Genomic DNA, 55,998 nt, shown 5'->3' on the forward strand with positions numbered 1-55,998 from the left:
GGTTTCCCCCGGACAGCCGACGATCAACGCCGACTGGGTGGGACTGGTGAACTCTATGTACGACTCCGTCCCCCGTCAAATCAACGCACCGCCATACCGGAAAACAGTCCTCGACCACCGGAAACGTCGGGGCCACGACAGCCGGCGCGGTTCACTCACAAGGCCCGGCAACAGCCGGTGTGTCGAACAGGGCGAACTCGTGCGCATCCGGGACTTCGAACAACGTCACGTCGTGAGCCATCTGTTCCTGCGTGATGGGGACGGTGTCCTGTCCTGCCCTCAGTGGCGCGGGCCACCACTTTGCGGGACAGCACCTCGAAAGGCGCGTCCAGGTAGTGGAGTTTCACCTGGATACCGCGGGCATACGCGGTGAGGCGCTTGTCGGCTCGCTCCGCGCGTCTTCAGAAGCGGATTCCCGGGAGTGCGGCGCTCCTGGAATCCTTGCCCGCGGCGCTCCTCCCGGACCCCTCCCTCATGTCCCTCATGGTGGCGCTGCCCTCTCGGCCCCCTCCCCCAATGGTGGTTCCGCCCTCGCAGCGCCCGTACCGAAAGTGTCGCCCTCCCGAAAGCCCGTACCGAGGGTGCCGCCCTCCCGAAAGCCCGTACCGAGGGTGCCGCCCTCCCGAAAGCCCGTACCCAGGGTGCCGCCCTCCCGAAAGCCCGTACCCAGGGTGCCGCCCTCCCGAAAGCCCGTACCCAGGGTGCCGCCCTCCCAGAACACCCTCTCGGATGGCGGGGCGGGGAACGGCAGGCCGGAGCGTTCGACGTGCCCCGGCCGCCGTCGCGGAACGGCCCACGAGCGGCGCCTCGTAGGCTTTCCGGGTGGATCTCGAGGATGAGCTGGCCCGCCTGGCCGCCCAGTACGGCGGGGCAGGCACGCCGACCCGGCACGCGACGAGGAGTGACGTCGTCGTCGTCCGGCGCGGCGAGGTCGTGGTCAAGGCGCACTCGGCCAGGGACGACGCGGCCTCCCTCCGGTTGAGGCTCAAGGCCAGCGCGTCGGCCGCGCTGACCGGGGTGATGCTCGCCCCCCTGGACATGGACGTGCGCACGGTGTGCGACAGGGCGGTGACGGTGTGGCCGGCGGGTACACCGGTCGCTCCCGACGACCCTGACGCCGCTCCCTGGGAGGAAGGGGCGCGGCTGCTGGCCCGGCTGCATGCCGTACCGCTGACGACGGTGCCGCCGTTGCCGGAGGCGGGCGGGCCGGCGCGGATGGCGCGGGCGGTCAGCGGCATGCCGGGAGACGGGCCGGACCAGCGGCTGGTACGGCAGGCCCTGGCGGCGCTCCCCGCCCCCGAGCCCGTGCCCCTGCTGCTCACCCACGGCGACTGGCACCTGGGCCAGCTGGTGCGGCGCTCGGACCGGTGGCTGCTGATCGACGTGGACGACCTGGGGATCGGCGACCCGGCCTGGGATCTGGCGCGTCCGGCGGCGTGGTTCGCCGCGGGGCTTCTCGAGCCCGGCATCTGGAACCGGTTCCTCAACGCCTATCTCGCGTCGGGCGGGCCCGCGCTGGACCCGCGCGACCCCTGGGCCAGGCTCGACGTTCCCGCCAGAGCGGTCACCGTTCAGCTGGCCGCGGTGGCGGTCACCCACGCACAGCGGGAGGGTCGGGAACTGGACGAGGTGGAACGTTCGTTGGTCGAGTCGTGCGACAGGATTGTGGGCCTCCGGTGAGGCTGACATAGTGACGCACGCAGACCGTGTACATCCCGCCAATGGGCAAGGAGATCAACCAGATGCAGTGCCCCAAGTGCCGCGGCAACATGCGGACTTACGAGCGCAACGGGGTCCACATCGAGCAGTGTGAGAACTGCCGAGGGATCTTCCTCGACTACGGCGAGCTGGAGACGCTGACTCGCATGGAGTCCCAGTACCACACGCCGCCCGCCGCGCCCCCGCCTCCGGCTCACGGGGCTCCCGCGTGGGGCGCCCCCGCCCCGCACTACGGCGGTCACTACGGTCACCGGCGCAGGCACGACAGCTTCCTGGGGATGCTGTTCTCCTCCTGACCCTGCTGTGAAAAGGGCCGCGACCTCGAGTGCGAGGGACGCGGCCCTTTCCGTCTCCGGCGGCCCCTTCCACCGCCGGGGGGCCGGACCTCCCGCGGTTGCGAGCCGACCGGACCCCCACGACTCCGGGGCCGAAACGACCGACACCCCCACCAGCCATGGGCCGGCCGACCGGATCAACGCCCCGCCACACACCGAAGCCCAGCCGACCGGATCGAGCCCCCGCCACACACGGAAGCCCGGCCGACCGGATCGCCGTCCCGCCACATACGGGGGCCGGCCGACCGGATCGCCGTCCCGCCACATACGGGGCCGGACCGACCGGATCGCGGCTCCCACCGGACGCGGGGGCGGTCTCACCGGGTCGCCGCTCCCGCCGGCCGCAGGACCGGGCCGGGCCGGGCCCCGGCGATCAGGCCGGGAAGGTGCCGGGGTCGACGTCGGTCGTGGGCGCGTTGCCGCCGGTGACCGAGTGCAGGGTGACGCGCCAGTCGTGCCACCTGATCTGCGTCGCCGTGTACGTCGTCCTGAACTGCACCGGCTTCTCGAACCGCTCGAAGCTGCACGACCTGGTGAACGCCCTGCCGTCCCAGTCGATCCCGTGGGTGAAGAAGATCTCGTACGTGCCGTCGCGCACGCCTTTCACCCGGAACGTCGACTTCTTGCGCACGAACACGCTGAACGCCTTGGCCTTGCCGCGCATCACGGTCACCACCGCGTCCCTCGACCCGCCGTTGTCGATCAGCAGGGAGCTGCGCCCGCTGAGCCGCTCGGCGCGCAGGAACCGCCCGTTCGCCGGCCGCCTGGTCTGCTTCCTGGCCGCCTTGACCGGCACCACGTCGGCCGGGTAGTCGCCGAGCGCGGTCAGCGACCTGCCCGCCTGGTCGAGCGCCTGGAGCTTGTCCGCGACGTCGCTGAAGACCCCGCCCGCCGTGCAGACGCTTCTGCCGCCCACCTTGCCGAGCGTCATCCCGAGCTGGGTGGTGAAGTCGCGCAGGCTGGCCACGTACGCCTCGTGCTGGACGCGCGCCTCGACGGGAGGGGCGAGGGCCGACAGGGCCTCGGTGGCGCCGCTGAGGGTCTCTTCGGCACGTTCCATGCGATCGTTGAGTGACTTGACGGTCTTCGCGGAGGAGAGCGCGGTGAGCGCGGCCCGCACGCCGGTGCGCTGCTCGGTGAGCGCGTCGCGGTAGGCGGCGGCGGTGAGGGCGCCGGTGCCGCTCGACGGCCCCGTGACTCCCGGGGAGGGCTCGGCGGGGCCCTGGGCCGTGGAGCTGCACGCGGTGAGGGTCAGCGTCGCCAGGCCGAGAACGCAGGAGATCAACCGGGGGGCAAGCATCTGCCACACTATCGCCCGGCTGATCCCCTGCCGTCAATCAGGACTCGGTCAGACCGCTGTCCCGATCCCGCCGGAGCCACCGGGTGATCCCGAGCCCCCGCAGGAACGGCAGATCGTGGCTGGCCACGATCAGCGCCCCCCGGTAGGCCGACAGCGCCTGCGACAGCTGCCTGACGCTGGCGAGGTCGAGGTTGTTGGTCGGCTCGTCGAGCAGGAGCAGCTGCGGCGGCGGGTCGGCCGACAGCAGCGCCGCCAGCGTCGCCCTGAAGCGTTCGCCGCCCGACAGCGTGCGCACCGGCTGCTCGGCCCGCGCGCCCCTGAACAGGAAGCGGGCCAGGCGGGCGCGCACCTCGTTGACGGAGGCGCCGGGGGCGTGCGCGCGGACGTTGTCGAGCACGCTGAGGCTCTCGTCGAGGACGTCCAGGCGCTGCGGCAGGTAGCCGACCGGGACCGGCGCCCCTGCCGCCACGATGGCGCGCAGCAGGGTGGTCTTGCCCGACCCGTTCGGGCCGAGCAGCGCGATCCGCTCGGGGCCGCGCACCTCCAGGCGTTCCATCGCCTCGTCGGTACGGCGTGCGGTCGCGAAGGACAGCACGACCCGGCCCGCCGGGACCGCCGTCCCGGGCAGCGAGACGCGGATCTCGGCGTCGTCGCGCACCGCCTGTTCCGCCTCGTTCAGCCGCTCACGCGCCTCCTCCAGCTTGTCGACGTGCATCATGCGGTGCTTGCCCGCCGACACCTGGGCCTCGCGCTTGCGCGCCTGCATGACGATCTTCGGTTCGCGCTTGTTGGCGTACATCTTGTCGCCGTAGCGCACCCGCCGGTCGAGTTTGGTCCTGGCCTCGATGAGCTCGCGCCGCTGCCTGCGCACGTCGGCCTCGGCCACCCTGACCATGCGTGCGGCGGTTTCCTGTTCGGCGGCGAGCATGCGCTCGTAGTCGCTCAGGTTGCCGCCGTACAGGCGTACCGCGCCCTCGCGCAGCTCGGCGATCTGGTCGACCTGGTCGAGCAGTTCCCTGTCGTGGCTGACGACGACCAGCACCCCCGGCCAGGCCCTGACCGCGGCGTGGAGCCGCCGCCTGGCGTCGAGGTCGAGGTTGTTGGTGGGCTCGTCGAGCAGCAGCACGTCGGGCCGGTGGAGGAACTGCGCGGCCAGGCCCACCATGACGGTTTCGCCGCCGGACAGCGTCGCGACGGTGCGGTCGAGGCCGACGTGGTCGAGGCCGAGCGTGGCCAGCTGGGCGGTCGCCCGTTCCTCCACGTCCCAGTCGTCGCCGACGGCGGTGAAGTGTTGCTCCCGCACGTCGCCCGACTCGATCGCGTGCAGCGCGGCTCTGGTCGCGCTGATGCCGAGCAGGTCGGCGACGGTCAGCTCGGCGCGCAGCGGCAGGTTCTGCGGCAGGTGGCCGACCTGCCCTGCCACGCTGACGGAGCCGGAGCGGGGGCGCAGCTCCCCTGCGATGATCTTGAGCAGGGTGGACTTGCCCGAACCGTTGGCGCCGATCAGGCCGGTACGTCCGGCGGGGAAGGCGGCGTCGAGGCCGTCGAGCACCTGGGTGCCGTCCGGCCAGCCGTAGGAGACGTGGTCGATCACCACGGAAAATGACATGAGAAAGCTCCCGTCGGAAAGTCTGAGAATTCAGGACTTGGCGGGAACCACCGCGAAGACGCCCGAGGTCCAGGTGCGCACGTGCCCACGACAGGGCGAGACGGCGCGGTGCCCGCGACCTCAGAACCTCACGTCAACAGCCTCCACGGCTCGGAAATGCGACTCGCAGAGGTTACCCGGCCGGAAAATCGTCCGCAAGGGCCCGGGCGCGATGCGCCGCGACGTTGACCCGGTTGGCGCACGCCAGCGAGCAGAACCTGCGGCGTCCGTTGCGCGAGGTGTCGACGTAGACGGTCCGGCAGCCCTGCCTGTCGCAGCGGCCGAGGCGGCGGCCGTCGGAGAAGCAGATGGCCATCGCCAGCCCGCCCGCCGTGGTGTCCTTGGCCCTGGCGACGATGTCGGCGCCGAGGGCGAAGAAGTGCAGGTGCGGCCGGCGGCCGTCGTGCGCGCTGATGTACGGCGTGGCCGCGGTGATCGCCAGCAGGTCGTTGACGAGGGTGATCTGGGTGTCCTGGTCGGTCTCGCCGAAGACGGGGTCGAGCCGCCTGGCCCACCGGCCGAGCTCGGCCGCCTGGGCGGGGGTGAGCTCCGCTCGCAGCATCTCGTTCCTGACGAGCAACGGGGTGATCGCCTCGGGGGTGAAGTCGACGGCGTTGACGAGGTCGGCCGACAGTGCCGCCCCGTTGCCCCCGTAAGCATTGAAATGCATAAGGACATTACATCAGGTTGGAGGCATGCATTTCACGACACTCGTCTCCACCCACGAGACGTCGGACGGCGTGATCTCCTATTTCCGCTGCGAGTGCGGCGCGTGGGAGGTGCGCACGGCCGATCACGGCAACGTGGCGACCACGTCGACCCCGCCGGAGAGCCGACAGGTGATCACGGTGTGACGACCGTGACAGCCGGGTGAGTGAACCGGGGCGTAACCGTTCTTGACCATCGACTGACCCGCCGCGTTCGGCCTAGAGTGCGCACCAAGCCGTCCCCCTCAACCGGAGGTCAGGAATGTCCAGCATTCCCGCTCTGCTGCGCGATCGGATCAAGGCCACCCCCGACGCCGAGGCCTATCGCCATCCGGCGGGCACCGGCTGGGAATCGCTGACCTGGGCCCAGGTGGGCGAGCGGGTGCGGCCGCTGGCCCTGGGCCTGGCCGAGCTCGGCGCCCGCGCCGACGCCAGGGTGTCCATCCTCTGCTCGACCCGGCTGGAGTGGATCCTCGCCGACCTGGCCGTGCTGTCCACGGGCGCGGCCACCACGACGATCTACCCCTCCAACACCGCCGACGAATGCGCGTACGTCATCAACGACTCCGGCAGCACCCTGGTCATCGCGGAGAACGACGACCAGGTGGCCAAGCTCGCCTCGGTGCGCGCCGACCTGCCCGGCGTCCGCCACGTGGTCGTCATCGACGGCGCCGCGAGCGACGACGGCTGGGTCGTCCCGCTCGACAGGGTCGGCGCCGACGGCGACTACGACGCCATGATCGACGAGATCGGGCAGGACGACCTGGCGACGCTCATCTACACCTCCGGCACCACCGGCAGGCCCAAGGGCGTCGAGCTGACCCACGACAACTGGCTGTACGCCGCGGAGGCCGTCCGCAAGATCGACCTGATCGGCCCCGACGACCTGCACTACCTGTGGCTGCCGCTGTCGCACTCGTTCGGCAAGCTGCTCGAGGTCGTGATGATCGACATCGGCGTGCCGACCGCGATCGACGGGCGCCTCGACAGGATCGCCGACAACCTGGGCGAGCTGCGGCCGACCTTCATGGCCGCCGCGCCGCGCATCTTCGAGAAGATCCACAACACCGTCGTCGCGACGGTCAGGCGCGAGGGCGGCGTGAAGCTGCGGATCTTCAACTGGGCCAAGCGGACGGGCGTCAGGGTCAGCAGGGCCCGCCAGCGCGGCGCGACGCTGCCGCTGACCACCCGCCTGGAGTACGCGCTGGCCGACCGGCTGGTGTTCGCCAAGCTGCGGGCCCGCTTCGGCGGACGCATCCGCTCCTTCATCTCCGGCGCCGCCCCGCTGTCACAGGACATCGGCGAGTTCTTCGACGGCGCGGGGCTGCCCATCCTGGAGGGGTACGGACTGACCGAGTCGTCGGCCGGCAGCTTCCTCAACAGGCCCGGCGCCCTCCGGCTGGGCACGGTGGGCCAGCCGCTGCCCGGCACCGAGGTGCGCATCGCCGAGGACGGCGAGATCCTCATCGGCGGGCGCGGCGTCATGCGCGGCTACCACGGGCTGCCGGAGGAGACGGCCGAGACGCTCGAGGACGGCTGGCTGCGCACCGGCGACATCGGCGAGATCGACGAGGCCGGCCGGCTGCGCATCACCGACAGGAAGAAGGAGCTGATCAAGACCTCGGGCGGGAAGTACGTGGCGCCCACCCACCTCGAGGGGCGGATCAAGGCGGCCTGCCCGTACCTGTCGCACGTGTTCGTGCACGGCGACCGGCGCAACTTCTGCACGGCGCTGGTGACGCTCGACATGGAGGTCGTACGGCCGTGGGCGGCGGCCGAGGGGCTGCCCGGCGATCCCGAGAAGCTGCGCGACCACCCGCGGATGCGCGAGGAGGTCGACAAGGCGATCAAGGAGGTGAACGCGGGGCTGGCGAGCTACGAGACGATCAAGGACTTCGCGATCCTGGCCGACGACTTCACCGTGGAGGCCGGAGAGCTGACGCCCAGTCTGAAGATCAAGCGGAAGGTGGTCGAGCAGCACTACGGGGAGACGCTGGACGCCTTCTACAAGGACGCCACGCTCACCTGAGCGCCCGGCCGCGCGGCGCCGGTCGCTGTGGTCAGCGGAAGACGTGCAGCGCGCGGGCGCTGGCGAACGTCAGCGGAACACGTGCAGGGCGCGCGGGCGCTTGGCGAACGTCAGCGGAACACGTGCAGGGCGCGCGGGCGCTGGCGAACGTCAGCGGAACACGTGCAGGGCGCGCGGGCGCTGGCGAACGTCAGCGGAACACGTGCAGGGCGCGCGGGCGCTTGGCGAACGTCAGGGGCCCGCGCGCGGTGACGGTCTGGCCGTCCAGCGCCAGCCGTACCTCTCCCGAGGGCGTCTCGACGCGCACCGTGTCGGCCTGCCACTGCCGGTAGTGGCGCGACAGGCCGAGCCGCCCGCCCACCGCGCTCCCGAACGCCCGCAGGCGGGGCAGCCGCCGGGCGGCCGTCATCAGCCTGATGTCGAGCACGCCGTCCTCCAGCCTGGCCCGGCGCCCCGGAGCGGCGCCGCGCGAGCCGTGCCGGCAGTTGCCCACGAACATCAGCCAGGCCCGGTACGGCACGCCGTCCACGACCAGGTCGACGGGCGCCGCGTCGCGGCGCAGCACCTCGGCCAGGCCCCACAGCAGCGCCGGCCAGGTGCCGATCCGCCGGTGCCTGGCCTCCCTGCGCTCGGCGAGGGCGGGATAGACGCCGAGGCCGGCGCTGTTGACGAAGGCCCTGCCCGCGGTCTCCACGACGTCGACGGCGGCCAGCTCGCCCGCCCGGTAGGCGGCGACGGCCTCGTCCGCGTCGGCGACGCCGAGCTCGGCGGCGAACAGGTCGCGCGTGCCCGACGGGACGACCAGCAACGGCCTGCCCCGCTCGAGCGCGATCCGGGCGGCGGGTCCGACGCTCGTGTCGTCCCCTGCGACGGCGAGCACCTTGCCGTCGGTCCTGTCGAGGGCCCCTGGCGGCACGAACTCAGCCCGGGGGAAGGCTTCGCGGAGCTTCCGCGCGGCCGCCCCCGCGGGGTCGGCGGCGACGACCAGGCCCTCGCCCGAGGGGTCGCCGTCGACGGCGGGCGCGGTGGCCGAGGCGCGGGCCCGTCCCGCCTCGGCCGCCTCCGGCCAGATGCGGCGGGTGACCAGCCCGGTGGCAACCCCGATGGCCGCGCCGGCGAGCACGTCGCCCGGGTAGTGGACGCCGGTGTAGACGCGGGAGAAGCAGACCGCCGCCGCCACCGCGGCCACGGGGACGGCGACGGCGAGGGGCGCTTCGAGGGCCACGGCGGTGGCGAAGGCGGCGGCCGAGGCGGAGTGTCCCGACGGGAAGGAGGCCGACAGCGGCATCTTGAGCAGCCGGTTCAGCGGCAGCACGTCGGCCACGGGGCGCTTCCTGCCGAAGGCCTGCTTGCCCGCCAGGTTCACCAGGGGGCTGGCGAGGCTGATCGCGAGCATGCCCCTGGTGGCCGCCCTGCGCAGGCGACGCCTGCCGCTCAGCGCGAACGTGCCCGCGACGCCCGCCCACAGCAGCGCGTTGTCGGCCGTTCTGGACAGCCGCGGCAGGACGGCTTCGAGGCCCGGCAGCCGGGTCCGTGCGACGGCCGCGTACAGGTGCTTGTCGAGCCGGTGCAGCCGGGATCGGAGTCGCATGCTGTATCTAGTGCCCAGGTTCGCCGGTTTTCAGCTCACAGGATCCGACGGGCGCCCGGCAGCGCGCGCACCAGGAAGGCCAGCGCCCAGCACAGCGGCAGCGCGAGGACGGAGACGACGGCGAACTTGACGATCGCGGCGGCCTGCAGCCAGGCGAAGGCGTAGGCGAGGCCGACCAGCACGACGGGGTGGATGATGTAGACGGTGTAGGCCTGCTCGGACAGGAACCTGCCGCGCGCCCGCTGCGTGTTGAAGCGCTCGCGGAACAGCACCAGCAGGCCGATGACGACACCGGCCGCGAACACCGCCTCCCACGCGGCCTGCGCGAGGTCGGCGACCGCTCCGCCGGACATGAAGCGCAAGGGGAGCAGCACCATCGTCCCCAGCCCCGCGGCGGCGAAGCCGAGCCTGCCCGCCCGCCGCGACAGCGTGGCGAACCAGCCACGCCGGTGGGCGAGCACGCCGAGCGTGAACATGCCGGCGTACTGCGGCAGGTGGGACGGCGTGGGCAGGCCGAGCACCGGCACGTAGAGGCCGACGGGCACGACGAGACGCCAGGCGAAGGTGACGACGGCCAGCGCGACCGTGCAGGCGACGATCGCAGCCGCTCCAGGCGCCTGCTCCGGGCCCGACCGGGGGATCCGGCCGTAGCGCCGGACGGCGGCGTAGACCGCGGCGAAGACCAGCAGGACCTCCACGAACCACATCGGGCCCGGGTCCCACGACCCGATGTAGAACATCCAGTACGGCATGTCGAAGTCCTGGTAGACGCCGACCATGGCCAGGGGGCGCAGCAGCAGGAGGAAGACGATCAGCGGGATGCCCAGCCGGAGCAGCCGGTCGCGCATGAAGGCGCCGCCGCCCTTGCGGTCGTAGGAGCCGGGGGTGAAGAAGCCGGAGATGAGGAAGAAGAAGCCCATGAAGAACGCCTGGTCGAACATGACCAGGATGTCGAGCGCCCACCCCGAGGGGTCGTGGGCCTGCTCGAAGTGGTACCAGGCGGGGATGTTGCCGTACGTCAGGGCCACGTGGTGGAGGACCACGAGGACGGTGAGGACCACGCGCAGGTTGTCGACGTAGGCGAGCCTTCTCATTGCGGTCCCTTCGTGGCACGGACGAAGATCTCGGCCAGTTCCCTGGCGTGGGCGTCGAGGTCGTGGCCGGGGTGGACCGCCCAGTAGGCGAACATGTCGTTGACCGCGGCCGAGTGGGTGATCGCCATGACGCGCGGGTCGAACGGCCGGAACTCGCCCGTGGCGTGGCCGAGACGGTAGATGTTCTCCAGCGACTGGTACAGCTCCTCGTTGGCGGCGATGCCGTACCGGGGGGAACCGTCCGGGAGCCGGAGGTTGATGAAGATCTCCCCCAGGGCCTTGAGCTGGGTGCGGTGGTCGCGCATGTGCTCGGCGACGCTGAGGATCTGGGTGCGCAGCAGCTCGGTGGCGGTGGTCCTGCCCTCCATCCGGGCCAGCACGAAGTCGGCGATGCCGGTGTAGACGTGGTCGACGACCTCCTCCATCAGGTCGTCCTTGCCGGCGAAGTGGTAGGAGATGACGCCCTTGCTGATGCCCGCGTGCTTGGCGATGGCGGCGAGCGATGCCTTGGCGAAGCCCACCTCGGCGATGACCTCGATGGCGCTGGCCATGATCTGGGCCCGCCTGGCCTTCTCGATGAACGACCGCGGCTTCTGGCCGGATGCCTCGTTTTCTGACCGCATGGCCAAAATCTAGCACAGGCGGCCAACAAATAAATCTGAACGACCGATCGGTCTTCTTACCTGCTAGTGTGATCCGCATGGCAGACGGCAGGAAGGTGCGCGGACAGCGCAGCAGGGAAGCCATCCTCGGCAGCGCCGTGGCCCTGGCCTCGGTCGACGGGCTCGACGGGCTGACGCTGGGCCGTCTGGCCGGCGTGGCGGGCGTCAGCAAGTCCGGCCTGTTCGCCCACTGGCGCGACAAGGAGCAGCTGCAGCTCGACGCGGTCGAGTGGGCGCGGCGGCAGTGGATCGAGCACGTGGTCACCCCCGCCCTGGCCGTGCCCCCGGGCCTGCGCAGGGTGCTGGCCCTGCACGAGGCGCGGCTCGCCTTCTACGAGGAGGGCCTCCTGCCGGGCGGCTGCTTCTTCTTCGCCGCCCAGGTCGAGTTCGACGACCGTCCGGGCCCGGTCAAGGACCGGGTGGCCGAGGCGATGAACGACTGGCTCGGCTTCCTGGAGCGGGCCATCCAGGACGCCGTCGACCGGGGCGAGCTGCGCGCCGACCCGGCCCAGCTCGCCTACGAGATCGAGGCGCTCGGCGAGGCCGTCGTCATCCACTCCCGCCTGCGCGACCGGCCACGGGCCTTCGCCCACGCCCGCAGGGCCGTCCTCGACCGCCTGCGCGCCCTCTCCCCCGACCCCACGCTCCTCCCGGAGGACTGACCGTGTCCCACACCCGTCCCGTCCAGGTGCACTTCGACGACCTCGACGCCATGGGGCTGCTGCACAACGCCCGTTACTCGGTGCTCGTCGAGCGGGCCATCACCGCCTTCTGGACCGAGCTCGGCTGGAACTTCGACCCCGCCCACTCCCGCTTCAAGGACGTCTTCCTCGCCGTGCGCGAGTTCTCCATCACCTTCCACGTGCCGATCATGGGCGTCGGCGAGCCGCTGGTGCACTTCTGGATCGAGCGGATGGGCACCACCAGCGGCGTGTACGGCTTCCGCGTCCTGTCGCCGGACGGCGGCACCGTGCACGCCGAGGGCCGCAGGGTCAACGTCAACCTCGACCCGGCGACGCTACGCCCCACCCCGTTCAGCGCGGAGATCCGCGACGCGGCCAAGGTGCTCGCCGCGTGATCAGAAGCCGCTGGATCCCCGGCCCCGAACCGAGGGGCGAGGAGCCCGTCGTGGTCAGCCTCACCGACTTCCGCCTGCACAGCGCGGTACACCTGCCGCGGGCGAGCCGTACGGGATGGCGGCTGGGCCGGCGCTGGCCCGAGGTCGGCGGCGCGGTCGGGCTGTGGCTGTGGGCCGAACCCCTGGCCCGCCGCATCGGGTCGGTGTCGGTGTGGCGGTCGGCGGCCGACCTGGCGGCCTTCGTCCGCTCGCCCGGCCACGTCGCGATCATGCGGGCCTACCGCGGCAGGGGCACGCTCCTGTCCGAGACGTGGACGAGCGACGCGCAGGACCTGTGGGAGGAAGCCTGGTCACCCGTGGTCCGCGGCGCGGTCAGCGGCGCTTGAAGGCGGCCAGCAACCGCTCGGCGGCCAGCGACGGGGTCAGGGTGCCCGCCAGGACCTCCCGCTCCACCTCCGCCGTGATCGCCGCCACCGCGGGGTTGCCGCGCAGCTCGGCCAGCAGCCGGTCACGCACCAGCGTCCAGGTCCACTGCACCTGCTGACGGCGCCGCTTGGCCGCCACGTCGATCCGGTCCTGGTGGGCGACGACCTGCTCCCACACCTCGTCGAGCCCGCCGCCGGTCAGCCCGCTGCAGGTCAGCACCGGCGGCGGCGCCGCCTCCGAGCGCAGCATGCGCAGCGCCCCCGCCAGCTCGCGGGCCGCCTTCCTGGCCGCCGGTTCGAAGTCCCCGTCCGCCTTGTTGACCGCGATCACGTCGGCCAGCTCCAGCACACCCTTCTTGATGCCCTGCAGCTGGTCGCCGGTGCGGGCCAGGCTGAGCAGCAGGAAGGTGTCGACCATGTCGGCCACCGCGGTCTCCGACTGGCCGACGCCGACCGTCTCGACGAGCACGACGTCGTATCCCGCGGCCTCGACGACGACCATCGCCTCCCTGGTGGCCTTGGCGACCCCGCCGAGCGTGCCCGAGGTCGGCGAGGGGCGGATGAAGGCCTGCGGGTCGACCGACAGGCGGGACATGCGCGTCTTGTCGCCGAGGATGCTGCCGCCGGTCCGCGTCGACGACGGGTCGACGGCCAGCACCGCCACCCGGTGGCCGCGCTCGGTCAGGCGGGTGCCGAGCGCGTCGATCAGCGTCGACTTGCCGACCCCCGGCACGCCCGAGATGCCGACCCTGCGGGCCTGCCCGGCCAGCGGCGTGAGCTCGACGAGCAACCGCTGGGCCAGCTCGGCGTGGTCGGCCCTGGTCGACTCGACCAGCGTGATCGCGCGGGCGATCCAGGCGCGCGATCCCGACTTCACGCCGTGGACGTAGTCGTCGAGCGCCCTCATCCGCACCGGCCCTCCGCCGGCCGGTGGCGCATCAGTGGCCCAGGCGCGAGGACAGCTCGCGCACCAGGTCGAGCGCCGCGTCGGCGATCACCGTGCCGGGCGGGAAGATCGCCGAGGCGCCCGCGGCGCGCAGCTCGTCGAAGTCGCCGGGCGGGATCACGCCGCCCACCACGATCATGACGTCGTCCGCGCCCAGGTCGGCGAGCGCGGCGCGCAGCGCCGGCACCAGCGTGAGGTGACCCGCGGCCAGGGAGGAGACGCCGACGACGTGCACGTCTGCCTCCACGGCCTGCCGCGCCACCTCCTCGGGCGTCTGGAACAGCGGGCCGACGTCGACGTCGAAGCCGAGGTCGGCGAACGCGGTGGCGATCACCTTCTGGCCGCGGTCATGCCCGTCCTGCCCCATCTTGGCCACCAGGATGCGCGGCCGCCGCCCCTCGGCGACGGCGAAGTCTGCGCACGCCTGCCGTACCAGCTCGATGCCCTTCACCGGACCCGCCTCGTCGCGATACACCCCGGAGATGGTACGGATCTGCCCGGCGTGCCGTCCGAACACCTTCTCCAGGGCGTCGGAGATCTCGCCGACCGTGGCCTTGGCCCTGGCCGCCTCCACCGCGAGCGCCAGGAGGTTGTCGCCGCCCGCGGCGCCCTTGGTGAGGTTCTCCAGCGCCTGCCGTACGGCCTCGGCGTCCCTGTCGGCGCGCAGGCGGCGCAGCTTGTCGAGCTGCTGCGCCCGCACCGCGCTGTTGTCGACCCTGAGCACCTCGATCGGCTCGTCGGCCTGCGGGCGGTACTTGTTGACCCCGATGACCGGCTGCCTGCCCGAGTCGATGCGCGCCTGGGCGCGTGCCGCGGCCTCCTCGATGCGCAGCTTGGGCAGGCCGGCGTCGATCGCGCGGGCCATGCCGCCGGCCGCCTCGACCTCCTGGATGTGCTGCCACGCCTTCTCGGCCAGGTCGTGGGTGAGGCGCTCGACGTAGTAGGAGCCGCCCCACGGGTCGATGACGCGTGTCGTGCCCGACTCCTGCTGCAGCAGCAGCTGGGTGTTGCGGGCGATGCGGGCCGAGAAGTCGGTGGGCAGCGCGAGCGCCTCGTCGAGGGCGTTGGTGTGCAGCGACTGGGTGTGGCCCTGCGTGGCGGCCATGGCCTCCACGCAGGTGCGCACCACGTTGTTGAAGACGTCCTGGGCGGTCAGGGACCAGCCCGAGGTCTGGGAGTGGGTCCGCAGCGACAGCGACTTGGGATTCTTCGCCCCCGCCTCCGACACCAGCCTGGACCACAGCAGGCGGGCCGCCCGGAGCTTGGCCACCTCCATGAAGAAGTTCATGCCGATGCACCAGAAGAACGACAGCCGGGGGGCGAAGGCGTCGATGTCGAGCCCCGCCGCCACACCCGCCCGCAGGTACTCCGCGCCGTCGGCCAGGGTGTAGGCCAGCTCCAGGTCGCAGGTGGCCCCCGCCTCCTGGATGTGGTAGCCGGAGATCGAGATGGAGTTGAACTTCGGCATGTGCCGGCTGGTGTAGGCGAAGATGTCGGAGATGATCCGCATCGACGGCCCGGGCGGGTAGATGTAGGTGTTGCGGACCATGAACTCCTTGAGGATGTCGTTCTGGATGGTCCCCGTCAGCTGCTCGTGGGCGACACCCTGCTCCTCGGCGGCCACGATGTAGAGCGCCAGGATCGGCAGCACCGCGCCGTTCATCGTCATCGACACCGACATCCGGTCCAGCGGGATGCCCTCGAACAGCTGCCGCATGTCGTAGATGGAGTCGATGGCGACGCCCGCCATGCCCACGTCGCCCGCCACACGCGGATGGTCGGAGTCGTAGCCGCGGTGCGTGGCCAGGTCGAAGGCCACCGACAGGCCCTTCTGCCCCGCGGCCAGGTTGCGGCGGTAGAAGGCGTTCGACTCCTCGGCGGTGGAGAAGCCCGCGTACTGCCGGATGGTCCACGGCTGGTTGACGTACATCGTCGGGTACGGCCCGCGCAGGTACGGCACCGCCCCCGGATAGGTCCGCAGGAAGTCGAGCCCGTCGAGGTCGGCGGCCGTGTAGACCGGCTTGACCGGGATGCCCTCCGGGGTCTCCCACGGCTCACCCGCGGCCGCGCCGGTGGGGCGCACGGGCGCCAGCGGAACGGTGGTGAAGTCGGGGATCATCGCGCCACTCCCAGGTCGTCGAAGGTCGTGCGGAGGACGTCCAGCGCATCGCATCCGGCGTACAGGTGCGCGTCCACCCCCTCGTGATCCCCCTTCCCCGCCAGCCATACCGTGCGCGCCCCCGCCCGGCGCAGCGCCAGGGCCACCGGGGCGGCGTGCTCGCCGTACAGCCGGTCGCTGGAGCACAGGCACGCGACGGCGGCGCCGCTGGCGGCGAAGGCCCGCGCGATCTCCTCCGGGTCGGTGCTCGGGCCCGACAGGACGGTCTCCAGGCCGCCGGCGTGGAAGAGGTTGGCGGCGAAGGAGGCCCTGGCGGTGTGGACGGCGACCGGCCCGATCGTGGCGAGGAAGACCTTCGGCCGCTCGGGCTGGGCGTCGGCCAGCTCGCGCAGCTCCTCGTACGGCCGCGCGTAACGCATCGCCTCCCCCTGGGGGGCGGGCGGCCGCGGCGGGCGCTCGCGCGGATCGGGGAACTCGCTCACGCCGGTGATCGGGTGGCGCCGGTGCGCGATGTCGTCGTCCCTGCGCGCCCTGGTCCGCGCGATCCGCTCGCTCACCAGGTCACCGGCGGCCTGGACGCCGCCCGCCGCCTCGATCTCCTGGAACCACGCCCAGGCCCGCTCGGCCAGCTCGGCCGTGCGCCGTTCGACGTACCAGGAGCCGCCCGCGGGGTCGGCGACGCGCCCCACGCCCGACTCCTCCAGCAGCAGCGCCTGGGTGTTCCTGGCGATCCGCCGGGCGAAGGCGTCGGGCGCGCCCATGGCGGCGTCGAAGGGCCGCACCGTCACCGCGTCGGCGCCGCCCACGCCCGCGGCGAAGCACGCCAGCGTGGTGCGCAGCATGTTCACGTACGGGTCGCGCGCGGTCATCATCGCGAAGCTCGTCACCGCGTGCTGCAACTGCGTGCCGGGCCCGCCGCACACCTCGGCCACCCGCGCCCACAGCAGGCGGGCCGCGCGCAGCTTCGCGATCGTGGCGAACTGGTCGGCGGTGGCCGCGTAACGGAACTCCAGCTGGCCGAGGGCCGCCTCGACGGACAGCCCGGCCGCGGTCAGCGCCCGCAGGTGCGCCACGCCGGTCGCCAGCGAGCAGCCCAGCTCCTGCGCGTCGCTCCCGCCCGCGTCGTGGTACGGCAGGCCGTCGACGACGATGGCGCGCAGCCCCGGATGCTCCGCCGCGCAGCGCCGCGCCAGCGCGACGGCGTCGGGGCCGAGGCCCGCGCCGAGATTACCGGTCACCCCCGTGCCGAGCCCGAGCAGGACCTCGGCCGCCTCGGCGGTGCGCTCGCCCGCCTCCAGCACCACGGGCACCAGGTCGAGGTAGACGCCGTCGAGCGTGCGCGCCAGCTCCTCCACCGGGACCGCCAGCCACAGCGAGGTGACGCCGTTCTCCAGGTCGGCGAGCACCGCCTCGTTGTCCGGCACGGCATGCCGCTGCCGGACGTCCCAGCCCCGGTGCGTGGGCCGCGGGGCGCGCAGCTCGGGCAGGTCGCCGGCGTCGTAGAGGGGTGCGACCCGCACACCGTCATAGGTGTCGGTGGCCAGCGCGGCTTCGGGTGATTCCGGCTCCACGCCGGACTTGCGCAACACACCGAGCGCGAGGGCCCGCCAATCGTCGCGGGTCGTGGACGGGAAGTCCGCGGCGAGTCTCATGCCTTGGATGGTAGGCGCAGCCGTACCAGAACAATAATCCGGGGGCGGCGTCCGCGGTCAGGTGCGCGCCGCCTCCCAGGCCAGCTTCCACGTGACGGGTCCGACGACGCCGTCGTCGGGGATCTCCTGCTCGCGCTGGAAGCGCCGGCACACCTCGCGGGAGCCGGCCCCGTAGGCGCCGTCGACGTCGATGGTCCAGCCGCGCCTGCTCATCTGGCGCTGCCAGGTGCGCACGTCGTCGCCGCGCATGATCGGGGGGAACTTCAGCAGCCGCCCTGGGAAGGGCGGGGCCTGCGGGGGCGTCGGCGGCTCCTGCCCGCCAGGCCGGGGGGCGCCGCGCCTGACCCAGCCGTAGAGCGGGTCGCCCGGGCAGTCGGTGTTGAACCCGTCGCGGTGCCCCTTGATCTCGCGCCCGGCCGCGCCCTCCTCGCGCAGGTGCAGGATCGCGTCGAGGATGGCGTGCAGCACGCCGTCGGGCGGCTGGATCAGGCCGGCGTTGCCGACCAGGCCGAGCACCGCGTAGTGGCCCGAGTTGAGCCCGGCCCCGTTGGCCGCCGGCAGATGGTGCGCCCCCCGCCCCTCGAACACCTTACGGTGCGGGCAGGCCACGAAGCTGTAGCCGATGTCGATCCAGCCGTTGGAGTCCATGTGGAAGTTCTGGATGGACTGCACCAGGGCCACGCACTTGGCGTGGTCGCGCACGATGCCGGGATCGACCCTGCCACCCGTGTAGTGGACCTTGACCCCTCTGGTGGACTCGAGCTGGGTGTAGCTGCCACGCGGGGAACGGGCACGCCAGTCACGACGCAGGACAAGATCGATGGCCACGGCGATCTCCCGGGTGAGGACGCTGACAACCGAGCGTAACGCGAGGTGTACGGACAGATCCCAGGAATGTCGATTATTGGTCTCCCTACGGCCGGAAGACGCGCCGGTCCGTAACGATCGCGGAGATCAGGTCATGGGGCGTGACGTCGAAGGCCGGGTTCAGCGCGCGGGTCCCCTCGGGGGCGATGCGCATGCCGCGCACGCACACCACCTCCTCGTCGCCCCGGTCCTCGATCTCGATGTGCTCGCCCGAGGGGGTGGCCGCGTCGATGGTGCTCTCGGGGGCGACCACGACGAACGGCACCCCGGCGCGCTCGGCGCCCAGCGCGAGCGCGTAGGAGCCGATCTTGTTGGCGGTGTCGCCGTTGGCGGCGATCCGGTCGGCGCCGATCAGCACCGCGTCCACCCCTCCCCTGGCCAGCAGGTACGGCCCGGCGGAGTCGGTGACCAGCCGGTAGGGCGCGCCCATCCGCTCCAGCTCCCAGGCGGTGAGCCGGGCCCCCTGCAGCAGCGGCCTGGTCTCCAGCGCGAGCACCTCGGCCAGCCGTCCCCTCTCGTGGAGGGTCTGGACGACGCCCAGCGCGGTGCCGCGCTCGACGGTGGCCAGACCTCCGGTGTTGCAGATGGTCATGACGCGCAGCTTGTCGCCTTCGAGCAGGTCGGCGCCGCGCTCGCCCATGGCCACGCAGGCGGCGATGTCGTCGTCCCTGATCCGCAGGGCCGTGGTGAGGACCGCCTCGGGTCCGTCGTCGAGGCGCGCGGCGGCCTGGTCGACGCCCCACGCCAGGTTGACGGCCGTCGGCCGGGCCGCCCTGAGGCGCGCGACGGCCTGCCTGTCGCCGCCGGCCAGCGCGACGCCGAGCGCCCCTGCCACGCCGAGGGCCGGAGCGCCCCTGACGGCCAGGCGGCGGATGGCGTCGACGAGCTCGTCCACGGTGGTGATGCGCAGCATGACCAGCTCGTCCGGCAGCAGCGTCTGATCGATGAGCTCGATGGCCCCGTCGACCCAGTCGATCGTCCTCACAGGCGCACCGTACACAATCAGGCCGAACCGTCATACATCCCTTCGGTATCGGCGGGCGGCGCGCCTGTCTCTCATGGGGGAGGCGGCTCGACCGTCCGCGGCGCCGGTGCGGCGACCGGCGGGGTCGTCCCGTCGTCGGCGGCCACCAGCTCGTAGCGGGTGGCGTAGGTGTCGACGAGCGAGACCAGCATCGCCGCGACGGGAATGGCCAGCAGGGCGCCCACCGCGCCGAACAGCGCCGCGCCCAGGGTGACGCCCGTGAACGAGACCCCCGGATGGATGTCGACCGACCGCGCGCTGATCCTCGGCTCCAGTGTCAGGTTCTCCACCTGCTGGTACACCACGGCCCAGGCCAGCGCCGCCACCCCGACCCAGGGCCGGGGCGAGGCCAGCCCGACGACCGTCGGCAGGGCGATGGAGATGTAGGTGCCGATCGTGGGGACGAACTGGGCGACCGCGCCCGTCCACACCCCGAGGGCGAACCAGGACGGCATGCCGATCGCCAGGAACACCAGGGCCGACGTCCCGCCGTTGATCGTGGCCAGGATGAGCCTGGCCGAGACGTAGCCGCCGGTCTTCTCCGTCGACAGCTCCCACACTCTGATGAAGACCCGCTGGGACCGGCTGGGCAGCAGCTGCGCCACCCACTGGCGCAGGCGGGGGCCGTCGGCCGCAAAGTAATAGGTCAGCAGCACGAGCATGAACAGCTTGAAGACCATCCCCGCCACCGTCCCGACCAGGCCCAGGACGCCGCCGACCACGTCCTGCGCGTACGCGGCGGCCTGCTGGGGTGTCACGTTCAGGGACTTGAGGAGGTCGGCCAGCTTGTACTGCGTCCCGAGCCGGGCGTTGATCCACTTGAGGACGGCGGCGGCGACGTCGGGCAGCGCCAGCAGCAACTGCCCGACCTGCTGCACGAACAGGTTCCCGAACAGGATGAGGAAGATGACCGCCACCACGGTGAAGGTCACCATGACCAGCAGCGTGGCCCTGCGACGCGACATCCGCCTGGACAGCGGGCGCACGGCCGGCTCCATCGCCAGCGAGGTGAACCAGGCCATGACCAGCAGGACGAGCAGCCATCCGGCGTCGGTCAGCAGGAAACGCAGGAAGAACATCAGGGCGACCACGCCCGCCACCACGAGAGCGACCCGCCACACGTTCGCGGGCGCGAGCAGGACCTGGACGGCCGGGGGCTTGATCCCTCGCGGCTCACTCGGCCTCGTCATGATCCCTCCTACGGTTCGCTCATGGCGACTGCGCCGTGGGGGCGGGTGCGGACGGGGCCGGCAGGCACACAATCCTACGTTGCCGCAGGTAGAGACGGAAGGATCAGGCACATCAGAGGAGGTGGGGCCGTCGCGGCGGCCCCCCGCCTAGCGCTCGGACAGGACGATCACGGAGTCGCCCGCGCCGAACGTCAGCGGCTGGTTCCTGTCCGGGTTGAGCACCACCCCGTAGTGCGGCGCCTGGTTGATGCCGGACGCGAGCCGGTAGCCGATCGCCGTCTCGCCCCGCCGCCTGGCCGACTCGATGACGGTGGAGAACGACACCTGCGCGCCCGGGGTCACGTACGAGGCGGCGGGCCTGGGGTAGATCTCCGACCCGCGCGAGTCGAACAGGTAGCCGAAGACGTCGGCCAGGTGCCGGTTCTCGGCCAGCTGGGCCAGCAGCAGGCCGATGACCGTGTCGCTGATGACGATGTCGTCGGCCTCGGTCACCTCGGCCAGCGAGCGGTTGTTCTCGTCGTGCATCTCGCTGACGATCGAGTACCGCTCGCCGGTGGCCGCCTGCATGTCGCGCAGCTGCAGCAGCGTCATCAGCGTGCGGGTGTCGGCGTGCTGCGGCTTGAACCTGTCGTCGGACAGCACGATCACGTGCTGGTAGAGGCCGACGCCGAGCGCCTCCAGGGCGTATCTGTCGGTGGTGTCGCACTCCTTGACGTTCACGGTGAGGTTGCGCAGGCCGGTCAGCTCGGTGCCCGCCTTCGGGTGGTCGGCCGCGACGTCGAGGACCGAACCGGGGGCGACGTAGCCGTCCAGGTAGCGGATGATGTGCTCGGCGCGGGCGTTCCAGTTGAGGATCAGCGTCCGCTCGGCCTCCGGCGGCGCGGCCGGGGCGCCGGCCATGTCCTTCTCGGAGTAGGCGGCCGGGGCGGTGGCCACGCGGATGAGCGAGTCGTCGTGGGCGATGACGACGACCTGGTCGTCGGCGGCGATGACGGTGTCCATGGGCGGGTTGAGCACGACGCCGGAGGGGCGGCGCAGGCCGATGACGGTGGCCGTCTCGTAGGCGTGCAGCGCCTCGCCGTACGTCCGGCCGGCCAGAGCGGTGTCGGCGCGCAGGTAGATCTCGCCGCCGTCGAAGTTCAGCAGGTCCATGCAGACCACGGACATGCCCGACTGCCGGGAGGACTGCACGATCAGCCGGGAGGCGGTGTCGTCGGCGTCGACGAGGTGGACCTGGTCGCCCCCGGCCAGGCGGGCGGCGGCCATGTTGCGGCTGGAGGTGAGCGAGGCGACGACGGGAGGGTGGTCGCCGGCGCGCTTGGCCAGCGCCAGGAGGATCTTGATGACGTGGGCGTCGGAGTCCTCGCCGTCGGGTGACAGGACGACGATGGAGCGAGCCCTGTCGAGGTTCATCAGGCGCAGGTCGCCCGGTTCGGTGGGCCGTCCGGTGCGGCAGACGAGCCTGGTCCGGCCGGTGTCGCCGATGCGCTCCCTGATCTCCTCCTCCATGTCGAGCTTGTCGTGGTCGGCCATGACGGCGATGACCGAGCCGCGCTGGCTGGCGTGCGCCTTGACCAGCTCGCCGATGATGGTGAAGATCTGGTCGGACCAGCCGAGGACGACGGTGTGACCGCTCTCGGCGACCATGGAGCGGCCCCTGCGCAGCCGGTCGATCTTCTGCTTGAGCCCGTTGGACAGCAGGCCGACCAGGATGCTGACGATGAAGATGCCGGCCAGCGACCCGGCGAACATCACGGCGAGGAAGGCGGTGCTGCCCTTGTCACTGGCGACCTTGCTGGGTGTCATGGCGTGCATGAGCGCCAGCCACAGCACCTCACCCGGGCTCGCTCCCTCGGGTTCGTCGGTGACCCAGACGGTTAATCCGGCCACGACCAGCACGATCGCGACGGACACCACGGCGAGCCAGCCGATGAGCGAGGCGGTCCCCTTGGACATGGTGTTGTCGAACCAGTAACGCACGCGCTCCCGCACAGACACCGTTTACCTCCCCGTGAATGAACCTTGACCAACGGCAAAAGGTACAGCGGCTTTCATGCGACGAAAAATCATCCACGCGAGCGCCCGTACGCTGGTGCCGTGACCACCGCGCACCTGGCCTACGAGACGCTGAAACGCCGCATCGTCGAGGTCGAGCTGCGCCCCGGCGAGCGGCTGATCGAGCGCGACCTGGCGGCCGAGCTGCGGGTGTCGCGGATCCCGCTGCGCGAGGCGCTGCGCCGCCTGGCCGCCGAGGGCCTGGTGGTGCTGGTGCCCGGAAGGGGCGCGCTGGTCAGCCCGTTCACCCCTGACGACGTGCGCGACCTGTTCGACGTGCGGGAGAGCCTGGAGGCGCTGGCCGCGCGGCTGGCCGCCGAGCGGGCCGACGCCGACGGCCTGGCCAGGTTGCGCGCGTGCATGGACCGCGCCCGCGAGGCGATCGCCGGTGAGGACAGGGCGGCCATCGCGGCCGCCAACGCCGACTTCCACCACGAGGTGGTGGCCATCTCGGGCAACGCGCTGCTGGCCGATCTGATGCGGCCGCTGGACGCCCGCCTGCACCGGTTGTTCCGCCTCACCTCCGACCGCGACCCCGGACGGCAGAGCCAGGAGCACGCCGAGCTCTACGCGGCGATCGCGGCGGGCGACCAGGAAGAGGCGGCCGCCTGCGCGCTGCGCCACGTGGCCGGCGGGCGGGCGGAGTCGCTGGCCGTGGCGCGCGGCTGGGCGGTGGAGGACATCGACCCCGTCCAGGCCACCCACTCCCGGCGCCGGACCCGGTGAAGCGGCGGCCACGGACAGACCACGGATAAAAGCAGTCGACGCCGGTGTGCGGAGTGCGGATCATTGATCGCATGTCCGTGCTGAAGGAGGTCCGTTTCCCCGCCGCCGAGCTGCCGATGAACATCTGGGTCGACGACTCCGACTCGGCCGCCGACATCGTCGACGCGCTCGCCCTGTCGCCGTTCGCGACCGGCGCCCAGCCGTGGGCCCGGCTGGCCAACCTGGAGCGGGTGCGGGCCGACGCCGCGCTCACCCCGCCCGGCGGCCGCCTGGTGCGGACCGCCCACGAGGAGGACGGCTCCGAGGCCCGCCTGTTCTGCGGCGACGGCTGGACACTGCGCGTGGTGCGGTATCGCAACCGCTGCGCCACCGTCAGCGTCACCGCCGTCAGCGAGGACCTGGCCCGGTCGGTGCTGTCCACGACCACCGACGGCGCCGTCGAGCCCCCACCGCCGACTGACCACGTCGAGATGGGCTTCTGGTGGTACGGCCAGCACGGCGCCCGCCGTTCGGACAAGCCCATCACCTCGCCGTCCTGGGAGCAGATCAGCGGCAACTACGCGGCGAGCGTGCGCGAGGCCGTCGGGCGGGTCATGGCGGTCAGGCCGGAGGACGTGAACGGCAGGCTGCTCCTGCTGCACGGGCCGCCGGGCACCGGCAAGACGTCGCTGCTGCGCACGCTGGCCAAGGAGTGGCGCGAGTGGTGCCAGGTCGACTGCGTGCTCGATCCCGAGCGACTGTTCAACAACCCCGGGTACCTGATGGAGGTGGCCGTCGGCGACTGCGACGAGCGCGGCGACCGGTGGCGGCTGCTGGTGCTGGAGGACTGCGACGAGCTGATCAGGGCGGGGGCGAAGGAGGCGACGGGACAGGGGCTGTCCAGGCTGCTGAACCTCACCGACGGCCTGCTCGGCCAGGGTCGCGACGTGCTGGTGGCGATCACCACGAACGAGGATCTGGCGCGGCTGCACCCCGCGACGATCAGGCCGGGACGGTGCCTGGCGCAGATCGAGGTGGGACGGCTGTCGCGCGAGGAGTCGCTGCGGTGGCTGGCCGAGAGCGGCGCCCAGGACCTCACGAAACAGGAGGGCGGCGCGCAGGACTTCGCGTTGCGGGTCGGCGCCGCGGGCGCGACGCTGGCGGAGCTGTTCGCGGCCCGTGCGGGACGCGCCTCGGCCCCCGCCACCACCGCCGAGCCCGGCCTCTACCTCTGACCGCGACCACTCCCCGGTCCCGGGCGCCGGTGACGCGCCCGGGGTCGCGGCGGCGTCCCGCCGGTCCGGCGGTGCCGCACGGTCGACCACTCGCGCGTACGGCGGCGCCCGGCCCGCCGGGAGTACGTAAACCTTCCGATGCGCCTCACCTGGCCTTCCTCCAGAATCGGCCAGGTGATATCCCGTGTCGCCTTCCCCCCGTGCGTGCCGGTCGAGCGCGGCTCCCGCGGCTATCACGATCCGTTCGGCGGCGAGGCGGCCGTCTGGGACTACGCCGCGTGGACCAGCCCGGAGGCCGAGATCGGCTTTCCCGCGGCCCAGCTGGTGCCGTCGTGGACGGCACGCACGCCGGCGGGCAGCTGGCTGGAGGTCGAGCTGCGGGGCAGGACCGCGGAGGGCCGTCACACCCGCTGGTACGTGATGGGCAGGTGGGCCGAGACCGCCGCCGACATCCGCCGCACCTCGCTTCCCGGGCAGGGCGACGAGGACGGCGACGTGGCCGTCGACACGCTGGTCGCCAGGCGTCCGCTGGTCGCCTGCCAGGTGCGCGTCACCCTGTACGGCACGGGCGCCGCCGTCGGCTCGGTCAGCGTGATGGCCTCGGGCGCGCCGGGCCCGGTGCGCGTGACGCCGCCGGGCGAGGCGAGCGGGATCGAGCTGGCCGTGCCCGCGCTCTCGCAGCGGGTGCACGCGGGCCACTACCCGGAATGGGACGGCGGCGGCGGCTCCTGGTGCGGCCCCGCGTCGGTGACGATGGTGCTCGGCTACTGGGGCAGGGGCCCCTCCGCCGACGAGCTCGCCTGGGTCGACCCCGCCGATCCGTGCCCGGCCGTCGACCACGCGGCCCGCGACATGTACGACCACAGCTACCAGGGCTGCGGCAACTGGCCGTTCGGCGTCGCCTACGCCGGGCGGTACGGCCTGGCCGGGTTCGTCACGCGGCTGCGGTCGCTGGCGGAGCTGGAGCGTCTGGTGGCCGCCGGCATCCCGGTGATCACCTCCCAGTCGTTCAAGGAGCACGAGCTGCCGGGCGCGGGCTACGCCACGACCGGGCACATCATGGTCGTCGTCGGCTTCACCGCGACCGGTGACGTGATCGCCAACGATCCGGCCGCCGAGGGGGTCAGGCGCGTCTACCCGCGGGCGGCCTTCGAGAACGTCTGGCTGCGCGGCTCCGGCAGCGCGGGGATCGTCTACGTCCTGCATCCGCCGGAGCTCCCCCTTCCCCCATCCGACGGCAATTGGTGATCGGCGCGGGTCAGCGGGGCGGATGGGGTTGGAGTGGACTGCGGCGGGCAGCCGGCGTGGCAGCCGCGCGACGGGCGGGACAGGCAGGACACTGTCGTCGCCCTCTGTGAGACCGACATTTCTGGGGATGATGTGAAGAGCGTTGCCGAGATCTGCTCCGACCTGATCAGGTTCGACACGACCAATCCCGGCTCGGGCGAGCGCCCGGCCGCCGAGTACGTCGCCACGCTGCTGGCCGACGCGGGCCTGGAGCCCACCGTCTTCGAGTCGGCGCCGCGCCGTACCACCGTCGTGGCGCGCGTGGCCGGCGACTCGCCCGACGCGCTGCTCATCCACGGTCACCTCGACGTGGTCCCCGCCGACCCGGCCGAGTGGGAGCTGCACCCCTTCTCCGGCGAGATCGTCGACGACTGCGTGTACGGCAGGGGCGCGGTCGACATGAAGGGCTCGTGCGCGATGACGCTCGCCACAGTGCTCGGCATGCAGGCCGGCGGGGTGCGGCCCAAGCGCGACCTGGTGCTGGCGTTCCTGGCCGACGAGGAGGCGACCGGCGACTACGGCTCCCGCCACGCCGTCACCGCGCACCGGGAGCTGTTCGACGGCGTCACCGAGGCCATCAGCGAGTCCGGCGGGTTCAGCGTGACCGCGGGCGACGCGCAGGTCTACCCGATCGCCGTGGGCGAGCGCGGCACGTCGTGGATGAAGCTGACCGCCCACGGCGTCGCCGGTCACGGCTCGCGGCCCGCCGTCGACAACCCGGTCGCCACCCTGGTGCACGCGCTGTCGCGCATCGCCGCCTACCAGTGGCCGGTACGGCTGACGCCGTCGGTCGCCGCGCTCCTGCGGAGCCTGTCGGAGATCACCGGCCGGCCCGTCGACCTCGACCGCCTGGACGCCGAGGCGGCCCGGCTGGGGCCGCTCGGCAGCCTGTTCAAGGGCCAGATCCGCAACTCGGCCAACCCGACGATGCTCACCGCGGGCTACAAGGTCAACGTCGTCCCCTCCACGGCCGAGGCGCACGTCGACGGCCGGTACCTGCCGGGGCTGCAGGAGGAGTTCCTGGCCACGATCGACGAGCTGCTCGGGCCGAGGATCACGCGGGAGTTCGTCAACCTGGAGGACGCGCCGTCCGCGCCGTACCCTTCGGCCTTCTTCGACGAGATGGCGGCCGCGCTGGTGGCCGAGGACCCGGCGGCGCGGCCGGTGCCGTACGTGATGAGCGGGGGCACGGACGCCAAGTCGTTCGCCAGGATCGGCATCAAGGGGTACGGCTTCGCCCCGCTGATGCTCAGGCCCGATCTCGACTACTTCGGCATGTTCCACGGCAAGGACGAGCGCGTGCCGGTTGAGGGACTGGAGTTCGGCACCCGCGTCCTGAACCGCCTGCTGACGGGCGCCTGAGCGGCCGGCGCGCCGGCCACCGGAACGACGGCGTGCGGGCCCGCCGAGGAGAATGACGGCAACCCCGTGCGCGTCATGACATCGCCAAGGTGGGCTTGGCTCGGCCGGGCATCACGGTGGAGCGCTCTCCCCGCGCCGCCGCCGCGCATGGCGTCCGCGGGCGGACCGTGGCGGCCGGCGGCGCCCGCAACGGGGCGGGATGGGCGGCGCCCGCGCTCGGTCAGCCCACCGTCAAATCGGACATTAGCCCTACATCGCTACTTAGCGTGCTGCTAACATCACATATTGTGACTAATCCGAAACGCGTAGAAATCGGCTGGCCCGGACTAGGCATCACGGTGACCGCCGAACTGGACGAGCGCAACGCCGCCCTGGCACAGAGCCTGTGGGACGCACTGCCGTACCGCAGCCTGCAGGGCCACGCCCTGGTGGCCGGCCAGCACCTCTACCACGTCGCCCCGGTCCACGACCTGCTGCACCAGGCCGCCGCCTACAAGGTCGAGGACCGGCGCACCGAACCGGACGGCACAATCTTCGCCTCACGACTTCAGCACCTCGGCATCAAGTACGGCGAGCTGACCGAACCCATGCCCGCCACCCCGATCGGCAGGATCCTCGACGAGGACCTCGACTCGCTGGTCGAGGCGGGCCACGCGGTCTGGGAGGCGGTGTACACGACCAAGAAGCCGGTCATCGCCGAGGTACGCCGCGCCGGCGAGCCCAGCGGCCACAGCCTGCCCCGCCTCACGGCGAGCGACCCCGAGACCGACACACTCATCGGCGACCTGCACGCCGAGACCGAGCGGATCTGGCTGGAGCCGCCGCAGGAACTCGTCGACCTGCACGAGGGCCGCATCGCCTCCAAGGCGGGCAGCTTCGACACGGTCCTGACGACGCTGCTGTTCGTCAACGGCGAGACCCGCCCGCTGGGCTACGCCAGCTACGGCGGCCTGGTGCGGGCCGTCTCCGAGGGAATGCCGCTGGATTCGCTGCGCCACATGGCGCACCTGCTGATCCCGACGCCCGCGGAGTTCCTCGGATACTGCGGCCTGGACAAGGTCTGGGACTTCACCAAGCGCGCCCTCGAGCGGATCGACGAGCTCGACGACCGCGACGACTTCGCCGCTCTCGTGGCGCAGATGACGCTCTACGTCAACTGCCTCGGCGGCTGGAACCTGCACCTGTTCCCGTGGCAGCTCGGCGACCATCTGCGGCGGGAGGGCGCGTTCACATGAGCGCCGACACGCAGGTCGTGGTCGTCGGCGGCGGGGTGATCGGCCTGTCGATCGCCTTCCACCTGGCCGAGGCCGGGGTCGGCACCGTCCTGCTGGAACGCGACGCGCTCGGATCGGGCGCGTCGCGGGCCACCGCGGACGTGGTCCGCGCCTACTTCGCCGGCAACCCGGTGAGCTCGGCGCTGGCCGTACGGAGCCTGGCGGCCTACCACGACTTCCCGCTGCGGCCGGGCATCGGCCTGCCGCTGCGCCGGGTCGGCTACCTGGTGCTGTTCACCGGCGACGAGCAGGTGGCGGCCTTCGAGGCCGACCTGCCCGCCCAGCGGGCGGCCGGGGTGGACGTCGAGCTGATCGGCGCGGACGAGGCCAGGCGGCGCAACCCGCTCATCAGCGGCGAGCTGCCGCTGACGGCGGCCGCCTGGTCGGCCGAGGCGTACGTCTCCGACACCGCCGCGATCGTCGGCGGCTACGCGGAGGCGGCCAGGCGGGCGGGCGCGCAGCTGCGCACCGACTGCCCCGTCACGGCGATCGACGCGGTCAAGGGCCGCGTGGAGACCGCCGACGGCGCGATCACGGCCGACGCGGTCGTGTGCGCCGCGGGCGCGTGGTCGGCCGCCCTGGCCCGCACGGCGGGCGTGGACCTGCCGCTCACCGAACCGATCATCCAGGAACTGCTCACCACCGACCCGTTGCCCGCCATGCCCGACATCCCGGTCACCCTGCACGCCTCCAGCGGCCTGCTGGTACGGCTGCGCGGCGACCGGCTGCTGATCGGCATGGGCTACCCGGGGCCCGACAGGGACGCCTGGCGGCGGCGCGTGGCCGCCCAGCTCGCCACCGTCTACCCGTGCCTGGCGGGGGCGGGCCTGCACACCGCGGTCACCGGCGTCCGTGACGCCAGCCCGGACCGCACCGCCTTCATCGGCCACCTGCCCGGCCCTCCCGCCTTCCTGTACGCGACGGGCTTCTCCGGCCACGGGCTGTGCAACGCGCCCGCGGCCGGGGAACTGGTCCGCGACCTCTACCTCGGACGCGACCCCGGGCTCGACACGACCACGCTGTCCGCACGGCCGGAGCGGGTGGGGTGAGCGGCATGGACGTCCGACCGGCCGAGTTCGTCCTCGACCCCGCCAGCCACGACGTGCACGCCGACTGCGCGCAGCTGCGGGAGCTGGGCCCGTTGGTCCCCGTCGAGGTCGAGGGGGTGCGCGCGTGGGCGGCCACCCGCTACTCCACGCTGGTGGCCGTGCTGACCCATCCCGACCTTTCCAGGGAGGTGAAGTACTGGGATCCGGCGGCCAAGGCCGCCGCCCCGCCCAACACCGCGGTCACCAGGCTCGCCGCCGACACCTCCATGCTGAACGCGGAGGGCGGGGCCCACCACCGCCTGCGGTCGCCGGTGTCCAAGTCGTTCACCGCGCGCAGGGTCCAGCGGCTGCGTCCGAGGGTCGCCGAGTTCGCCGCCGCGCACCTCGACCGCCTGGCGGCCATGCCGCCGGGGCCGGTGGACCTGCGCCTGGAGTACGCCTATCCGATCCCGCGGGATGTCATCTCCGAGCTGATGGGGGTCCCGGACGCGCTTCGGGACGAGCTGCACGAGCTCACCGACGTGGCGGCCAGGGTCGGCGACACTCCCGACGACGTCACCGATGCCCGCAAGAAGCTGTACAAGCTGCTCGACGAGATCATCGAGCTGCGGCGCGACACCCCGGGCGAGGACCTGATCACGGATCTGATCGCCGCCTCCGAACACGACGGGCCCGACCGGCTCACGCGCGCGGAGGTGGGCGACACGGTGGAGCTGCTGTTCATCGCGGGTCACGTGACGACGGTCAACCTCATCACCAACGCCGTGCGCGTCATGCTGACGTGTCCCGACCAGCTGGCCATGGTCCGCTCCGGGCAGCGGTCGTGGAGCGAGGTGGTCGAGGAGACCATGCGGTGGGATTCGCCGATCGCGCACTTCCCGATGCGCTACGCCGTACGGGACGTCGAGATCGACGGGGTGCCGGTGCGCAAGGGCGAGGCGGTCATCGGCTGCTTCGCCGCCGCCGGCCGCGACCCCGACCAGTACGGCGCGGGGGCGGCGTGCTTCGACCTGCGCGCGGCCTCGCCCGCCCACCTGTCATTCGGGCACGGCACGCACTACTGCCTGGGTGCGCCGCTGGCCCGGCTGGAGGGCGAGGTCGCGCTCGCCGCGCTGTTCGAGGCGTTTCCCGACATGAGGCTGGCCGACCAGGACAGCGGGTGGCGGCCGCTCGGCACGGTGCTCGGCAACAGCACCAGGTACCTGCCCGTGCACCTGGGAAGGAGGGTGCGATGAGCCTGGGCCGGAGCGTCTTCGCCGGCGTGCGCGCGGCGGGCCCGCGTGACGTGCTGGTGTGCGGGCGGCGCCGCCTGACCGGGGACGACGTGCTGGCGATGGTGGCGGGCGCGGCGGCCGTACTGCGCGCCCGCGGGGTGCGCGCGGGCGACACGATCGCCTGCATGTCCGGCCGCCAGCCGGAGTCCACGGTGGCCAGGCTCGTGGCGCTCGCGCTCGGCTGCCCCGTGGTCCACCTGCCGCCGGGCCTGCCGGCGCGGATCACGGCCGGCACGATGCGCGCGCTCGGCACCTCGGTGCTGCTCCACGAGCCGTGCCGGCAGGACGACGCCGAGCTGCTGCTCGACGCGCGGCCGGTGCCGATCTGCTACCGGCTCGACGCGGACCTGTTCTCCACCCCGCACGGGGCGCCGCCCGACCCGCCGGAGACGCCGCCCGGCGCGCTGTCGGCGGTGACGTTCACCAACGGCACGACGGGCGAGCGCAAGCCGGTCGCCCACAGCCGGCGGGCCGAGGCCGCGCAGCTGGCGGCGGCGCGCGCGATGTTCGCGCCCGAGCCCTGGCGCTTCCTGCTGCCGCCGGGACACCACGTGGCCGACCAGATCGCGCTGTGGACGCTGGCGACGGGCGGCACGGCGATCCTGCTGGCCGACGCCGAGCGGGGCAGGGAGCCGGAGGTCATCGCCAGGGAACGCGTCACGCAGGTCGCGGCCGGCCGGCCGGGCGAGCTGTACGGCCTGGCCGGCCGGCTGGGCCCGGTGGCTCTCGGCGCCGATCCCGGCAGCGTGCGGCTGGTGACGTACGGCGGCGCGGCGGCCGTGCCGAACCGCAGCAGGGACGTGGTCATGGGGCTCGGCCCCGTGGCCCTGCAGTGGTACGGGCTCACCGAGGGTGGCTTCGTCACCGCCCTGTCGCCGCTCGACCACCTGCGCCCCGACCGGCTGGCCTCGGTGGGGCGGCCGGTCGAGGGCGTGGAGCTGCGCGTGCGCGACCCGGAGGGCCGTGCGCTGCCGGTCGGCGCGACCGGCGAGGTGTGGGTGCGCTCCGCCCAGGTCATGAGCGGGTACCTGGACGATCCCGTCCGCACCGCCGCGGCCCTGCGGGACGGCTGGCTGCGCACCGGCGACCTCGGCCACCTGAACGCCGACGGTTACCTGTTCCTGGTCGACCGCGCCAGAAGTCGGCTGCCCGACGGCGTCCAGGCCCGCCCGGTCCAGCACGTCCTGCCCGGCCGTCGGGCCGTGGCGGACGCGACGGTCTTCGGGCTGCCGGTCGACGACGGCGAGGTGCTGGCCGGCACGGGCGTGACCGGCACGGGCGTGACCGGCACGGGTGTGGCCGGCACGGGTGTGACCGGCGCAGGGATGAGCGGCACGGGGATGACCGGCACGGAGGCGACCGGCATGGAGGCGACCGGCATGGAGGCGACCGGCACGGGGGCGACCGGCACCGGGGAGACCGGCACAGGGCTCAGGCGCGCCGGGGAGGCAGGCGACCTGGACGACCTGGACGCCCCGCGCGGCCGGACGGCACCCGCGTGACCGGGACCGCCCGCCGGGCCTCCAGGCGCCGCCCGGCGGCCGACGGCCGCCGTCATCGCGGCGGCGGGCTCCACGGGGTCAGACGCCGAAGGCGGCCAGGGTGCCCCAGGTCGTCGCGACACCCACCAGCGCGCCCACGACCACCTGGGCGGGCGTGTGGTGGGCGAGCCGGACCCTGGCCCAGCACACCAGCCCGACCAGCGCCCCGCCCACCAGCGCGGTCGGCATCGGCGGCAGCACGTGCGCCAGGACGACCACGGTTCCCGCCGACACCGCCGCGTGGAAGGAGATCTTCCAGCGCAGCGTCACGGGCACGGTCACCACCAGGGCGGCCAGCATCGCGGTCACCGTGGCCACCAGCAGGGTGGGGGCGCCCAGCAGGACCAGCAGCACCAGCGCCACCAGCACGGCGCCCACCGCGGTGAGCAGCGGCCCCGTCCGGCGCGCCCGGTCGACCAGGTGGCGGGAGTCGAGGCGGCCCCTGCGGACGCCGACGGCGATGACGGTGGCGGGCACGCCGCCGCACAGGGCCGAGGCGAGCAGGCCCCAGACGGCACCGGTCCAGCCCTGGGCGAGCAGGCCGACGACGGGCGGCATGGCGATCACCAGCACCTGGGGGGCGAACACCTCGGTCACCCAGCCGGCCATCCTGGTCATCACCAGCGTGTCCTCCCGTCTCGGATCATGGTCATCAAACCTGCCACGAGCGAACGGCGGAGGCAATCAGGGCAGCCGCGCACCCGAGCGCGTGACGCGACGATGCGCCATGATGGCGCGATGGACCACATCACGCTGAGCGCCTGCGCCGAGGTGGGCTTCCAGGTGGCGGGAAGCACGGGGGCGCACGGCGCGATGCGGGCCTTACGCCGCGTGATCCCGCTGGACGCCTACGAGTTCGTCGCCTTCGACCCGGCCACCGGGCGCCACCGCAGCCTGGTCTCCGACGGCCTGCGCCGTCCCCCCGGCCCGCTGCCCTCTGCCGGGACACCCGCCGCCGGGGGCGGCGGGCCGTACCCGATGGACGGCGCGCGGCTGGCCGCCTACGGCTGGCGGCAGGGGCTGACCACGCCGCTGCTGCTGGCCGACGGCCGCTACACCGGGCTGCTGAACCTGTCGGCGCCCCGCTTCCCCGCGCACGCGCTCACCGTCATGGCGGCGCTGTCCCCCACGCTGGCCCACGTCACCGACCTGACCAGGTGCGTCATCGACCCCGTCGGGCTGCCCAGCGGGTTCTCGGCGGTCGCCTTCGACCGCGGCGGCGTGGTACGCGACGTGGCGGGCGTGCCCAGGTCGGAGGTGGTGGCCGCCGATCCCGCCATGGCCGGCTACGCCAGGGCCTTCCTCGACTCGCGGGAGCTGAGCAGGCGGGGCCTCTGGCAGGACCGGGGCGGCCGGTGGCGGGAGGTGCGGGTGCTGCGCGCGGGCGTCGGCTCGCACGGCGCGCTGCAGGGGGCGGTGGTGGCCGAGCGGCCCTGCTGCCTGCCGTACGAACTGACCGCGCGGGAGGCGCAGGTGCTGACCAGGGTGGCGGCGGGCGACTCCAATCCGCAGATCGCCGCCGCGCTCGTGCTGAGCGTCCGCACGGTCACCACCCACCTGGAGCACATCTTCGCCAAGCTGGGCTGCGACAGCCGTACGAGGGTCACCACCAAGGCCCTGGCCGAGGGGCTGTGCGTGATCGACCTCTAGACACCCGCGGCCGCCCACTCCGTGGGGATCGTGACGAGCACCAGCTCGAACCAGACGGTGTTCACACCGTTCTGCCTGGCGTAGCCCCAGCGGTGGCTGAGCGCGTCCAGCAGGGGCAGGCCGCGCCCGTTCTGCGCGGTCAGGGAGGCGCGGCAGGCGCACGGCGGGCCGTCCGAGCCGCCGTCCTTGACGCAGACGCGCACCCTGGAGCCGGTGGACAGCACGGTCAGCGTGAAGGTGCCGTCGTCACGTGAGGCGGAGTGGACGACCGCGTTGGTGACCAGCTCGCTGGTCAGCAGCACGCTGTCGTCGTGCAGCGGATGTCCGGCGCCGAGCGCGGCGGTCACCAGGCGGCGTGCCGCGGCGACCTGGTCGGGAACTCCTGGCAGGGTCCAACTGTCGTACTCCGGCGGTTCCACGGCGACCTCCCCGACTTCGGCGACCTCTTAAGGACGCGGCGCCCGGCGGGGCGGAGGGGTCACGAAAAGGTAGGAATGCTCTTGCCGGTGGAACCGGGTCAGGTCCGGTGCCATCGCGCCTCTGCCAGGCAGTACACCGCGAACAACACCAGTCCCACGGCCACCGCGGCCAGCAGCCACGGGCCGGCGGGGGCGTCGGCGAGCGCCTTGAGCGCGCCATCGATGCCGACCGCCCTGCCGGGGTCGTAGGCGATCGCGGCCCGGCCGATGAGAACGCCCGCGGCGACGGCGACGACGCCCCGGGCGATGTAGCCCGCCTGGCCGAGCCGACGGACCGCCTGCCCGCCGCCGGTCATGTCCTTCATGAACCTCTCGGTCCAGCCCTCGTGGATCCAGTGGAGGCCGAGCGCGATCACGCCCAGTGCGGCGACGCCGACGAGCAGCTGTCCCGCGGGCAGGTCGAGCAGCGTCCTGGTGACGTCCCGGGACTGCGAGTCGGTGGAGGCCGCCTGCTTGCCGCGCAGCAGCAGGCCCAGCAGCGAGACGACGAGCAGCACGTAGAAGACCGCCCGGACGGCCGACTCCACCCTGTCGCGCGCCCTGCCGCGACGGGACAGCGCCTCCCTCGCCTGCCACACGGCCAGCGCGGCCAGACCCACCGTCATGAGCCACAGCACCACGGTGCCGAAGGGCTGTGCGGCCACGATGCCGATCGCGCCGCTCTTGTCGGCCTCGCCGTCCCCGCCGAAGGCGATCTGTAACGCCACCAGGCCGATCAGGGCGTACAGCACGCCCCTGGCGGCATAGCCCAGCTTGGTGAGAATCATGACGCCTCCCCTGCACCGGCAGGCGGGTCGTAAACCCGAGGCGGCGACCGAGTACGCTGCGATCGGATGAGGCGACTGGAAGGGGAACCTGCGCGTGAGCAGCCTGGAGGCCGTCTGGGTGCAGCCGTACGAACAGCCCGGCGCGGCGGTCGTGACGGGCGTCTTCGACATCCTGCACGTGGGGCACGTGCGCTACCTGCGGTCGGTGGCCGAGCGCGGCCTGCCGCTGGTCGTCGGCGTCGAGGACGATCCGCGCGTGCGCGCGTGGAAGGGTCCGAGCAGGCCGCTGAACCCGGCCGCCGAGCGGGCCGAGGTGCTGGGGGCGCTGCGCGCGGTGTCGGGGGTGTTCATCGTGAGCGGCCCGCCCGAGGCGCACGGCCCCGAGGACTACATCGACCTGCTCGCCCCGATGCGGCCAGGCGCGCTCGCGCACACGGCGGGCGACCCGCACGCGGGCGGCAGGTGCGCGGCGGCGGCGCTGCTCGGCGCCCAGTGCTGGGAGCTGGAGATGATTCCGGGGCGTTCGACGACCAGGATCGTCAACGCCGGGCTAGGATGAGCTCCATGCAGCGCGCTCACGTCTTCGTCACGACGACGCCGGACCCGTACCCGGCGCGCTGAACTCATGCTCCCCGGGCGAACGCCCGGGGATCGCTGGTCGTTCGCCCTCGTCTTTCGGAGGGTTTCCGATGAACGACCACCTGAACGACCACCGCAGGCTCGGCCGCGAGCTCGACCTGTTCGACACCCACCCGATGATCGGCTCGGGGCTGCCGTTCCTGCTGCCCGCGGGCGCGGCCGTGCGCAAGGCCGTCGAGGACTTCGTCCACGAGCTCGAACGCCGCAACGGCTATCTGCACGTCAACTCGCCCGTGCTCGGCAAGCGGGCGATGTACGAGAGATCGGGGCACTGGGCGCACTACAGCGACGACATGTTCCCTCCGATGGAGCTCGGAGGGGAGCAGTTCGTGCTGCGGCCCAGCCTGTGCCCGCACCACGCGCTGATGTTCGGCAGCAGGCCGCGCAGCCACCGCGACCTGCCGCTGCGGCTGGCCGAGCTCGGCGGCATGTACCGGGGTGAGCTGTCGGGCGTTGTGGGCGGCCTGAGCAGGGTGCGGGCCATCCAGCTCAACGACGGGCACGTCTTCTGCCCGGCCGGCGCGGCCGCCGCCGAGGTGTCGGCCGCGCTCGACCTGATCGAGGCCGCCCACGGGCAGCTCGGCATCGTGCCGGTCCGCTACCGGCTCTCGCTCAGGGGCGACGGCGCCAAGTACGTCGACGACCCGGACATGTGGGACCGCGCCGAGGCCGTCCTGCGGGAGGCGCTGCGGGCCAGGGGCCGCGACTTCGAGGAGGAGCGCGGCGAGGGCTCCTTCTACGGCCCGAAGATCGACATCCAGATCGTCGACCCCCAGGGACGGGAGAACTCCATCTCGACCGTCCAGGTCGACCTGTTCCAGCCGGGCCGCTTCGACCTGTCCTACGTCGGCCCCGACCAGGCGCTCCACCGGCCGGTGATGGTGCACAGAAGTCTGGTCGGCAGCCTCGAACGCCTGATGGGGCACCTGATCGAGGTCCACGGCGGCGCCTTCCCCGCCTGGTTCGCCCCCGTGCAGGCGGTGGTGCTGCCCGTCACCGACGCCGAGGTCCCCGCCGCCCGGGAGCTGGTACGGCGGTGCGTCGCAGCGGGACTGCGCGCGTCGATGGCCGAGCCCGGCGACGGCTCCCTCGGGGCGCGGGTCAGGTCGCACCGGCTGGTGCCCTTCCAGCTCGTGGTCGGTCCGGCCGAGGCGCGTCTCGGCGAGGCCGCGCTGCGGCTGCGTGACGGCACCCGGCAGGAGGCCAGGCCGATCGCGCAGGTGCTGGCGTGGATGGCCGCTAGAGCCAATCCCGCTTTTTGAACGCCAGGTACAGCAGCCCCGAGGCGGCCACGATGATGATCGACGACCACCAGAAGCCGGCGCTGGTGCCGAAGCCCGGATAAGGCACGTTCTGGCCGTAGAAGCCGGTGATCATGGTGGGCACCGCGATGACCGCGGCCCAGCCGGTGAGCTTCTTCATGATCTCGTTCAGCCGGAAGCCCTGCTGTGACAGCTGGGCCTCGCGCAGGTTGGCCACGAGGTCGCGCAGGTTGTCGATCCACTCCGCCACGCGCAGGACGTGGTCGTAGAGGTCCTGGTAGTACGGCGTCATCTCCGGCGTGACCACGTGCAGGTCACGCCGGAACAGCGTGTTGACCACCTCGCGCATCGGCCCGGCGACCTTGCGCAGGCCGACCATGTTCTTGCGCAGGGTGAACATCTTCCTGGCGTCCAGCCGGCTCATCGGCCGTTCCTCGAACAGCTGCTCCTCCAGCGCCTCGACCTCCTCGTCGAGACTCTCGACCAGCTCGTAGTGGCCGTCGACCACGTAGTCGAGCAGGCCGTACAGCAGGAAGGCGACCCCGTTCTTGGCCAGGCCGCCCGACGCGTCCCAGCGGGCGGTCACCTGGTCGATGTCGAAGTGCTCGTTCTCGCGCACGGTCACCAGGGCGTTGGCCGTGAGGAACATGTCGATCTCGACGGTGTGGAGCCGGTGCCCCTCCTGGTACAGCCAGTAGGCGGCGACGAACAGATGGCCGTCGTAGACGTCGACCTTGGGCCGCTGGCGCTCGTGGAAGACGTCCTCCACCGCGAGGGTGTGCAGGCCCAGCTCCTCGGCGATGCATCCCAGGTCGTCGGCGGTGGGGGCGCACAGGTCGAACCAGACCACGTTGCCCGGGTCGGCGACGTGGTCGGAGACCTCGGCGATGGGGAAGCCCTCGGCCACGAGGACCCCCTCGCGGTACAAGCGGGTTCGTACCATGACCGACAACCCTAGACGAGCTCGGCGAACCGTGCGGCGTTGCGTGCCGCCGCCCCTCCCGGATCGTTGTTGAAGTAGACCACGACCTGCCGCCATCCCGCGTCGTGGACGCGGCGCGCCCACGATCTCAGCGCGGCCTCGCCGTACGAGGGCCGGGGGGTGGCCCTGCCCTCGTGCAGCCTGACGTAGCCCCACGACGCGGTGCGCCACAGCGGGTTCAGGACCCTGCTCTCCCTGTCGGCCCAGCACAGCGCCGCCTCCCTGGCCTCCAGCACGCCCCTGACCTCGTCGGTCCACCACGACGGGTGCCGGAACTCCACCGCCACCCTGGTCGCGCGCGGGAAGCAGGCCAGGCAGCGGTCGAGCTTGCCGGGATCCGCCTTCAGCGTCGGCGGCAACTGCAGCAGGATCGGGCCGAGCTTGCCCTTCAGCCCGGCCACGGCGGCCATCAGCCGCTCGACCGGCTCCTCGGGGTCGGCCAGCCGCTTGATGTGGGTGAGGTACCTGCTGGCCTTGACCGCCATCACGAAGTCGTCGGGGGTGCGCTCGGCCCATCCGGCGAACGTCTCCGTGGACGGCAGGCGGTAGAAGGCGTTGTTGCTCTCGACCGTGCGGAAGTGCTCGGTGTAGATCTCCAGCCACAGCCGCTGCGGCGCCTTGTCCGGATACAGCACGCCCCGCCAGTCCTTGTACTGCCAGCCGGAGGTTCCCACGAGCGTCTCCATGCCGGGCCCCTACCCCGGCTCCCGCGGGGCACGCCGCCCGCTCGGGTCAGGACGATCCGGCGGGCAGCGACGGTGACGTGCCGCCGCCGTGCAGGGCGTCGGGGCCGTAGGCGGCGGCCAGGATCCGCTCGGCGCGCGTCCGGCACTCCGTGGCCGCGACCAGGTCGTCGAGGCGCTCGTGGACGGCGGCCAGGTCGAGCAGGGCGCGCCCCACGTCGGGATGGCCGGGGCCGAGCGCCCGCTCGGTGCCGGCGACGGCCCGCTCCAGCAGCTCCCTGGCCTCGGTCACGCGGCCGCCGAGCAGCTTGGCCACGCCGAGCCTGCGCGCGCCCAGCTGGGCGTGCGGGTGGTCGGGGCCGAAGACGGCCGAGAAGACGCCCATGGCCCGCTCCTGGTGGGCCTGGGCCAGCTCGTGCTCGCCGATGTCCTGGTAGACCAGGCCCAGGTTGGTCAGCGGCATGCCGACCTCGCCGTGTCCGGGGCCGTAGCAGGCCTCGAGGATGGCCAGGGCGCGCTCGTGGCTCATCCTCGCCTCGTCGTAGCGACCCACCAGGCGCAGCGCGTAGCCGAGCTTGTCGAGGGTGTGGGCGACCTCGGGATGCTCGTCGCCGTAGACGCCGGCCAGCAGCGACAGCGCCTGCTCCTGCAGCTTGATGGCCTCCTCGGCGCGGCCGGCGTCCTGCAGCACCAGGCCGAGGCCCGACAGCGAGTGGGCGACGTCGGGGTGGCCGGGGTCCAGCAGGCTGCGCGAGGCGGTCAGCGACCTGGTCAGCCACTGCTGGGCGGCGGCCAGGTCGCCGGCCAGCCAGGCGGCGAAGCCCAGGTCGCGCCCGATCCTGGCCAGCTCCCTGCCGTCGGCGTCGTCGCGGGCGGCCAGGATGCCGTGGCCGCGCTCCAGCACCTGCCTGGCCTCGGGCAGCCGCCGCTGGCAGACCAGCACGTCGCCGAGACGCTTCAGCACATAGGCGACGCCGGGATGCTCGGGCCCGAAAGCGTCCTCGGCCAGGGCGAGCGCCTGCTCCTGCGCCGCCCTCGCGCCCTCCAGGTCGCCCACCACCTCCAGCAGCTTGCCCTGCTCGGTCAGCACCGCCGCCAGGTCGGCGTCGCTGCCGCCCGCGCGGCGCAGCAGTTCCAGCGACGTCTCGAACAGCCAGGCGGCCCGGTCGAAGGCCGCCCGGGTGGTCAGGTAGCGGCCCGCCCCGCACAGCAGCTGCGGCAGCGCCAGCGGCACGGTGTCGAGGTTGCCCGCCTGCCCCGCCAGGTGGATCAGGCCCGGCAGCACACCGTCCCAGTGCGGCCAGTTGGTCGGGTTGTCCGGGTCGGCGGGCGCGGTCGCCTCGACCAGGCGAATGCCGCGCAGCAGCCACTCCTGCCGCTCGGCCCTCGACAGCGTGGCCATGGCCGCGGCGCCGACCATCTTGTGCATGCGCAGCCGTCCCCTGTCACGGTCGACGAGGGAGTGGCGCATCAGGTGGGCGATGGCGTCCTGCAGGCCGACCTCGTCGGCGACGGCCGCCTCCAGCGCGGGCGGCAGCACCCCGCCGAGGCCGCGCAGCAGGCGCAGCGACAGCCCGTCGCCGCCCAGGCAGGCGCACAGGTGCAGCAGCTCGGCGGCCGAGGCGGAGGCGGCCCGCACGCGCTCGAAGGCCAGCTGCCACGCCGTGGCGAAGGTCTGGTCGCGCTCCCCCGCCCTGGTCAGCAGCTTGTCGGCCCTGCGCCGGAACAGGTCGGCGTACTCCTCGAAGGTCATGCCGGTCTGCTCGCTGTAGGCGGCGGCCTGCTCCAGCGCGAACGGCAGGTCGCCGAGCTGGTCGGCCAGCTCGGCGGCGCCCGCCGAGCGCCCGGGCAGGCCGAGGCGCCGCTCGAGGAAGGCGACGGACTCCTCGCGCGAGAACGGGTCGATCCGCAGCGGTACGGCATGCAGCCCCCACGCGGGATTGCGCGAGGTGATGACCACATGGCCGTCGCCGCCGTCCGGCAGCAGCCGTTCGAGCAGCGCGGCGTCCTCGACGTCGTCGAGCACCAGCAGCCACCTGCCCATGCCGGCCAGCCGGTCGCGCAGCGCGGTGACCAGCTCGCCCCTGTCGGCCCGCTCCCTGACGCCCAGGCGCAGGCCGAGGTCCTCCATGGCGCCGGCCAGCGCGAGCGGCTCGGCGGCCGAGGCGTACCACATGACGTCGTAGTCGGCGGCGTGCCGGTGGGCGTACTCCAGGGCCGCCTGGGTCTTGCCGACGCCCGCCAGGCCGTACAGGGCGACGGCGCCGCTGGCGGTGAGCCCGCGGCCCAGCTCGGACAGCAGGTCCTCGCGGCCGGAGAAGACGCGGTTGCGGGAGGGCAGGTTGGAGACGCGGCGCGGGGTGGCCGGCCTGGCGGGCGGCGCGGTGGCGGCCCCCTGGGCGAGGGCGGGCGCCGTCAGCGACGAGTCGTGGGTGAGCACGGCCTGGTGCAGGGCCTGCAGCGTGGGGGCGGGGTCGACGCCGAGCTCCTCGGCCAGGACCCTGCGCACGCGCTCGTAAACGTTCAGGGCGTCGCCCTGCCGGCCGCACCGGTAGAGCGCGGTCATCAGCTGGGCGGCGGAGCGCTCCCGTAACGGGTGGCGGGCCACGCGCTGCTCCAGGCGCGGCAGCACCTCGGCGTGGCGGCCGAGTGCGAGCTCGGCGTCGGTGCGGCCCTCCTCGGCCGCGTAGCGCAGCTCCTCCAGCCTGATCGCGTCGAACTGCGCCCACGGGTCGGCGGCGAAGTCGGCCAGCGCGGGGCCGCGCCATAAGGCCAGCGCGCTGTCGAGCACGGTGACGGCCTCGCTCCAGTCCTGTTTGGCCAGCTCGTCCCGGCCGCGCGTGACCAGGTGCTCGAAGCGGTGGGCGTCGACCCGCTCCTGGTCGATGACCAGCCGGTAGCCGGGCCCGTGCGACTGCAGCAGCGCGGTGCCGCCCAGCGTCCTGCGCAGCCTGGAGACGTGGGCGTGCAGGGTGTTGGTGGCGCTGCGCGGCGGGCGGCCGGCCCACACCTGGTCGATGAGCTGGTCGGCGCTGAGCACGTCACCGCGGTGCAGCAGCAGCACCGCGAGGATGGCCGCGCGCTGGTGGCCGCCGAGGGCAGCAGGGACGCCGTCGACCAGGACCTCGAGCGTGCCGAGAATCCCGATCTCCACGCGGGCTTCCATGCTGCGCTTCCCTTCTGAATGCTTGCAAGTACATGCTTGCAAGCGACTGTAACGCGTCACTCATTCGGGCTGAAACCAAACGAATCTGGAGGTGCGCCACCGATGGCGACCGTCGAGGAGATCGTCAGCCGACCCGCGCCACGCAGGATCGGCGAGGCCCCGTGGCCTGAGCGGCAGGGTTACCACCCGTCGCCCGTCGACTGGCGCGGCGAGGTCATCTACTTCCTGCTCCCCGACAGGTTCAGCGACGGCGGGGAAGCCGGACGCCCCCTCCTGGACAGGACCGACCTGTGGGCCGCCAGGCCGCAGGGGTGGCGCTGGGACCGGTGGGCCAGATCAGGACGGGAACGCTACCAGGGCGGCACGCTGGCGGGGGTCGCTTCCCGGCTTGACTATCTGGACGAACTGGGCGTGACGGCGCTGTGGATCGGGCCGGTGTGGAAGCAGCGCCCGGTCGCCGGCGTCGAGGGCGGTCCCGTCGAGCCCGACGACTACCACGGCTACGCGGTACAGGACTTCCTCGAGGTCGACCCGCGCCTCGGCACCCGCGCCGACCTGGTCGACCTGGTACGGCAGGCGCACGAGCGCGGCATCCGGATCATCCTCGACGTGCTGCTCAACCACTCCGGCGAGACCTGGGACTACGACCTCGGCGAGGAGGGGTCGCCGCGCTACGTGCCGCGCCCGCCGTACCGGGAGGGCCCGCCCTACGCCTTCGGGACCTGGCGCGACGGGAAGGGCGGCAGGCTGCCGCACGGGGCGGCGCCCACGCTGCCCGATCACGGGGTCTGGCCCGAGGAACTGCAGCACCCCGACGCCTACACCCGCGCCGGCGGCGACGGCGGCAGTTTCGGCCCCGGCGGTGACGAGGACCCGAACGCCCCCTACCGCAGGGCCGACTGGTTCAGCCGCGACATCGACATGCCGCGCGCCCTGCAGACGATGATCCAGATCTACAAGTACTGGATCGCGCTCGCCGACCTGGACGGGTTGCGGATCGACACCCTCAAGCACGTGCCGCTCGAGCACGCCCGCGCCTTCTGCGGCGCGATCAGGGAGTACGCCGAGCAGCTCGGCAAGTCGAACTTCCTCATCGTCGGCGAGGTCGGCGGCGGCGACTCCATCCAGGAGAAGTACCTGCGGCTGGTCGGGCAGAACCTGACGGCGGTCCTGGAGACGGGCGAGACGCGGGCGACGCTGCGCGCGGTGGCCGAGGGCACCGCCAGGGCCGAGGACCTGTTCGGCCGCTTCACGCTGCCGCTCGACATCACCCACAGGGCGCTCGGCGGCAGGTACGTCTCCATGCTCGACGACCACGACGACCTGGCGATCTTCCCGCAGCTGCGGTTCGGCTCCCTCGAGTCCTCGCCGTCACGGGTCGTCGTGGGCGCCGGCCTGCTGCTGTTCCTGCTCGGCATCCCCTGCCTGTACTACGGCATCGAGCAGGGGCTGACCGGACCCGAGCCGGAGGAGCGCAAGTGGCTGCCCGGCTGGGGGGTCAGGGACCTGGCCGGCGACATCTACCTGCGCGAGGCCATGTTCGGGCCCGCGCACCCGCGCGTGCCCGGCGGCCACGAACCCGACCCCGACACCCCCGGATTCGGCCCCTTCGGCACCTCCGGGCACCACGTCTTCGACCAGGACAACGACGTCTACCAGCGGATCAGGATGCTGCTGCGGGCCCGCAAGGCACACCCCGCGCTGTCGGCCGGACGGCAGTACCTGCGCAGGCTCGGCAGGGCCGACGGGTCCTTCACCCCGCCCGAGCCGGGCGAGGTGGTCGGCTGGTCGCGGATCCTCGCCGACGACGAGGCGCTGTGCGTGGTCAACCCCGGGCCCTCCACCCGTACGGCGCGGCTGCACGTGGACGCGAGCATCAACGCGGGGGTCGCGGCGTTCACCGTCGTGGCGAACACGGCGGAGGTGGTGGGTGGCACCAAGCATCCGGTCGGGTCGACGGTGCCGGTGCTGCCCTCGCCCGACGGGGCCCGCTACGTGGAGATCCACGACCTGCCGCCGCTGTCGGTGCTGGTGGCGGTCAACCGCTGACCACCCGGCCCGAAGCCCTTGGCGGAACGGGGGGCGGCGGCACCGGCCGCTCGGGGCGGCGGCTGTCAGCGGGGGATGAAGCGGACGAAGGCGATGTGGCGGCCGACCTCCCTGAAGTCGGCCGCCGACCCGTCGACCAGGAACCCCAGGAACCGGGCCAGCCGCCGCGCCGTCCGGGGGGCGCGCCGGGCGTAGGCGGCCATCAGCTCGGCGCCCTCCTCTGGGGTGAGGGGCAGCGCCGTCATCGCCATGACGCGGTTGCCCACCTGGACGGTCACCTCGGGCGTGGCCAGGATGTTGCGGAACCAGTCGGAGCGCCTGCCGTACCCGGAGGGGCCGACGTAGCCGCCGCCGACGCGGTCGTGCGCGACCACCTCGATGACGGCCCGCCGGGGCTTGCCGGAGACGCGGCCGGTGTGGACGACAAGCATGAACCGCCCGCCCAGCAGCCACCCCAGGCGCATCCGGTACAGCTGGACGGGCAGCCGGAACAGCAGCCTGCGCAGCCCTGACGGCGGTGGCGGGGTGTTGATGATCTCCATGTGCGCCTTCCTTCCGAGCCGGTCGCCGAGCCGTGGCGGGTGGCTTCCGGTCAGGAGCCGGGGTTCGCGGCGGGGCCAGGGTTGATGGCAGGGCCGGGCTTCGCACCGGCGCCAGGCTTCCCGGTTGGGGCGAGGTTCGCGGTTGCGGCGAGGTTCGTGGTTGCGGCGGGGGCGGCCCAGAGCCGGGCCAGGAACAGCACAAGCGTGTCGGCGAGGGCGTGGTCGGAGGCGTCCGGATGGTCGAGCGCCCAGGAGTCGAGCGCGCCGATGACCCCCATGGTGGCGACCGTGACCAGCTCGGCGCCGGGGGCCGGGGCGATCAGGCCGATCGCCAGCCCGTTGGCGACCAGGTCACGCACCCACGAACCGTCGTCGGCCAGCGGCTGCCCGGCCAGGACCGCCCGGTCGTCCGGATGCTCGCGCAGGTGCGCGGCCATCCGGGTCGTGCCGGCCACCAGCTGCTCCCACAGCTCGTCGGCCGTCGCCACCTCGGTCCACGGGCCGAGAGCGGTCAGCGTGCGGACGGCCGCGTCGGCGAGCACGGCGCCGAACAGGTCGTCCTTGCCGTCGAAGTAGTGGTAGGCGGAGGTCTTGGAGATGCCCGCTTCGGCGATGATCTGGTTGAACGAGGCGGCGTCCTTGCCGTCGCGGGCGAAGTGCGCGCGGGCGACGGCGAGGATGGCGGCTCGCGTGTCGGCGGGCAGCCGGTCGAAGCGGGGAAGTGGCATCGGTTTCCTCGTGCTCGTGTGCCGGCGGGATGGCCGGTCTCCTAACGATGGCCGGGTACGGGCCGGACGGCCGGCTGCCGGGCGGACAGCGTACGCAGGATCCGGGCCGTCATGATCCAGTGTGCCGCCCACAGGAGGATGGCGACCGCCCCACCGGCGTACCCGGCGGCGCCGGGGAAGAGCGACAGGATCTGGAACGCGCACCAACCGTAGCCGAGCCGGGCCCACCAGCGGACGAAGCGGCTCGTCGGGCGCGCGTCGGCGGCGAGCGAGGTGGCGACGGCCCGCACGATGAAGAAGTCTTCGACGAAGTTGTAGGGAATGGCGAACATCCACCAGACCGAGGCGGGGGCGGCGGTCCTGGCCTCCGGCCGGATGGCGGCCAAGGTGCGATGAAGCGCGCGGCAGTACAGCGCGACGATGCCGAAGAAGACGGCGACGGCGATCAGCCCGCCGGGCATGCCCTGCGCGGCGACCTCGCCGAGGATGCCGCTTCCCCAGTGCGGCGCCCACAGCGGATAGGTCAGCAGGATCGTGACCAGGACGGTGCCGGTGATTTTGACGACGACTCGCATGCCCGAAGTGTACTAGCAGTACACACCATCAGTACACCCTCACTCGCGCCCGGCCTGCCGCAGGCGCGCGACCAGCTCGTTCAGCGCGTGCTCGAAGCGTGCTCCGGCGGCGTCGCGCACCCCGACGACCGCGCCGAGCGGCGCCTCCTCCGGCCGCTCGCAGAACATGGGCAGCGCCGCTCCCTGGCCGCGCCGAGCCGATCCCTCCCTCGACGGCGAGCGTCCTGAAGACGAGCCAGCCCGCGCACACGATGGTGGAGCCGCCATCCCCCGGCGTCCGCGGCGGCGGCCATCCCACGACCCCGGCGCCGCGCCACCCCCGGCAGGAGCGCCTCCCGAGCGGTCGTCGTGATCGTTATCAAAGCGGGTCAACCAGAAGCCGCCTTCCGGTCTCTCACATATGGAATGTGATTCACCCCTTATGTGACGGAGTGCCCCCGTGAAACTGATAGCGCTGACCGCGCTGGTGGCGAGCATGCTCGGCGCGGTGCCGCCGACCCCCACCCCCGCGCCGTCGGCCCCCGGCTCGATGCCCCTGGCCATCGCGGACATCACCCCGATGGGAGACGACAAGGAGAAGGTAGGGGTCGGCTTCCCGATCATCGTGACCTTCGACCGCGACGTCACCGACAAGGCGGCCGTGGAAGCGTTGCTGCAGGTCCAGGCCGAACGTCCGGTGGACGGCGCGTGGCGCTGGGTGTCGCCGCGCAAGGTGGTCTACCGGACCAAGTTCTACTGGAAGGCCCACCAGAAGGTCACCTTCACCGCCCGCCTCAGCGCGCTGCCGGGCAACAGGGCCAAGGACGTCACCCGCCGGTTCCAGGTCGGCACGGCCAACATCTCGGTCGTCGACACGCGCAAGCACGTCATGAAGGTCACCCGTGACGGGAAACTCGCCAAGAAGATCCCGATCAGCGCGGGCCGCGGCGGACTGGTCAAGAACGGCGTCGACGTCTACCTCACCACCAGCGGCACCCACCTGACCATGTCGAAGAAGCCCGTCGAGACCATGACCTCGTCCTGGCTCGGTGTCACCGACCCCAAGGACCCGCGTTACTACAACGAGCAGATCCCGTGGGCCGTCCGCATCTCCGACTCCGGCGAGTACGTCCACCAGAGCGCCGGCTTCTACCACTTCCTCGGCCGCAGCAACCAGAGCCACGGCTGCGTCCGCGCCACCCCCGACGGGGCCAAGTGGTTCTTCGGCATCACCCAGCGCGGTGACGTCGTCAAGATCACCGGCACCAAGCGGAAGCTCGACTGGACCAACGGCTGGAGCTACTGGCAGCTCAACTGGACCGAATGGAAGAAGGGCAGCGCGCTCGCCCGATGACGCGAGGTCCCCGCTGGCCCGCCGGATTACACCAGGTCCCGGCGGGGCCGCCGGATGACGGGCCCGCCCGGTGACACCAGGTCCCGGCGGGCCCGCCCGATGGCGCCGTGTCCCCCTCGATGCGCGCTCCAGCCGCCGTCGGCCGGCAGGATCGCGCAGCATGATCGCGCCGACGATGGAGGATCCGGACGGCCCCGCCGCCGGTCAGCGCCGCCGGGTCAGCGCCGCCGGTTCCGCCCACCGGCCGGCGGCCACCTGGTCCGGCCGAGTCGGTCTAGCCTCGGGCGGTGACGAGGTGGTCCGCCAGGCGCATCGCCAGCGCGGCCAGCGTCAGCGACGGGTTGGCGGCCGGCGAGGTCGGGAACACCGACAGGTCGCACACGTAGAGGTTGCGCCTGCCGTACACCCGCAGATCGGGATCGACCACCCCGGTGTCGGCGGAGGCGCCCATGCGCATCGTGCCCACCTCGTGTCCCACCGCGCCCAGCGCCGAACGCGTCGGACGCGGTTGCAGCGGCGTGCCACCCACCGCCGCCATCACGGCCGTGCCCACCTCCGTCATGACCTCCTCCAGACCCGGCACCTCCACGTGGTGCATGACCACCCGCGGGCGGGCGTCCCTGCCCTGCCCGCGCACCTCGACGCCGTTGCGCTCCTCCAGCGGGACCGCGGTGAAGAACACCACCTCGCACGGCATGTCGGCCTCGTCCAGGTCGAGGTCCTCGTCGACGTGGTACTGGTTCAGGTTCACCCCCATCTCGACCACCGCGTTGTACGGCGTCGCGCCCGCCATACCCCTGAGCAGTACCTTGGCGGCGTCACCCGGGCTGTAGCCGGGCGCGCCGTCCTTCACGGTGAACTTCCAGTAGTAGGTCGGATGGTCGGTTATGCCCCGCCCGACCAGCGGATGGTCGAGACCCGCGTGGTGCGCCAGGACCGGCGTGCCGACCGTGCCGCCCGCCAGGATGACGCTGCCGCCCTCGGCGAGCCGGAACGTCCGCAGCACCCCCGCCGGCAGGTCGAACGCCTCGACCGCCGTTACCGCGTCGCCGTCGGACACGAACCCGCACACCTGATGGTGCAGGTTGACGTGCAGCCGGTCCGCCCACGAGGCCCGCAGCATGTCCTCCATCAGCAGCGCCGCCGTGGAGAAGATGCCGGACGGGATGCCGAGGCCGTTCACCGAGGCGTGCTCGGCCGCCAGCATCGCGTCGTCGTCGGCCAGCCCGGGCATGCTGCCCCGCAGCAGCGACTGCACGGTCCCGCACAGCGTGTCGCGCGGCATGGCCGAGCCGTTCAGCAGATCCTCCGCCCTGGCGTACCAGCCGCTCTCCAGCTCCCGCCTGATCGGCTCGGGCCAGCCGGCGAACTCCGCCGGCGTCATCCTCGGCACCAGCGCACCCCAGAACAGCGACCGGCCACCCAGGCAGAACGCCTGCGCCAGCTCCATCGGCTGGTCGGTGTCGTAGCGCCGGACCTTGAACTGGTTCCACAGCTCCCACACGCTGCGGTTGACGAAGGGGCCGTGCCGCCTCGGCAGGTTCCCGACATGCGTCGGGAACAGGTAGCCGCCCGCCTCCAGGACCAGCACCCGCGCCTCGCCCCCGCTGTCGGCCATCAGCCGGTGCGCCAGCGTGCCGCCGCCGGTACCGCTGCCCACCACGATGAAGTCGAAGACCCCGTCGGCCGGCGCCGCCGGGAAATGCACCCGCGCCGCCAGCGAGTCCGCGATCGGGATGTCGTCAGGCGGCTCGAACAGGTCGGCGACGCGGCCGGTCATCGTCGCCACGTGCTCCCCGTTCACCACCCTGTTCGGGCCCCGCTCCCAGCCGCCGTCGCAGCGGAACTTGAACCCCACCGGGCCGTCGCCCGCCAGCTCCACCCGCCACTCGTCGGCGCCGTGGACATACCGGCACGGTACGTCCGCCCGCCAGCCGTCCAGCGCGCTTCGGACAGCCAGCCGGGCGTCGGGCCTGACAGCGCCGCCACGCAGCACGATCGTGAGAGTCCCCACCTCACTACCTCCCCGCCTCGCCTCGCCTCGCCTCGCCTCGCCTCGGAAGGATCCCATGCCAACCCTGCTTTCACACCGCTTGCGAACGGCGACAAGGTCCTCACAACCGGGTGCGGGAATCATGAAGACCGGGCGGGAGCACGGGCCGGCGAAGGTCACGGGGCGCCTGGGGGAGGCGCGGCTCGTTTCCCGCCCCACACGACGACGGGGACCGGCGAGGGACGGCCGGAGCGGCGCGGGACCACCCGCCGCTCCGGCCCGAGCTCGGTGTGGACCGTGATAGTGTTTTCCACGCAAGGCCGCCGCGGACACCTCCGAAACGAAGAGTCCGAGGGGCTTGGCGGGACGTAGCGCAGCTTGGTAGCGCACTTGACTGGGGGTCAAGGGGTCGCAGGTTCAAATCCTGTCGTCCCGACCAGATATTCGCTGGTCGATAAGGGTGTCTTCCGAAAGGAAGGCGCCCTTTTTCATTCTTGGGAAGCCATTCGGTCATGCCGTCCTGGCCTTGAAGATCTTGTCCATGGCTTCAGCGCCCTTGGTCAGGGCGAGCACCAGTCCGCGCCCACGCCCGCCGCATCCGTGATCTTCTGGAACGCGCGACGGACGTGCCAACGATCCATCGGGCGCCCGTCCTCGCGACGGAACGCCAGGGCGTCGTCGGCGCCGTGTTCGCCCGACGCCGGGCGTTCGGCCCGCACCCGGCACCTGCAATGTGCGGCCACGTGCCGATCGCTGATGACCGTCTTGCCGGGGGGTCCTCCTCAGCCGACGTGTTCAGCACGTACGGCTGCCGACCAGCGTGATCAGGATGGAGAAGGCTCATTTCAGCGAGGCCAGGCACCGTCGGGAATGCGGTAGAGGACGCGCGGCGCCGCGAACCAGTCCCGGTCAAGGAACCGGCCCGTGATCCGCCCCGCCAGGGTGAGGAAGCTCTCCACCGTCACCTGAAACCCGACGTCCCAGCCCACCTCCAGATCACGCGTGTAATCGCGGAACTCTTCGATCACCCCCAACGTGCCTATGAACTCTCCATCGTAGTAATAGAGCATGCCCTCGTCGGGAAGCTTGTATATGTGATCCATATGCATATGGGTGAAGACGCGCCTTCTTCCCGCGCTCGCTTCCTCCCCAATCGAAAGTCTCCCGCTTATGGCAACCGCGACGGACCAGCCAGGAGAATGCGTCCCGATCCATACCAGAGTGTCCTGCGCGTCACTATCGGCCTCGTTGAACGCCGTATCGAGATCGCAAAGGATCCCCGAATCCCGATCCGCCCGGAAACGCTGCGCGATCTCGTCCATGTCCTCCGTGTCGATCCAGGCCGCATCGAACCGGCCGTTCAAGTTGTGCTCCCCCAGGAGATCCCACTGACTTTCCATTGGCACAGCCCGTGACACGTCCACCAGCTCACTCCTTCGACGTTGCTCAAAGCCGGGGTGGAGGCGATCCTGCGATCGTCTCCACTCCATAGGCGCCCTTACCAGTACTCCAGTGACGCTTCGCGATCTTGAGGCGCTAGGTGGTCACATGGCAACGGCCACCGCGTGATCATTCGGAGTTTGTGATGAACCGCCCCGGCTTTGACGGAGAGCTCAGGGGTTGATTCCGACGGTCTCGTTGGGCTGGTGTTGAGCGTAGTAGAGGGCTTCGTACTCCGCCGGCGGAAGGTTGCCGATCGAGGAGTGCAGGCGGATCGTGTTGAACATTCAATCCATTCGGCGGTGGCCAGTTCCACTTCGGCCAGGCTGTGCCAGGGCCCGCGGAGTTTGATCAGCTCGGTCTTGAACGGGCCGATCTGCGATTCCATCAGCGCGTCCCCGACCGTGCCGATGGAGGCGTCGATGCCGGCGGTCATCAGATGGTGAGGCGGAAACAGGTGTATTGGGCGGATTCAAGTGGCCGTTGCAACACCTCGTTGCTGGAGGTGTTGCTGGTGGGACGCTGCCTGAGCAGCTACGCCGCTCGCCGGCCTTCCACCGGTCCCATCGGGTAGTCCGGGCGGACCTCAGCGACCATCCGCACCGCGCGCTTACGCAGCTCGGCCGAGTAGGGGGAACTTGCCTGCCATGACTCGATCCTCTCAAGGGGACGAGCCTCCAGCGAAGCTGGAGCGCTTCACATTCGCGTATCGGGGGCTACCCGACGGCACAGATGTTCATCCGGCTCCGACAGAGAAGGAGAGCCGACGGACTGGCCGTCGACTCCCCTCGGGGGGTGATTACCACCACCACCCGCCGCCGCAGCCACCGCCGCAGCCGCCACCGCAGCCGCCGCCCCACCAGCGACGTCGGCCCCACCAGCGTCTGCGGCCCCAGCCCCAGCCGCCCCAGTTGTTCCAGCCATTCCGGGCATGGAAGCCGACACGTACCATGATTCCCCCTCATGAGCAGCTCCCATAGCGGGAGCGCCTACATGCGGCCAAAACAGACATTAATCCGCAAACCGCAGGACATCATTAGACGTGTTGAGTGTTGATGAGACTTTGGGGTGGAGTTCGCTCTACCCGCATCTGCTCAAGCCAACGCATCGACCGTGTCCACAGCGCGTAAAGAACGTTCGCACTCTCGGCCGGGGCTCCTGACCGCGCTGCGGCTCCACCCGGTCGGGCTGCTCCGGTGGCTGCGACAGTGCCGCCGTACGGCCTTCTCCCCGCACAGGCACCAGCCGCCCTCAGCGTCCGCTCCCCCGGCACATCGCCGCCACGAGGAGGCCCGGAGCAGTTCTGCCCCGAATTCCGGAGGCCATCCGCCGCGTCAGCCGGACGTGAGGCTTCGCCGTACCGGCCGAAGACGCCTTTCCGCCCGAGATCGGACCGCACGCAACGCTCGACGTCCGCTCCCCGGAAAGGCCGCGCAGAAGATCGCCGCCAACCTGACCACGCTCGGCGCGAACTGCTTCGACTCGGAGTACGGCAACGGCTCCCTGACGGCGATCGAGCTGTAGGGCACGCGGGGCAGCTCACCACGGTGCTCACCGTGTCACACATCGTGCAGGCAGGTCAGGAGGGGGACGCCGATGGGGTGTTGGCGTCCTGCGGTTGCCTCTGGCCGCCTCCGGACGGCCCTCCGGGGCCGGGGAGTTGACCTCCGGGGCCGGGCGGCCGGCCTCCGGGGCCGGGGAGCGGCACGAAGTCCTTGGTGCGGATGAGCGCGAAGGCCAGGATGCCGCCGATGACGGCCACCATGCCGCTGACGAGCAGCAGGCCGTTGAGTGACGACGCGAAGCCTGCCCCCACCGCGTCCCAGAGCCGGCCGCGGACTTGCGGTGCAGCGGAGCCGATCACCTGGCCGGGATCGCCGCGGTGCAGGGCGTCCGCGAGTCGGTCGGTGTAGCCGCGCAGGTCGGGGGCGGAGCCGAGCCGGTCCTTCAGGCCGGAGTGCAGCGACGACGAGAACATCGAGCCGTACAGGGCGATGCCGACGGCGATGCCGACCTGCCGGAAGGTCTGGTTCACGCCGGAGGCCATGCCGGAACGGTGGACCGGCACGACGCCCACCGCGGTGGAAGCCAGCGGCGGGTTGACCATGCCGCTGCCGATGCCCGCGACGACGAATCCTGGGACGAGGTGTGTCCAATCCGATCCGGCGTCCAGTCCCATCATCAGCAGCAGGCCGGCACCGACCAGGACGAGGCCCGGACCGATGAGCCACCTGACCGGGACCTGGCTCGACAGCCGGCCCGCCACCGTCGCGGCGACGGTCGAGCAGGCCGAGACGACGAGCAGCCGGGCGCCGGCGCCCAGGGCGCTGTAGCCGAGCTGGTTCTGAAGGTAGAGCACGAGGTACAGGAACATCGCGAAGAGCGAGGCGTTCATGGCGAACGCGGCGATCGAGCCGCCCAGGAACGTCGGGGTCCGCAGCAGCGACAGGTCGAACATCGGCTCGGACACCTTCGCCTCGACCACGAGGAACGCGGCCAGGAACACCGCCGCCAGGACGAAGCAGATCACGACCCCGCGGTCGCTCCACGCCGTGCCGCTCGCCCTGATCAGCGCGTACACGAGGCTGAAGAGCCCGGCCGTCAGCGTGCCGGCTCCCGGCCAGTCGACCCGGGAGGCATGCGGCGAGCGCGACTCGTCCACCCGGCGTGCGGCGACGGCGATCGCGGCGACGCCTATCGGCAGGTTGACCAGGAAGATGCCGCGCCAGCTGATCCCGGTGGTGATCGCGCCCCCGAGGATCGGGCCGAGGGCGGTGGCCACACCGGCGACGGCGCCCCACACGCCGAAGGCGATGCCGCGTTCGCGGCCCTGGAACGTGGCGGCGATCAGCGCCAGCGACGTCGCGAACATGACGGCGCCACCGGTCCCCTGGACCGCCCGGGAGACGATCAGCATCAGCGGGTCCTGCGCGACGCCGCACAGCAGCGAGCCGGCCGTGAAGATCCCCAGGCCGATGAGGAACAGCCGCCGCCTGCCGAACCGGTCGGCGAGGGATCCCGAGGTGAGCAGGAGCGCCGCGAGGGTCAGCGCGTATGCGTCGGTCACCCACTGCAGGTCGCCGAAGCTCGCGCCTAACGCGTGCTGGATGTCTGGAAGCGCGACCGTGACGATCGTGATGTCGAGCAACAGCATGAACGTCGCAGCGCACGCCACTACCAGCGTGAACCACTTGCGGGCCATGGTCCAGATCCTCCTTGCTGCGCGGCTCATCGCGCTGGGAACGAAGGGAACAGATCCTAGGACTCTAGGATGCTAGCATTCTTGCCATGGCCACCGAGGAGGTAAAGCAGTTCAACGTCTATCTGCCGCTGACTCTCATCAGACAGGTGAAGCACCACGCCATCGAAGCCGAGATGTCGCTCTCGGCCCTCGTAGCCGAGGCGTTGCGCACCTATTTGGCGGCCCATGAGGACGGGCCGCCCTCAGGAAAGGAGACATGACATGGCCACCGAAGGCATCGAAGGCGTGTACCTGGAGACCCACAACTGGGGCAAGGCCGCCAAGTTCCTGCAGGCGCTGGGCTTCGACGTGGAGTTCGCGACCGACCACGGTTCGGGCATGTTCCGGCGCGGCGACGGCCCCTATCTCCTCCTCGCCGAAGTCCCCGAGGACAAGCGGCCCGACACCCAGGTCGTGCTGCGGGTCACGGACGCCGAGGCGTTCCCGGCCGACCCGTCCCTCGACGTGGTCACGCCGTTCGAGGAGACCCACTACGGGACCAGGCGGCTGACGCTGCGCGACCCCGACGGGCGCCTGTGGAGCGTCGAGGCGCCGGCGAAGGGCTGATGTTCGTGGGCGGGTCCTGTCCGACCGGACAGGACCCGCCCACCGTTCACAGTCTCACCCGAGACGTACGCCCCGAGCGAGTACCGATCGAATCGAGCGGCCCCCATGTCGAATCGGGCCGCATGCCGCTGCCGGTAACGCACCAGCCGTGCGTGAACAGCGCAGACATCGCCGCCGGTCCCGCGGCACCGCCACATGACGCACCTTGGCCTGGAAGCGCCCGCACTCGCTATCTCCGGCGAGCCTCGAGCGCGTCCAGGATCAGGTCCAGGCCGTAGCCGAACTCGCTCGTGTGGTCGTAGCCAGGCCGCAGGGCGTGCTCGACGATCATCTCTGTGAGGTACGGCAACGTGCCCGCGGGCAGCTGCTCGAGGATGCCGCCCGCCACGTCCTCGAGATCGTTCGGCGTCGTCACCGGCAGGTTCGCCTCCTGGAGGACGAACCCGCCGACGTAGCTGTCGATGAGCGAGACGGCGTGCGCGGCCATCGGCAGCGTGAACCCCGCCTCCCGCAGGACACCGAGGACCGCGTCGAGGTGGCGTAGCGTCGCCGGCCCGGGGTCGCGACGGGAGTCCATGAGGCCGAGAGCCCAGCTGTGCTGCGACAGGACCGCACGGGCGGAGGAAGCGCGCGCACGGATCGCGTCGCGCCAGTCGTCGTACTCGACGCCGGGTAGCTCGATCGCCGCGAACACCATGTCGACCACGCCGTCCAGGATCGCGTCCTTGTTCGGTACGTGGTGGTAGAGCGACATCGCCTCCACGCCCAGTTCCTGCGCCACCCGTCGCATCGTGATCGCCTCCACGCCGCCGCGGTCCGCGACCCTGATCGCGGCTTCCAGCACGAGGGCTCTGCTGAGCGGTTGTGGCGGTGGCACGACGGCTCCGGAGTGTGGGCGATTGACAGCCTTACGAGCGTAAGCCAACCTTACATGCGTAAGTCACCTTACGAATGTAAGTCCACGCGGGCCGCATCAGCCGGGGGACGCGGCAGGCGCGCCCGGCCGGGCGAGAGAAGGAGGTCCCGATGCCGATGCCGCAGTGGTGGGGGCACGTGAACAAGAGGGTGTTCAATCCTCGCGCGATCGCGGGCGGGAGGTGGCCGGTGCTGATTCACGTCGGTCGCGTTTCCGGCGCGACGTACCGCACGCCGCTCGATGCGCACCCTGTCGACGGCGGCTACCTGTTCGTCCTGGTGTACGGATCGCGTTCGGACTGGGTGCGGAACGTCCTGGCAGCCGACGGCGCGCGGCTCCGGGTCGACGGGAGGGAGGTGGAACTCACCGCCCCCCGCCTGGTCGGGGAAGAGGAGGCGTTCCAGGCCCTCCCCGATGAGGTGACACGCCCGCCCAGGCTGCTCCGCATCACCGAGTTCCTCCGGATGGACCTGGTCGCGGGCTGACGAGCGACCGCCACGAACCACTCGCGGAGGACGGCGTCGACGCCGAGCAGCGTGTCACCACGGCGGCCGGCGCTGCTCCCGTGTGACGCCGAGGGCCGGGCCGCCCCCCGCCCCGGGGCCGCGCTCACCGACCCGGCTGCCCGGCCTCCTCCTCGACCGAGGGCGCCTGGCTGGGTTCGGGGATCTCGCCGGCCGTACGGCCCAGGCCGAGGAGGGCGGCGGAGGCGAGGACCACGAGGCAGACCACGAGCAGGAGCACCCGGTAGTCGACGGCCGCGATCAGTCCGGCGCCGACGGCGATGGAGGCGACCTGCGGCACGGTGACCCCGAACT

Annotated in this window: 52 protein-coding genes and 1 tRNA gene (1 of these 53 only partly in view); 25 read left to right on the top strand and 28 right to left on the bottom strand. The window is 72.1% G+C overall.

Features of this window, described 5'->3' with window-relative positions; genetic code table 11:
- Positions 1–822: 822 nt before the first annotated feature.
- Entirely contained in the window at positions 823–1,680 is an 858-nt protein-coding gene (locus ACWEVS_RS36325; protein ID WP_354910995.1) for a phosphotransferase family protein, read from the top strand.
- A 62-nt stretch (positions 1,681–1,742) separates the two neighbouring features.
- The gene (locus tag ACWEVS_RS36330; protein WP_354911017.1) at positions 1,743–2,015 is read left to right on the top strand and encodes a TFIIB-type zinc ribbon-containing protein; all 273 of its coding nucleotides are present in this window, start codon (positions 1,743–1,745) and stop codon (positions 2,013–2,015) included.
- 412 nt (positions 2,016–2,427) lie between these two features.
- Here ACWEVS_RS36330 and ACWEVS_RS36335 read toward each other — a convergent pair whose 3' ends face one another.
- The 3 genes from ACWEVS_RS36335 to ACWEVS_RS36345 all read right to left on the bottom strand — a co-directional run bounded on the left by ACWEVS_RS36335 (position 2,428) and on the right by ACWEVS_RS36345 (position 5,672).
- Positions 2,428–3,354 carry a hypothetical protein gene (locus ACWEVS_RS36335; RefSeq protein WP_452415481.1) on the bottom strand — a complete coding sequence of 309 codons (927 nt, stop codon included), beginning with the start codon at positions 3,352–3,354 and terminating at the stop codon, positions 2,428–2,430.
- A 37-nt stretch (positions 3,355–3,391) separates the two neighbouring features.
- Positions 3,392–4,963 (bottom strand): ABC-F family ATP-binding cassette domain-containing protein, encoded by a 1,572-nt coding sequence (locus tag ACWEVS_RS36340; RefSeq protein ID WP_452555258.1) that lies wholly within the window; start codon positions 4,961–4,963, stop codon positions 3,392–3,394.
- 172 nt (positions 4,964–5,135) lie between these two features.
- A complete protein-coding gene (locus ACWEVS_RS36345; RefSeq protein WP_354910987.1) occupies positions 5,136–5,672 on the bottom strand; it encodes a CGNR zinc finger domain-containing protein in 537 nt (178 codons plus the stop codon).
- 25 nt (positions 5,673–5,697) lie between these two features.
- Between ACWEVS_RS36345 and ACWEVS_RS36350 the strand changes: the two genes are divergently transcribed.
- Both ACWEVS_RS36350 and ACWEVS_RS36355 read left to right on the top strand, forming a co-directional pair.
- Entirely contained in the window at positions 5,698–5,856 is a 159-nt protein-coding gene (locus tag ACWEVS_RS36350) for a hypothetical protein (protein WP_449930822.1), read from the top strand.
- A gap of 115 nt (positions 5,857–5,971) precedes the next feature.
- Positions 5,972–7,738 carry an AMP-dependent synthetase/ligase gene (locus ACWEVS_RS36355; protein ID WP_452415484.1) on the top strand — a complete coding sequence of 589 codons (1,767 nt, stop codon included), beginning with the start codon at positions 5,972–5,974 and terminating at the stop codon, positions 7,736–7,738.
- A 190-nt stretch (positions 7,739–7,928) separates the two neighbouring features.
- On the opposite strand, the gene ACWEVS_RS36360 is transcribed toward ACWEVS_RS36355, so the two are convergent.
- The 3 genes from ACWEVS_RS36360 to ACWEVS_RS36370 are packed head-to-tail and all read right to left on the bottom strand — an operon-like array spanning position 7,929 to position 11,046.
- The gene (locus ACWEVS_RS36360; RefSeq protein WP_452415486.1) at positions 7,929–9,329 is read right to left on the bottom strand and encodes a phosphatase PAP2 family protein; all 1,401 of its coding nucleotides are present in this window, start codon (positions 9,327–9,329) and stop codon (positions 7,929–7,931) included.
- 35 nt (positions 9,330–9,364) lie between these two features.
- The gene (locus ACWEVS_RS36365; protein WP_452415488.1) at positions 9,365–10,423 is read right to left on the bottom strand and encodes an acyltransferase family protein; all 1,059 of its coding nucleotides are present in this window, start codon (positions 10,421–10,423) and stop codon (positions 9,365–9,367) included.
- Complete coding sequence (locus ACWEVS_RS36370) at positions 10,420–11,046, bottom strand: TetR/AcrR family transcriptional regulator (protein ID WP_449930814.1); 627 nt, start codon at positions 11,044–11,046, stop codon at positions 10,420–10,422. Before ACWEVS_RS36370 ends, ACWEVS_RS36365 begins: the two co-directional genes overlap by 4 nt.
- A 77-nt stretch (positions 11,047–11,123) precedes the next feature.
- Here ACWEVS_RS36370 and ACWEVS_RS36375 point away from each other — a divergent pair, with 77 nt between their 5' ends.
- From ACWEVS_RS36375 to ACWEVS_RS36385, 3 genes are read left to right on the top strand one after another with little or no spacing between them, the layout of a single operon-like run.
- The gene (locus ACWEVS_RS36375) at positions 11,124–11,747 is read left to right on the top strand and encodes a TetR/AcrR family transcriptional regulator (RefSeq protein ID WP_452555260.1); all 624 of its coding nucleotides are present in this window, start codon (positions 11,124–11,126) and stop codon (positions 11,745–11,747) included.
- 2 nt (positions 11,748–11,749) lie between these two features.
- The gene (locus ACWEVS_RS36380) at positions 11,750–12,163 is read left to right on the top strand and encodes an acyl-CoA thioesterase (RefSeq protein ID WP_354910970.1); all 414 of its coding nucleotides are present in this window, start codon (positions 11,750–11,752) and stop codon (positions 12,161–12,163) included.
- A complete protein-coding gene (locus tag ACWEVS_RS36385) occupies positions 12,160–12,549 on the top strand; it encodes a hypothetical protein (RefSeq protein ID WP_452555262.1) in 390 nt (129 codons plus the stop codon). The genes ACWEVS_RS36380 and ACWEVS_RS36385 overlap by 4 nt, the downstream gene beginning before the upstream one ends.
- On the opposite strand, the gene meaB is transcribed toward ACWEVS_RS36385, so the two are convergent.
- The 7 genes from meaB to ACWEVS_RS36420 all read right to left on the bottom strand — a co-directional run bounded on the left by meaB (position 12,536) and on the right by ACWEVS_RS36420 (position 22,342).
- Entirely contained in the window at positions 12,536–13,495 is a 960-nt protein-coding gene (gene meaB / locus ACWEVS_RS36390; protein ID WP_354911014.1) for a methylmalonyl Co-A mutase-associated GTPase MeaB, read from the bottom strand. The two genes, ACWEVS_RS36385 and meaB, sit on opposite strands and share 14 nt — an antisense overlap.
- A gap of 31 nt (positions 13,496–13,526) precedes the next feature.
- Positions 13,527–15,653: a methylmalonyl-CoA mutase gene (gene scpA, locus ACWEVS_RS36395; protein WP_452555264.1), complete on the bottom strand. Its 2,127-nt coding sequence runs from the start codon at positions 15,651–15,653 to the stop codon at positions 13,527–13,529.
- Positions 15,650–17,305, bottom strand: coding sequence for a methylmalonyl-CoA mutase family protein (locus tag ACWEVS_RS36400; protein WP_449930806.1), 1,656 nt, complete (start codon positions 17,303–17,305; stop codon positions 15,650–15,652). Before ACWEVS_RS36400 ends, scpA begins: the two co-directional genes overlap by 4 nt.
- 57 nt (positions 17,306–17,362) lie before the next feature.
- Complete coding sequence (locus ACWEVS_RS36405) at positions 17,363–18,133, bottom strand: peptidoglycan recognition protein family protein (protein ID WP_452555267.1); 771 nt, start codon at positions 18,131–18,133, stop codon at positions 17,363–17,365.
- Between the two features lie 85 nt (positions 18,134–18,218).
- Positions 18,219–19,157, bottom strand: a complete 939-nt coding sequence (mtnA, locus tag ACWEVS_RS36410; protein WP_452415494.1) for an S-methyl-5-thioribose-1-phosphate isomerase — start codon at positions 19,155–19,157, stop codon at positions 18,219–18,221.
- A gap of 71 nt (positions 19,158–19,228) precedes the next feature.
- Positions 19,229–20,386 (bottom strand): AI-2E family transporter, encoded by a 1,158-nt coding sequence (locus tag ACWEVS_RS36415; RefSeq protein ID WP_449930800.1) that lies wholly within the window; start codon positions 20,384–20,386, stop codon positions 19,229–19,231.
- Positions 20,387–20,533: 147 nt separating this feature from the next.
- Positions 20,534–22,342, bottom strand: coding sequence for a CASTOR/POLLUX-related putative ion channel (locus ACWEVS_RS36420; protein WP_452415713.1), 1,809 nt, complete (start codon positions 22,340–22,342; stop codon positions 20,534–20,536).
- A gap of 141 nt (positions 22,343–22,483) precedes the next feature.
- On the opposite strand from ACWEVS_RS36420, the gene ACWEVS_RS36425 reads away from it, so the two are divergent.
- From ACWEVS_RS36425 to ACWEVS_RS36460, 8 genes are all read left to right on the top strand, one after another.
- The gene (locus tag ACWEVS_RS36425) at positions 22,484–23,167 is read left to right on the top strand and encodes a GntR family transcriptional regulator (protein WP_354910951.1); all 684 of its coding nucleotides are present in this window, start codon (positions 22,484–22,486) and stop codon (positions 23,165–23,167) included.
- 71 nt (positions 23,168–23,238) lie between these two features.
- Complete coding sequence (locus ACWEVS_RS36430; protein WP_452555270.1) at positions 23,239–24,381, top strand: DUF5925 domain-containing protein; 1,143 nt, start codon at positions 23,239–23,241, stop codon at positions 24,379–24,381.
- A 174-nt stretch (positions 24,382–24,555) separates the two neighbouring features.
- On the top strand, positions 24,556–25,629 hold the full coding sequence (locus tag ACWEVS_RS36435) for a C39 family peptidase (protein ID WP_354910947.1): 1,074 nt from the start codon (positions 24,556–24,558) through the stop codon (positions 25,627–25,629).
- 132 nt (positions 25,630–25,761) lie between these two features.
- Positions 25,762–27,030 (top strand): M20/M25/M40 family metallo-hydrolase, encoded by a 1,269-nt coding sequence (locus ACWEVS_RS36440; RefSeq protein ID WP_452555272.1) that lies wholly within the window; start codon positions 25,762–25,764, stop codon positions 27,028–27,030.
- Between the two features lie 338 nt (positions 27,031–27,368).
- Complete coding sequence (locus tag ACWEVS_RS36445; protein WP_354910943.1) at positions 27,369–28,265, top strand: cucumopine synthase-related protein; 897 nt, start codon at positions 27,369–27,371, stop codon at positions 28,263–28,265.
- Positions 28,262–29,353: an NAD(P)/FAD-dependent oxidoreductase gene (locus tag ACWEVS_RS36450; RefSeq protein WP_449930791.1), complete on the top strand. Its 1,092-nt coding sequence runs from the start codon at positions 28,262–28,264 to the stop codon at positions 29,351–29,353. The genes ACWEVS_RS36445 and ACWEVS_RS36450 overlap by 4 nt, the downstream gene beginning before the upstream one ends.
- Positions 29,354–29,358: 5 nt before the next feature.
- Complete coding sequence (locus tag ACWEVS_RS36455) at positions 29,359–30,588, top strand: cytochrome P450 family protein (RefSeq protein WP_449930789.1); 1,230 nt, start codon at positions 29,359–29,361, stop codon at positions 30,586–30,588.
- The gene (locus ACWEVS_RS36460) at positions 30,585–32,129 is read left to right on the top strand and encodes a class I adenylate-forming enzyme family protein (RefSeq protein WP_452555275.1); all 1,545 of its coding nucleotides are present in this window, start codon (positions 30,585–30,587) and stop codon (positions 32,127–32,129) included. The genes ACWEVS_RS36455 and ACWEVS_RS36460 overlap by 4 nt, the downstream gene beginning before the upstream one ends.
- A 78-nt stretch (positions 32,130–32,207) precedes the next feature.
- Here ACWEVS_RS36460 and ACWEVS_RS36465 read toward each other — a convergent pair whose 3' ends face one another.
- A complete protein-coding gene (locus ACWEVS_RS36465; RefSeq protein ID WP_354911011.1) occupies positions 32,208–32,786 on the bottom strand; it encodes a phosphatase PAP2 family protein in 579 nt (192 codons plus the stop codon).
- 120 nt (positions 32,787–32,906) lie between these two features.
- On the opposite strand from ACWEVS_RS36465, the gene ACWEVS_RS36470 reads away from it, so the two are divergent.
- On the top strand, positions 32,907–33,818 hold the full coding sequence (locus ACWEVS_RS36470; RefSeq protein ID WP_449930785.1) for a response regulator transcription factor: 912 nt from the start codon (positions 32,907–32,909) through the stop codon (positions 33,816–33,818).
- Here the strand turns inward: ACWEVS_RS36470 and ACWEVS_RS36475 are convergent.
- Both ACWEVS_RS36475 and ACWEVS_RS36480 read right to left on the bottom strand, forming a co-directional pair.
- Positions 33,815–34,237, bottom strand: a complete 423-nt coding sequence (locus ACWEVS_RS36475) for an ATP-binding protein (protein ID WP_452415506.1) — start codon at positions 34,235–34,237, stop codon at positions 33,815–33,817. The genes ACWEVS_RS36470 and ACWEVS_RS36475 overlap by 4 nt on opposite strands.
- A 98-nt stretch (positions 34,238–34,335) precedes the next feature.
- Positions 34,336–35,064, bottom strand: a complete 729-nt coding sequence (locus ACWEVS_RS36480) for a DUF1206 domain-containing protein (protein WP_452555277.1) — start codon at positions 35,062–35,064, stop codon at positions 34,336–34,338.
- A 94-nt stretch (positions 35,065–35,158) separates the two neighbouring features.
- On the opposite strand from ACWEVS_RS36480, the gene ACWEVS_RS36485 reads away from it, so the two are divergent.
- Both ACWEVS_RS36485 and thrS read left to right on the top strand, forming a co-directional pair.
- A complete protein-coding gene (locus ACWEVS_RS36485; RefSeq protein ID WP_354910928.1) occupies positions 35,159–35,623 on the top strand; it encodes an adenylyltransferase/cytidyltransferase family protein in 465 nt (154 codons plus the stop codon).
- A 130-nt stretch (positions 35,624–35,753) separates the two neighbouring features.
- Positions 35,754–36,965 carry a threonine--tRNA ligase gene (gene thrS / locus ACWEVS_RS36490; RefSeq protein WP_449930778.1) on the top strand — a complete coding sequence of 404 codons (1,212 nt, stop codon included), beginning with the start codon at positions 35,754–35,756 and terminating at the stop codon, positions 36,963–36,965.
- Here thrS and ACWEVS_RS36495 read toward each other — a convergent pair.
- From ACWEVS_RS36495 to fxsT, 3 genes are read right to left on the bottom strand one after another with little or no spacing between them, the layout of a single operon-like run.
- The gene (locus ACWEVS_RS36495) at positions 36,943–37,908 is read right to left on the bottom strand and encodes a magnesium transporter CorA family protein (RefSeq protein WP_449930776.1); all 966 of its coding nucleotides are present in this window, start codon (positions 37,906–37,908) and stop codon (positions 36,943–36,945) included. The two genes, thrS and ACWEVS_RS36495, sit on opposite strands and share 23 nt — an antisense overlap.
- Positions 37,909–37,919: 11 nt before the next feature.
- Positions 37,920–38,633, bottom strand: a complete 714-nt coding sequence (locus tag ACWEVS_RS36500; protein WP_452415511.1) for a DUF72 domain-containing protein — start codon at positions 38,631–38,633, stop codon at positions 37,920–37,922.
- Positions 38,634–38,679: 46 nt separating this feature from the next.
- A complete protein-coding gene (fxsT, locus tag ACWEVS_RS36505) occupies positions 38,680–41,796 on the bottom strand; it encodes an FxSxx-COOH system tetratricopeptide repeat protein (RefSeq protein WP_449930772.1) in 3,117 nt (1,038 codons plus the stop codon).
- Positions 41,797–41,898: 102 nt separating this feature from the next.
- Here fxsT and ACWEVS_RS36510 point away from each other — a divergent pair, with 102 nt between their 5' ends.
- The gene (locus ACWEVS_RS36510) at positions 41,899–43,845 is read left to right on the top strand and encodes an alpha-amylase family glycosyl hydrolase (RefSeq protein WP_452555279.1); all 1,947 of its coding nucleotides are present in this window, start codon (positions 41,899–41,901) and stop codon (positions 43,843–43,845) included.
- A gap of 65 nt (positions 43,846–43,910) precedes the next feature.
- On the opposite strand, the gene ACWEVS_RS36515 is transcribed toward ACWEVS_RS36510, so the two are convergent.
- The 4 genes from ACWEVS_RS36515 to ACWEVS_RS36530 are packed head-to-tail and all read right to left on the bottom strand — an operon-like array spanning position 43,911 to position 45,858.
- Positions 43,911–44,387 carry a nitroreductase family deazaflavin-dependent oxidoreductase gene (locus tag ACWEVS_RS36515; RefSeq protein ID WP_452555281.1) on the bottom strand — a complete coding sequence of 159 codons (477 nt, stop codon included), beginning with the start codon at positions 44,385–44,387 and terminating at the stop codon, positions 43,911–43,913.
- 50 nt (positions 44,388–44,437) lie between these two features.
- Positions 44,438–45,115, bottom strand: coding sequence for a TetR/AcrR family transcriptional regulator (locus ACWEVS_RS36520; RefSeq protein ID WP_452555283.1), 678 nt, complete (start codon positions 45,113–45,115; stop codon positions 44,438–44,440).
- A gap of 41 nt (positions 45,116–45,156) precedes the next feature.
- A complete protein-coding gene (locus ACWEVS_RS36525; RefSeq protein ID WP_452555285.1) occupies positions 45,157–45,690 on the bottom strand; it encodes a hypothetical protein in 534 nt (177 codons plus the stop codon).
- Positions 45,691–45,729: 39 nt separating this feature from the next.
- On the bottom strand, positions 45,730–45,858 hold the full coding sequence (locus ACWEVS_RS36530) for a hypothetical protein (RefSeq protein ID WP_452555287.1): 129 nt from the start codon (positions 45,856–45,858) through the stop codon (positions 45,730–45,732).
- A gap of 271 nt (positions 45,859–46,129) precedes the next feature.
- Between ACWEVS_RS36530 and ACWEVS_RS36535 the strand changes: the two genes are divergently transcribed.
- A complete protein-coding gene (locus ACWEVS_RS36535) occupies positions 46,130–47,023 on the top strand; it encodes a L,D-transpeptidase (RefSeq protein WP_354910905.1) in 894 nt (297 codons plus the stop codon).
- 274 nt (positions 47,024–47,297) lie between these two features.
- Here the strand turns inward: ACWEVS_RS36535 and ACWEVS_RS36540 are convergent, their stop codons facing one another.
- The gene (locus tag ACWEVS_RS36540; protein ID WP_452555289.1) at positions 47,298–49,037 is read right to left on the bottom strand and encodes a GMC oxidoreductase; all 1,740 of its coding nucleotides are present in this window, start codon (positions 49,035–49,037) and stop codon (positions 47,298–47,300) included.
- Positions 49,038–49,378: 341 nt separating this feature from the next.
- Between ACWEVS_RS36540 and ACWEVS_RS36545 the strand changes: the two genes are divergently transcribed.
- A tRNA-Pro gene (locus tag ACWEVS_RS36545) sits at positions 49,379–49,455 on the top strand.
- A gap of 406 nt (positions 49,456–49,861) precedes the next feature.
- On the opposite strand, the gene ACWEVS_RS36550 is transcribed toward ACWEVS_RS36545, so the two are convergent.
- The gene (locus tag ACWEVS_RS36550; protein WP_452555292.1) at positions 49,862–50,440 is read right to left on the bottom strand and encodes a hypothetical protein; all 579 of its coding nucleotides are present in this window, start codon (positions 50,438–50,440) and stop codon (positions 49,862–49,864) included.
- A 1,360-nt stretch (positions 50,441–51,800) separates the two neighbouring features.
- Between ACWEVS_RS36550 and ACWEVS_RS36555 the strand changes: the two genes are divergently transcribed.
- A complete protein-coding gene (locus tag ACWEVS_RS36555; protein WP_452555294.1) occupies positions 51,801–51,980 on the top strand; it encodes a hypothetical protein in 180 nt (59 codons plus the stop codon).
- Positions 51,981–52,035: 55 nt separating this feature from the next.
- Here the strand turns inward: ACWEVS_RS36555 and ACWEVS_RS36560 are convergent, their stop codons facing one another.
- Positions 52,036–53,658 (bottom strand): MFS transporter, encoded by a 1,623-nt coding sequence (locus ACWEVS_RS36560; protein WP_452555296.1) that lies wholly within the window; start codon positions 53,656–53,658, stop codon positions 52,036–52,038.
- An 86-nt stretch (positions 53,659–53,744) separates the two neighbouring features.
- On the opposite strand from ACWEVS_RS36560, the gene ACWEVS_RS36565 reads away from it, so the two are divergent.
- Positions 53,745–53,918 (top strand): ribbon-helix-helix protein, CopG family, encoded by a 174-nt coding sequence (locus ACWEVS_RS36565; protein ID WP_354910892.1) that lies wholly within the window; start codon positions 53,745–53,747, stop codon positions 53,916–53,918.
- A gap of 1 nt (position 53,919) precedes the next feature.
- Positions 53,920–54,264, top strand: a complete 345-nt coding sequence (locus ACWEVS_RS36570; RefSeq protein ID WP_449930745.1) for a VOC family protein — start codon at positions 53,920–53,922, stop codon at positions 54,262–54,264.
- 229 nt (positions 54,265–54,493) lie between these two features.
- Here ACWEVS_RS36570 and ACWEVS_RS36575 read toward each other — a convergent pair whose 3' ends face one another.
- Positions 54,494–55,108, bottom strand: coding sequence for a TetR/AcrR family transcriptional regulator (locus ACWEVS_RS36575; protein WP_452555298.1), 615 nt, complete (start codon positions 55,106–55,108; stop codon positions 54,494–54,496).
- A gap of 182 nt (positions 55,109–55,290) precedes the next feature.
- Here ACWEVS_RS36575 and ACWEVS_RS36580 point away from each other — a divergent pair, with 182 nt between their 5' ends.
- Positions 55,291–55,665: a nitroreductase family deazaflavin-dependent oxidoreductase gene (locus ACWEVS_RS36580; RefSeq protein ID WP_452555300.1), complete on the top strand. Its 375-nt coding sequence runs from the start codon at positions 55,291–55,293 to the stop codon at positions 55,663–55,665.
- Positions 55,666–55,789: 124 nt separating this feature from the next.
- On the opposite strand, the gene ACWEVS_RS36585 is transcribed toward ACWEVS_RS36580, so the two are convergent.
- Positions 55,790–55,998, bottom strand: the 3' end of a protein-coding gene (locus ACWEVS_RS36585) for an MFS transporter (protein ID WP_452555302.1). It continues 1,027 nt past the right edge of the window; only the last 209 of its 1,236 coding nucleotides appear in the window; its start codon lies off the right edge, out of view; it ends in the stop codon at positions 55,790–55,792.

This window comes from Nonomuraea sp. NPDC003754, assembly GCF_053605785.1.

What these genes read in the sequence shown, in the direction of transcription:
- ACWEVS_RS36560 (WP_452555296.1), bottom strand. Translation starts at nt 53,658, where the DNA reads ATGGCCCGCAAGTGGTTCACGCTGGTAGTGGCGTGCGCTGCGACGTTC.
- ACWEVS_RS36420 (WP_452415713.1), bottom strand. Translation starts at nt 22,342, where the DNA reads ATGTCCAAGGGGACCGCCTCGCTCATCGGCTGGCTCGCCGTGGTGTCC.
- ACWEVS_RS36430 (WP_452555270.1), top strand. Translation starts at nt 23,239, where the DNA reads ATGTCCGTGCTGAAGGAGGTCCGTTTCCCCGCCGCCGAGCTGCCGATG.
- ACWEVS_RS36530 (WP_452555287.1), bottom strand. Translation starts at nt 45,858, where the DNA reads ATGTTCTGCGAGCGGCCGGAGGAGGCGCCGCTCGGCGCGGTCGTCGGG.
- ACWEVS_RS36375 (WP_452555260.1), top strand. Translation starts at nt 11,124, where the DNA reads ATGGCAGACGGCAGGAAGGTGCGCGGACAGCGCAGCAGGGAAGCCATC.
- ACWEVS_RS36335 (WP_452415481.1), bottom strand. Translation starts at nt 3,354, where the DNA reads ATGCTTGCCCCCCGGTTGATCTCCTGCGTTCTCGGCCTGGCGACGCTG.
- ACWEVS_RS36470 (WP_449930785.1), top strand. Translation starts at nt 32,907, where the DNA reads ATGGACCACATCACGCTGAGCGCCTGCGCCGAGGTGGGCTTCCAGGTG.
- ACWEVS_RS36350 (WP_449930822.1), top strand. Translation starts at nt 5,698, where the DNA reads ATGCATTTCACGACACTCGTCTCCACCCACGAGACGTCGGACGGCGTG.
- ACWEVS_RS36455 (WP_449930789.1), top strand. Translation starts at nt 29,359, where the DNA reads ATGGACGTCCGACCGGCCGAGTTCGTCCTCGACCCCGCCAGCCACGAC.
- ACWEVS_RS36450 (WP_449930791.1), top strand. Translation starts at nt 28,262, where the DNA reads ATGAGCGCCGACACGCAGGTCGTGGTCGTCGGCGGCGGGGTGATCGGC.
- ACWEVS_RS36330 (WP_354911017.1), top strand. Translation starts at nt 1,743, where the DNA reads ATGCAGTGCCCCAAGTGCCGCGGCAACATGCGGACTTACGAGCGCAAC.
- meaB (WP_354911014.1), bottom strand. Translation starts at nt 13,495, where the DNA reads ATGAGGGCGCTCGACGACTACGTCCACGGCGTGAAGTCGGGATCGCGC.
- ACWEVS_RS36565 (WP_354910892.1), top strand. Translation starts at nt 53,745, where the DNA reads ATGGCCACCGAGGAGGTAAAGCAGTTCAACGTCTATCTGCCGCTGACT.
- ACWEVS_RS36525 (WP_452555285.1), bottom strand. Translation starts at nt 45,690, where the DNA reads ATGCGAGTCGTCGTCAAAATCACCGGCACCGTCCTGGTCACGATCCTG.
- ACWEVS_RS36520 (WP_452555283.1), bottom strand. Translation starts at nt 45,115, where the DNA reads ATGCCACTTCCCCGCTTCGACCGGCTGCCCGCCGACACGCGAGCCGCC.
- ACWEVS_RS36370 (WP_449930814.1), bottom strand. Translation starts at nt 11,046, where the DNA reads ATGCGGTCAGAAAACGAGGCATCCGGCCAGAAGCCGCGGTCGTTCATC.
- scpA (WP_452555264.1), bottom strand. Translation starts at nt 15,653, where the DNA reads ATGATCCCCGACTTCACCACCGTTCCGCTGGCGCCCGTGCGCCCCACC.
- ACWEVS_RS36340 (WP_452555258.1), bottom strand. Translation starts at nt 4,963, where the DNA reads ATGTCATTTTCCGTGGTGATCGACCACGTCTCCTACGGCTGGCCGGAC.
- ACWEVS_RS36460 (WP_452555275.1), top strand. Translation starts at nt 30,585, where the DNA reads ATGAGCCTGGGCCGGAGCGTCTTCGCCGGCGTGCGCGCGGCGGGCCCG.
- ACWEVS_RS36345 (WP_354910987.1), bottom strand. Translation starts at nt 5,672, where the DNA reads ATGCATTTCAATGCTTACGGGGGCAACGGGGCGGCACTGTCGGCCGAC.
- ACWEVS_RS36495 (WP_449930776.1), bottom strand. Translation starts at nt 37,908, where the DNA reads ATGGTACGAACCCGCTTGTACCGCGAGGGGGTCCTCGTGGCCGAGGGC.
- ACWEVS_RS36360 (WP_452415486.1), bottom strand. Translation starts at nt 9,329, where the DNA reads ATGCGACTCCGATCCCGGCTGCACCGGCTCGACAAGCACCTGTACGCG.
- ACWEVS_RS36480 (WP_452555277.1), bottom strand. Translation starts at nt 35,064, where the DNA reads ATGATTCTCACCAAGCTGGGCTATGCCGCCAGGGGCGTGCTGTACGCC.
- ACWEVS_RS36415 (WP_449930800.1), bottom strand. Translation starts at nt 20,386, where the DNA reads ATGACGAGGCCGAGTGAGCCGCGAGGGATCAAGCCCCCGGCCGTCCAG.
- ACWEVS_RS36570 (WP_449930745.1), top strand. Translation starts at nt 53,920, where the DNA reads ATGGCCACCGAAGGCATCGAAGGCGTGTACCTGGAGACCCACAACTGG.
- ACWEVS_RS36465 (WP_354911011.1), bottom strand. Translation starts at nt 32,786, where the DNA reads ATGACCAGGATGGCCGGCTGGGTGACCGAGGTGTTCGCCCCCCAGGTG.
- ACWEVS_RS36515 (WP_452555281.1), bottom strand. Translation starts at nt 44,387, where the DNA reads ATGGAGATCATCAACACCCCGCCACCGCCGTCAGGGCTGCGCAGGCTG.
- fxsT (WP_449930772.1), bottom strand. Translation starts at nt 41,796, where the DNA reads ATGGAAGCCCGCGTGGAGATCGGGATTCTCGGCACGCTCGAGGTCCTG.
- ACWEVS_RS36355 (WP_452415484.1), top strand. Translation starts at nt 5,972, where the DNA reads ATGTCCAGCATTCCCGCTCTGCTGCGCGATCGGATCAAGGCCACCCCC.
- ACWEVS_RS36400 (WP_449930806.1), bottom strand. Translation starts at nt 17,305, where the DNA reads ATGAGACTCGCCGCGGACTTCCCGTCCACGACCCGCGACGATTGGCGG.
- ACWEVS_RS36580 (WP_452555300.1), top strand. Translation starts at nt 55,291, where the DNA reads ATGCCGATGCCGCAGTGGTGGGGGCACGTGAACAAGAGGGTGTTCAAT.
- ACWEVS_RS36365 (WP_452415488.1), bottom strand. Translation starts at nt 10,423, where the DNA reads ATGAGAAGGCTCGCCTACGTCGACAACCTGCGCGTGGTCCTCACCGTC.
- thrS (WP_449930778.1), top strand. Translation starts at nt 35,754, where the DNA reads ATGAACGACCACCTGAACGACCACCGCAGGCTCGGCCGCGAGCTCGAC.
- ACWEVS_RS36500 (WP_452415511.1), bottom strand. Translation starts at nt 38,633, where the DNA reads ATGGAGACGCTCGTGGGAACCTCCGGCTGGCAGTACAAGGACTGGCGG.
- ACWEVS_RS36510 (WP_452555279.1), top strand. Translation starts at nt 41,899, where the DNA reads ATGGCGACCGTCGAGGAGATCGTCAGCCGACCCGCGCCACGCAGGATC.